Here is a 56,306-nt window from a genome sequence, read left to right as displayed (position 1 = left end):
CCTTAGAGCACCCGGATCTAATCCAACGAATGTTTGCAGAAGGGCACGAGCTAGGCAACCACACGATGACTCATCCGGATCTGTACAAATGCGGCTTCGGCGAAGTGCAACGTGAGATTTTTGAAGCGAACGGCGCCATCATGAGGGCGTGCCCTCAGGCCTCGGTGCGCTATATTCGCGCGCCCTACGGCGCCTGGAGCGAAGAAATCTTCACAGCGTCACAGATCGCCGGGATGACGGCCCTCCATTGGTCCGTCGACCCTCGAGATTGGTCTCGCCCTGGGGTCGACGCGATTATCGATACCGTGCTCGCCTCTGTCCGGCCGGGCGCAATCGTACTCTTGCACGACGGATGCCCTCCCGGCGAGTTGAGCCAGGGCGCTCACGCCGGTCTGCGCGACCAGACGGTCACGGCGCTGTCCCGTCTGATTCCAGCACTTCATGAGCGCGGATTTGTAATCCGCTCACTTCCTCAACATCACTGAACAAACGAGATCCCATGACTCTTCTTGGTACAACCAGCACTGTGGCCATTTCGCTTTATGCACTGCTCTCGACTGCTTATAAGAGCATGCAGGGGATTTATGCTCTGCCGACAAACGACTCATCGGCGTTGGAGGATCTCGTCGGCTCCGATCAACTGCCCAGCGTGGATGTCATCGTCCCCTGCTTCAACGAGGATCCGCGCACGCTTTCAGAGTGCCTGGCGTCCATTGCAGACCAAGAATACGCCGGAAGACTTCGGGTCTATGTGGTTGATGACGGTTCTGGAAATCGCGAAGCCGTAGGAACTGTCCACGAAACCTACGCGCGCGACCCTAGGTTCGACATCATTTTGCTTCCCGAGAATGTTGGAAAGCGCAAGGCGCAGATCGCCGCGATACGCCGCTCATCCGGGGATTTGGTGCTTAACGTTGATTCAGACACGATACTCGCGTCCGACGTCATCACCAAGCTTGTACCGAAGATGCGAGATCCAGCGGTCGGCGCAGTCATGGGTCAGTTGATTGCCAGTAACCGGAGCGAGAGCTGGCTGACAAGGCTGATAGACATGGAGTACTGGCTGGCTTGCAACGAGGAGCGCGCGGCACAGGCTCGCTTCGGTGCCGTTATGTGCTGTTGCGGCCCATGTGCCATGTACCGCCGGTCTGCGCTCCTTTTGTTACTGGACCAGTACGAGTCGCAATTTTTTCGGGGCAAGCCAAGCGACTTCGGTGAGGATCGCCATCTCACTATCCTCATGCTGAAAGCAGGCTTTCGAACCGAGTACGTTCCGAGCGCCATCGCGGCCACAGTCGTTCCGAACAGACTCGGACCGTATTTGCGCCAACAACTCCGTTGGGCACGAAGCACATTCCGGGACACGCTGCTTGGGCTGCGCTTGCTGCCCGGCCTCAATAGCTATCTCACGTTGGACGTGGTCGGACAGAATCTCGGGCCGCTACTCCTCGCCCTATCGGTACTAACGGGCCTCGCACATTTCGCACTGACAGGCACTGTGCCTTGGTGGACAGGACTGATGATTGTGTCCATGACCATGGTCCGATGCAGCGTGGTAGCAGTTCGTGCTCGACAGTTTCGATTTCTGGGCTTTTCCCTGCACACGTTCATCAACATCTTTCTCTTACTTCCCTTGAAGGCCTACGCGCTGTGTACATTGAGCAATAGCGATTGGCTGTCGCGAAGCTCTGCTGTCGCTACATCGAACACTGGGGGAAAACAGGCCCCCACCCAAACTCCGATCACTGGATCAAGCAGGGCAGAATTCTCACCGCATGCGGCTCCGCTTCGCAGGCTCAATCTTGCGCGGATTCTTCGGGATTAGCGCTTTCGGGCAACATCTGCGGCGACGAATGATCGCTAATTACCTAGGTGGACGAGAGGTGGACGAGTTTGACCCAGAATATGAATCATCAGTTGCTCGATCGGGAATTGGCCGCAGACGATCCGTGGCGCCTCGACGGCAATCCGTTCGAGCGGGAGCGCCACACGCAAATGCTCCAGCTGGCGCTTGCCCAAGGCTCCATTACAAATGCCCTCGAAGTCGGGTGCGCTGCCGGCGCATTCACGGAAAAACTAGCCCCCTACTGCCAAGGGCTCACCGTCATCGATGTCGTGGCGCAAGCGATTGCTCGAGCACGTCAACGGATAAAGGAGCCGTCGCGCATCAACTGGATAGTCTCCGATGTTCAACAGTTTTCGACCGACGAGTTGTTTGACCTGATCGTTGTGGCGGAGGTCCTATACTACCTCGAAGACATAGCCGAGATGCGCGCGGCCGTCAAAAACCTGGTGCGGGTGCTTGCGCCAGGCGGGCATCTGATCTTCGGATCGGCAAGGGATGCTAATTGCCGTCGCTGGGGTCACGCCGCTGGTGCTGAGCCGGTCATCGCCATGCTGAACGAAACGTTGATCGAGGTAGAGCGTCTTGAGTGTCGGGGCGAGTCGGTCAACGAAGACTGCTTGCTCGTCCGTTTCCGGAACCCGCTTTCCGCTTCCTGATGAATCGAATCTATCGGCGTTAACGTGGAGACACTATGCGCATCTGTGGTACCAAGCTGACCCATGATGGGGCGATCGCCCTTGTCGAGGATGGACGGCTCGTCTTCTGCGTTGAGCAGGAAAAGCGGCACAACAATCCGCGTTATCAAACCATCGATAATCTCGACGCAATTGTCGCCGCTTTGGCGGAACAGGGGCTAAATCCTTGTGATGTCGATCAGTTCGTTATCGACGGCTGGGATGGCGAAGACGAGTCACAGTTTCAGGTCCGGCAGGCAACCAAGCAACCGCCAGTCTTGGCGTCCCTCTCGGTAAAATGAACCCATGTCCATGGTAGCGATCGATCTTACTGACGTAAGCAAAACTTATGACAAGCTCGTTGTCGACAGACTGTCGTTCCGCGTTGCGGCGGGGGAATGCTTCGGGCTCTTGGGACCGAACGGTGCGGGCAAAAGCACGATTGCGCGTATGGTCCTCGGCATGACATCGCCTGATGCGGGGAAGATTACTGTGCTCGGCGCTCCAGTGCCGGCGCGCGCGCGTTTGGCACGTATGCGCATCGGCGTGGTCCCGCAGTTCGACAATCTTGATACCGCGTTCACTGTACGCGAGAACCTGTTGGTGTTCGGGCGCTACTTCCGGATGAGCAGACGCCAGATCGAAGCGGTCATACCATCGCTGCTTGAGTTCGCCCGCCTCGAGAACAAAGCGGATGCGCGCGTCGCCGAACTGTCCGGCGGCATGAAGCGGCGCCTGACGCTCGCGCGTGCGCTGATCAATGACCCGCACTTGCTGGTGATGGACGAGCCGACCACCGGCCTCGATCCGCAGGCCCGCCACCTGATCTGGGAACGGCTGCGATCGCTGCTGGCGCGGGGCAAGACTATTCTTTTGACTACCCATTTCATGGAAGAGGCCGAGCGGCTGTGCGATCGGCTGTGCGTTATGGAGGAGGGGCGCAAGATCGCCGAAGGCCGCCCGTCCGCACTCATTGACGAGCAGATCGGCTGTGACGTGGTCGAGGTCTACGGCGGCAATCCGCATGAACTGGGTGCGCTGATCCGGCCGTACGCACAGCGCATCGAGGTGAGCGGTGAGACGCTTTTTTGCTATGCACCCGATCCGGAGCAGGTGCTGGTGCAGCTACGCGGGCGCGCGGGTCTGCGCCTTCTGCAGCGTCCCCCCAATCTCGAGGATGTGTTCTTGCGGCTAACCGGGCGCGAGATGGAGGACTGAACAATGGGCGAACGTTATGCGGCGGCCATGCCCGCCAATGCGTGGAATTGGGTCGCGGTTTGGCGCCGCAACTATCTTGGATGGAAGAAAATCGGGCTTGCATCGGTTCTCGGCAACCTCGCCGATCCGATGATCTATCTGTTCGGTCTCGGTTTTGGCATCGGAACAATGATAGGTCCTATTGAGGGCACGTCGTACATTGCGTTTCTCGCGGCTGGCATGGTTGCCACAAGCGCGATGGCATCGGCGACTGCTGAAACGGTTTACGGCAGTTTCGGCCGCATGGACAACCAGCGCACCTGGGAAGGAATGTTATGCACTCAGCTGACGCTTGGCGATATCTTACTCGGCGAATTGGCGTGGGCAGCCACCAAGGCCCTGATGGCGGGCACAGCAATCACTGTTGTTGCCACCACGCTCGGCTACACATCGTGGCCATCCATCCTCTGCTTGCTGCCAGTCATCGCTCTCAGTGGCCTCGCCTTCGCGAGTCTAGCGATGGTCGTCACGGCGCTTGCGCCCAGTTATGAATATTTCATATTTTATAATACGCTTGTTGTAACACCCATGCTGTTCCTTTGCGGCGCGATGTTTCCGGTCAACCAATTGCCCGGCGCTTTTCAGGACGTCGCCTCCTTGTTGCCGCTCGCACATGCAATTGACCTCATTCGTCCGGCGATGCTTGGCCGTCCGGCCGGCAGCATGGGCCTGCATATCGGCGCGCTTTGCATATACACGGTTTTGCCGTTCTTCCTATCGGTTGCTCTATTTCGTCGTCGGCTGATGCGTTGACGCTACTTACCATTCGTAAAATTGATTATTTGGGCGATACCCATCCACGCGTCGGATAGGTCAATACATGCGTTTTAAGGGACTCGATCTAAATCTCCTGGTTGTGCTGGACGCTTTGATCAGGGAGCGTAAAGTCACCGCCGCGGCCCGCAGTATTAACCTGAGTCAGCCGGCCATGAGCGCCGCCGTCGGTCGGTTACGCGCCTATTTCAGCGATGAGCTATTTACGATGAACGGCCGCGAACTCATTTTGACACCGCGCGCGGAGGGGCTCGCCACAGCAGTCCGGGAGGCATTGCTGCACATCCAGCTGTCGATTATTTCCTGGGACGCCTTTAACCCGGCCCGATCGGATCGTCGCTTCCGCATCATCCTTTCCGATTACCTCACGCTCGTATTTTTTAAGAAGATCGTAAAGCGTGCTGCGCGGGAAGCTCCCGCCGTCCGCTTCGAATGTCTGCTTATTTCCGACGACCCCGAGGAGCTTCTCCGGCGCGGCGACGTTGATTTTCTGATTATGCCCGAAGTGTTTATGTCGAAACATCCTCGCGCAGCCCTGTTCGAAGATATGCTCGTATGCGTAGGCTGCGGCACGAACAAGCAGCTGTCAGAGCCACTTACATTCGACCGATACTTGTCGATGGGGCAGGTTGTGCTTAAATTCGGGGACACCCGGCAGCCCTCCATCGAGGAATGGTATTTGCTCGAGAACGGTTTCGAGAGACGTATCGAGGTCGTCGTACAGGGCTTTAGCATGATCCCGCCCCTTCTATCAGGCACCAACCGCATCGGGACAATGCCCTTACGGCTGGCGCAGCATTTCGCAAAATTAACACCCCTGCGGATTGTCGAACTTCCGCCGCCACTTCCTGCCGCATTCACGGAGGCCGTCCAATGGCCTGCGCTTCACAATAATGATCCGGCAAGCCTATGGATGCGGGAAATGATGTTGCAGGAGGCATCTCGTATGATTACCCCGCCTAAGAGCACCGGACGTCTCAGTTGTCGGCCGACGACCCCTCGGTTATGAGAGGAGGCATGGATGGCGATTGGGATTGGGCGATTCCTGCATTGTCGAGAACGATGCAGGGAGAGCAGATCCTTCAGCCTGAAGAGGTGGCAGCGATGCTGCCGCTGCATGAGCTTGGCTGGGGAACCGACGGGCGAACGAATTCGGGTGCGCTCGCAACACGGTGCCTCGGTATCTAAGCGAGGGCGGGACTGTTCCGTTTCGCAAGCCTGTGCGGCCGACCGCGTTTGACGGACTGGACGATTGGCTGCGGGAGCGCTTCTTCCCCCATGGCTCGGGCTGGATGACGATCTCGACCCGCTCCAGATGCGCCGGGAACGCCTTGCGCGGTCGCGCAGCACGTCGCGGCTCGCCTGTCGGTCTTGCGGCCTCGAGCTCGGACTCAATCGCGCCGAGCCCGGTCTGGATTTCGAAGGCGAAGGCCTGCTAGGCACGTTCGAGCTTCTCGGAGCTGCGACCGAAGCGGCGCGCTCCAGCTGCTTGACGATCCCATGAAGGTCGGCGATCCTCACCTGGGCACGCTCGTTGAGTGTCGCCATCCGGACGATCTCGGCCTTGAGTGTTTCGCTCCGGAGTTGTTGCAGTTCGGCCTTCTCCGCCGCCATGGCGACGAACATCGCCTTGAGCGTATCGATTTCGTGGGGACGGGCCGAAGCGCTTCTCATCATGACGCCGACAGAAGCTTATTGTGCACGGCCTGAAGCCCGCCTTTTGCGCCTGAGTCACTTCGCCACCGCCTTCCGGCCGGACGCCGTCGCCGTTCGGCTCGAACGCGTGTCCAGTCCATGCCTTCGACGAGCGCCATCAGTTTCGGCGCGGCAAGCCGATCACGCCGTTCTCCGCCAGCGGAACTTGTCCTCGTCCAGCGCTCACGGTGCGGGTATGCCGGCGTCGAGCAAACAGAGAGAAGTTTGGGGCCCAACCAGGACGGCCCCGTTACGAAGTTCGTCCTAGTCCCGGTTTGAGTGTCGAATCTTCATCGATTGCTTGGGCGACCAGCGTCCCCGCCGCCAGCGAGCCCGCAACTGCTCAGCAGAAGGGCGAAGTGAACGTGAATGCATCCATTTCGTAAATGTGTGTCTATCCAAGCAATCGATTTCTCTAATTATCCGATGAGCAATATGAACGCGTCAGGCAGGGTGCATCATTAGGAGTATTTTCGATGGCAAAGATTATCGAGGGTGGCCCGGGTGCCGAAACACTCATCGGCACCGAGCTTGACGATTGGATGGAGGGTTTCCAGGGCGGTGACTGGATTGACGGTCGTGGCGGCAACGACGAGATCTCGGGTGGCCCGGACAGTGACCGACTCATCGGCGGCAAGGGTAACGACCGCATCTTCGGCGGAGATGGCTGGGACGATCTCTCCGGCGACAACGGCCGCTTCAACCCGCGCGTCTCCGGTGAGGACAATGACAGGCTCAGCGGCGGTCCCGGCCAGGATGTCCTCTACGTGGGTGACGGCCAGGACACGTTGACCGGGGGCACCGACAGTGACACGTTCGTGTTCCAGTTCCACAATCCGGTGCCTGGGGTTGTCGGGTCGAAGTCGGACATTACCACTATCACCGATTTCAACCCGGCGGAGGACAAGTTCGCCTTCGATGCGGTGGGCCTCTACAATGACGGTTTTGGCGCGAACTTCGTCAACAACGCCAGCATACAGTCCGGCTACCCGGTGAGCAGCTTCTACAGTGGTGCGGCCTCAGGTGCGAACGGCGAACACGTCGTGGTAATCACTGGCGAATCTTTCAACTCTGCTTCTGAAGCCGCGAGTGCGATCTCCGGCGAGCACGCCGGCGACATCATTGTCTACCAAAGCAGCTACACCGACAGAGTCGCAACTCTGGCCTATGTCACCGCCGACAACAACGCGCATGAATTCGTCCACCTGGGCGGTGTGGTCACCATGGCCGACCTAGGCCTGACCGCGTCGGACTTCACCTTCGTTTGATCCAGAAAACCCATACGGAACAGCGCCCCGCCCCCCGGGGGCGGGCGCTTCCGTTTCCGCTACTTGCGATGGGCCGGGGCGCCCGGGAGCAGTCGCAGCGTGTACAGCTTGACGAAGCCCTGCACGTCGCGCTGGTCGTACACCGAAATCTCCCTGAAGGCGTGGAGGCGGAAGCCTGTTCGGGCCCTTGCGGCCGGCCACGATGACGTTGCCCTTCCAAACCTTCAGCCGGACGGTGTTGTTGTTGACCCGCTCCATTAGATGCCAAACCAAACACATTCGGCGGGAGCACTGATCCTGAATCAGCGAGCGGATGCAGTCGGTTGCCGCTCGGGGAGCAATATAGGGAGCTGGGTCGCCAGATCCTCACGGAGACCTACGTGAGTAACCATTCCTTGAAGGATTCAGCTTTGAGACCTTTCCCTCTGACTTCCGCTATTTGGGGAATTCTGTTGATCAGCGGCGTGGTCAACGTGCTTGCGCTGATCTCGCCGCTGTTCATGCTTCAGGTCTACGACCGCGTTCTGGCAAGTGGCAGCGTATCGACGCTAGTGGGGCTCGTCGTGCTTGCTGCAGGGCTTTATGCGTTCCAATGCCTGCTCGACGTTTTGCGCGCCCGCGTGCTGCTGCGGATTGGCGAGCGTTTCGATGAACAGTTTTCCGGACGCGTTCACGATGCGATCGTTCGCCTTCCGCTTTTAACGCGCATGCCGGGCGACGGCTTGCAGCCGCTACGCGATCTCGACAATGTTCGCGGATTCTTAGGTGGAAACGGCCCGACAGCGTTCTTCGATCTGCCATGGATGCTGCTTTATCTTGGCATTTGCTTCCTCTTTCATTTCTGGATCGGCATGACGGCACTTATCGGGGCGATCGGTCTCACATCTCTGACACTCCTTACCAACACTCTCTCGCAAGGGCCGATACGCGATACCATTGACCACAACATGGTACGCAATGGTCTACTGGAAGCAGCGCGCCGCAATGCCGAGGTCGTGCAAGCTCTCGGTCTCGCAAAGCGGATCGCTGCCCGATGGCACAAGGCCAATGCCAAGTATCTGGCCGCCAACCGGAAAGTCGGGGACGTGGCAGGTGGGCTGGGTGGCATTTCAAAGTCGCTGCGCGTGCTGCTGCAATCGGCCATTCTTGCCGTCGGCGCGTACCTTGTCATCAGGCAGGAGACTACGGCCGGGGTCATGATTGCCAGTTCGATCACGATGGGGCGTGCGCTGGCTCCGGTCGATCTGGCCATTTCAAGCTGGAAACCCTTCCTCATGGCGCGCCAGGGTTGGGCGCGGCTGGAGGACCTCTTGGGAAAGGTTCCTGAAACCGCTCCTGTTATGCCAATGCCTGCACCTGAACGCGAACTCCGCCTCGAAGGCGTGACAATCGTTCCGCCCGGCGAAAGGAAGCCGACCGTGACCGGCCTTGCGTTTGCCGTTCAGGCGGGAAGCGCACTCGGGATCATCGGTGCATCGGGTTCGGGCAAGTCGACACTCTCGCGCGCCATCGTCGGCGCATGGGCGCCGGTCGCCGGAAAGGTTCGCATCGACAGCGCAAGCCTCGATCAATGGGACCGGGAAGCGCTAGGCCGTCATATCGGCTATTTGCCGCAAGGTGTTGAACTATTCGACGGCACCATTGCCGAAAACATCGCTCGTTTTGAAGATAATCCTGACCCTGAGGCTATTGTCACCGCGGCGAAAGCAGCGGGCACGCACGAACTGATCCTCCGATTTGAGCACGGCTACGAAACTCCGATTGGTGAGGCCGGATCGGCACTTTCCGCCGGGCAGCGCCAGCGTATCGGTCTTGCCCGTGCTCTTTATCGAGACCCTTTCCTTGTTGTGCTGGATGAACCCAATGCCAATCTCGATGCGGAAGGCGAGGCTGCGGTTGTCAAGGCGATCGCCTCCGTGCGCGAGCGCAAGGGCATTGCGGTTGTCGTTGCCCATCGGCCGAGCGCCATCCGCGCCGTGGATTTGGTGTTGGTGATGGAAGGTGGACGGCAGCGAGCATTCGGTGCGCGTGATGAGGCGCTTTCCAAAGTCCTTAAGGGGGCAGCGATGGCATCAGGCGCTGGGGTCAAGGCCATCGAGTCTACACAGGATAACGAGCGCGCTGACATGGAGGATCCCGGTGTCCGGCATTCATCAGAACAATGACGTTTCCAGGTCCATTCGCCGGCACCTGGTGGCGGGCCTGCTGGCGAGCGTGATCTTTGTGGGAGGAGCCGGAGCCTGGGCGGCCTTCACGAATCTCTCCGGCGCGGTTGTCGCGTCCGGACACTTTGTCGTCGATTCCTATGTGAAGAAGGTGCAGCACCCGACCGGCGGGGTGGTGGGAGAAATCCTGGTGAGCGAAGGTGATAAAGTAAAAGCCGGCGACATCCTCATGCGGCTCGACGCCACCCAGACGCGCGCCACTCTCGCTGTAGTCACCAAGCGGCTCGATGAGCTGGCCGCCAACCTGGCACGACTCGAAGCTGAGCGTGACGATCTGGCGGAGATCGCCTTCCCGGACTGGCTGCTCGCCCGCAGAGATGTTCCGGACGTAGCTTCGGCAGTACATGGCGAGACGCGGCTGTTCGAATTCCGCAGACAATCCCGCGACGGAAGGCAGGCGCAGCTAGCGGAACGCATCACTCAATATGAGCACGAGATCGAGGGGCTCAAGGCGCAGGCAATCGCTTGTGAGAAAAGCACCGAGATCCTCCAAAAGGAAATTGCTGCCCTGAGTGGGCTGCGCGACCAAGGCATTGTCTCGGACCAACGCTTGAACAGTCTGAAGACGCAGGTTGCCACTTTCGGCGGCGAACGCGGTGAGAAGATTGCACATCAGGCACAGACGGCAGCCCGCATAGCCGAAACGCGCCTGCAGATCCTGCAGATCGATCCGGATTTCAAGACGGAAGTCGGCCAGGAGCTCAGAGAGGTTCAGGCGCAGGTTGGGGAGTATGTTGAGCGCAAGGTGGCGGCTGAACAGGAACTGCGACGGATCGATATTGTCGCGCCGCAGTCAGGCGCCATTCAACAACTCGCAGTTCATACGGTCGGAGGAGTGATCACGCCCGCCGATCCGATTATGCTAATCGTGCCGGAAGGCGACGATCTTGCGCTTGAAGCACGAATCACCCCGAAGGACATCGACCAAATCCAGCTTGGTCACAAGGCCGTGCTGCGGATGTCAGCCTTCAATCTGAGGACCACGCCGGTATTGAACGGATATGTCAGCCGGATCGCAGCCGATCTGGCGACGGACGAAAAAAACGGCGTTTCGTATTACCTGGTGCGTCTGTCGGTTCCGCATGCGGAACTGACGAAGCTCAAGGACCTGACGCTCGTGCCCGGCATGCCGGCCGAAGCGATGATCCAGACGGGCGAGCGTACGGCGCTTTCTTATTTTGTGAAGCCGCTGTCGGACCAAATCAGTCGCGCATTCCATGAGGAATGAAAGTAACCACAGAAACATTTTGTTGGTATTCTTGTTGGTTGTTACGCATGCATGAGAGTCATAACCGTCTGAAACCACAGCCATGATTCCGCCTCTGACTCAGATTCGTGGTTCCACGGTCATTTTGCCCTTCCAAGTCGCCGACCATTCAGTTCTTGGCCTCGAGCGCATTAAGATACCCATCATCGTACACAAAGGCTGGAAAAGAATCCGGTGTCTTGAGCGATCCTGAGGTCTGGAGACCTAGGGTGAGCCTGCAAGCACAGGGCTAGGACATGATTGAGCGTCTGCAATATTCGGACAGGTACATAGGAAGACAGGCAGGCGTCAAAAACGCGCTTTCAACGCGCTAAACCGATGCTACGCACCCCGAGCGTCTTGCCGCCCTCGCTCCCGCCGGTAGGAATCAATCGCGAGCAGGCTGCGACGTTCATCGGCGTAAGCTCAACGACCTTTGATGAAATGGTCCAGGACGGCCGGATGCCCCAGCCACGAATGCCGAGCAAGGGGCGCATTGTTTGGGACGTCGAGGAACTTGTATTGGCCTTTCGAAAGCTCCCTCACCGCCAAATCGGAGGAGCACCAAAGCTTGACGAAGATTCGCCGCCACTAGACAATCCTTGGGATCGAAAACCACGAACATGACGGATGAGCCCGTGAAAATCGATCTTAAGGGCGTAGTGAAGGACACTGATCGCCACGGCAATGATCGGTACTATTTTCGCGCACCGGGTCGGAAGAAGGTCCGGCTCCGTGAACCGACCGGCAGCGACGAGTTCCTCGAGGAACTGCGGTGCGCGCGCGCCGAGGTCACTTATGTTCGGCCCGGCACTCTTCCCGAGATTTGCCGGCGCCTCCCCAAGCCTTCCGAGCCAGCGAAGAAAGGCACGTTGCTGTGGCTTTGCCAGGAGTATTACCGTCGGGGCGGCACGGAAATCACCCAAGACACTATGGCGCGCCGACGAGCAATTCTGGAGCGCGTATGCGAATTACCTCATCCCCTCGAAGGTGACCCGGATCCTCAGTATCCCACCAAGGGATCTCTGCCATTCGCCGGTATGAAACGGTCTCATGTTAAGGAGATCAGGGACACCAGGCTCGACGCCCTTGGCGCGGCAAACAATATCGTAAAAGCCATCAGCGCGATGTTTGAGTGGGCAAAGGACACAGAGATTCCGGGCGTCGACTCCAATCCCGCCCGCGGCATCAGACGGCTAAAGAGCGGCGACGGCTGGCACCCATGGGACGTGTCGGAGATCGTTCAATATGAGAAGCGGCATCCGCTGGGTACCGCAGCCAGACGTGCGCTCTCGATCTTCATGTTTACTGGCCTGCGGTTGTCCGACGTCGCGATCTTCGGTCGACAGCACATCACGCTCGTCTACAACGAGGAGACCGAGCAGTGGGAGAAGTGGATCAGAATTAAGCCTGGGAAGACCAGTCGTAACAAGGATGCGGTGTTGGTGGAGCTCCCGCTTCTGCCCGAACTAGAGGCGGAACTTGAGCACACGCCCTCCGACCAGATGACCTTCCTGGTCAATGAGTATGGTCGCCCGTTCTCGGAGAACGGTCTGGGCAACAAGATGCGCCAGTGGTGTGATCAAGCTGAGCTGCCGCACTGCAGTGCTCATGGAATTCGCAAGGCCGGCGCGACGATCGCCGCTGAGAACGGCGCGACGCACGAGCAGCTGAAGGCGATATATGGGTGGACTACGTACCAGCAGCCCGACCACTACATCAAGAAAGCGCGTCGCCGGAAGGTAGCGAGAGCGGCGAAATACCTGCTGGTTATCGATCGAAAAGAGAACAAAATTGTCCCACTTTCTGAGGGGGTTGAAAGAGGTGGGACAAAAATGGCCAAAAAATCCAATTAAATCAACGGCCACAAAAGCCAATGGTGGGCCCGGAGGGACTCGAACCCCCAACCAAGCGGTTATGAGCCGCCGGCTCTAACCATTGAGCTACAGGCCCCACGGCGCTGGATTAGTGTTTTTCCCTGAACCGCACAAGGCTTTCCGAGGGCTTTCCGAGCAGGCGTTCCAAGGGGCTGGCAGGGATCGCCCAAATCAGCCCATATTGATAACCTATTGCACGTCGCCCATTGGACGCCGGCCAACACTCGGCTGTCTTGGGATCCCAGATCGAGGAGATTTCATGACCAGACGTATTTTGCCCCTGGCGATTGCCGCCGCAATCGCATTTCCGGCGATCGCGGCCGCCGCCGATTCGCCACCGCCGCCGCGTATCGTCGTCACCGGTGAAGGCGAGGCGGCGATAGCACCCGATCTGGCTCTGCTGACGCTCAGCGTCATGCGCGAAGCCAAGACGGCACGTGCAGCGCTCGATGCCAATAACGACGCCATGGCCGCGGTGATCGCTGCCATGAAATCGTCCGGCATCAAGGAGCGCGACCTGCAGACAGCGGGCATCCAGATCAATCCGCGTTATAACTACACCAACAAGCCCGACGGCAGCCAGGAGGCCGAGCTTGTCGCCTATCAGGTGACCAACACGCTTTCGGTGCGCGTCCGCGACATCGACAAGACCGGCGACATTCTCGACAAGGCGGTGTCGCTCGGCGTCAACCAGGGCGGCGGCATCTCCTTCTCCAACGACGATCCGGCGGCAGCCGTCACCGAGGCGCGCAAGAAGGCCGTCGCCAATGCCATGGCCAAGGCCAAGACGCTGGCCGAAGCGGCCGGCGTCGGCATCGGCCGGGTCCTGGAAATCACCGACCAGAATTTCGCACCACCGCCGATGCCGATCAACGCCAAGGCATTCGATGCCGCCGGCGCGTCGGTCCCGGTGCAAGCCGGCGAGAATTCCTATACCGCACAGGTGACGGTGACTTTCGAATTGAAATGATCATCGCTTGCAGCATGAAAAAACCCCGGAGGATCGATCCTCCGGGGTTTTTTGAGCCGCGCTTTCCGTCCTGGCGGAAAGGGCTCCGCTACTCTACCGGCTGCAAGTCAGCCGGCCGCAAGCCCGAAGACCTTAGCGATAGATGATCGGACAGCCGCGCTCGTTGGCGAATACGATTACGACGCGGTCGCCATACTGGCGGCCGGCGACCTTGACCGTGCGGCGGTTGATGTCGATGATGCGGGCGCGGTGCAGGCCCATGCGTTCGGCCTTGTCAATGGCACGCTCCGGCGAACAGGACCGGCGCCAGCCGCCATGACGGCGGTGTTCGCGATAGTAACCATCATCTTCGTCGCCGGTATAGACGCCGACGCGCGGATCCTGGTTGTTGCCGAAGCCGAGATAGATGCTGTCAGCATGAGCGGGGATGGCAGCAAGCGTGCCAAGGCCGACAAGTGCCGAAAGAGCAACCGTCTTGATGGTATTGAACATTGTCTTCTCTCCTTGTTTGAGGGTTTCCACCCGTTTTCGTCAAACCTATGCGAGGAGAATGCACCCGCCTGTCTGAATTTTTTGCGAACCGGCCATTCATCCCCCGTTCATGCGGCAAGAATGGGCCAGCCGTTAGTCTGTCCGTTTCTGGAACCGTTCTATGCAGGGCAGATGGGGAACGTACCCTTTTGCCATGGTTCCCGGTCTTCGTTACCGCAGGAAATCCTAAGGCTCGTCCGCGAGCATATGGTCGAAATAGTCGTCCGGCTCGGCAAGGTCGGTCTCGCTGGCGCTGACCCGGCCGCGCATCGAGATGCCGGCCTCGTGCACGGTCTCGTCGCTTCCCGACACCAGCCTGTGCCACCAATAGAGATCGCGGCCCTCGGCCACCAGCCGGTAAGCGCAGGTCTTGGGCAGCCAGCTGATGGTGCGCACGTTCTGCGGCGTCAGCCCGACGCAATCCGGAACACGCGCCAGCCGGTTGGCATAGTCGGAGCAGCGGCAGCTTCCAGCGTCGAACAGCCGGCAGCCGACGCTGGTCCAGTAGATCTCTCCGGTGTCCTCGTCTTCGAGTTTCGACAGGCAGCACTTGCCACAACCGTCGCAGAGTGATTCCCACTCGGCCGGGGTCATCGCCTCGAGCGTCTTGGTCTTCCAGAACGGCTTTTCCATCGTCGGCATGTGGCCCCCGGACGCTTCAAGGTCAAGCACGGCAACCGTGCACCCTCGTCCGAACGATACGCCGGGACCATACGCCGGAACATACGCCAGGACCATACGAATGACATGAAGTCGCCTTCAAAACGCCGGTCAATCGCCCTGTGCCACAGCTAGAACCTACAAACAGGAACCAAACATGGTTGCTGAAAGTTTGGGCAGGGATGGGACGCCACAAGGAGTGTTTATGATGAAACGCCAACCACGGATTCTGGCAGGCACGGCGCTTGGCCTGTTGATGGCGTCCGCGCCGCTAGGCGCGTTCCCGCTGCAAGGCAATGCCGCACTCGGCCCCGTGCAACGCACCGCAGCGCCGCTCATCCCAGTGCAATCGAGTTGCGCCGAGGGCGAGTCGGCGGAGGCCTGCGCGCAGAGCCAGCAGGCAGAGCAGCCCAGAAAGAAGAAGCGCGACCAGCAGCAGCAAACGGAATCCGCTCCGGCCGAGCAGGCGGCTCCGGCCGAGTCCGAGCAACCCCGCAAGAAGCGGCGCAATCAGCAGCAGCAAACAGAATCCGCTCCGGCCGAGCAGATCGCTCCAGCCGAGTCCGAGCAACCCCGCAAGAAGCGGCGCAATCAGCAGCAGCAAACAGAATCCGCTCCGGCCGAGCAGATCGCTCCGGCCGAGACCGAGCAGCCCCGCAAGAAGCGGCGCAATCAGCAGCAGATCGAAGCGGCCCCATCGGAACAACCGGCCGAGCAGGCAGCGCCGGCAAACGACAACCAGCCCAACGTCAATCCGCGCAAGAAGAAGCAAAAACAGAACCAGCAGATCGAGGCTGCCCCGGCAGAACAGGCTCCGACTGTCGAGCCCGGACAAAAGCCGGGCAAGCGCAAGAAGCCTGCTGAATTGACCGGACCCGCCACGGAGGCGGAAGGCCAGCCGGCGCCGACCAATAAGGAAGCGACCCCACAGGCCCAACCGGCTCCGACCGAGCAGCAGGCCGCTCCCGTCCCGGGCGAACAGCCCCAGGACAAGATCAAGAAACGTGGCAAGAGGCCTGTCGGCGAACAGCCGGTGACAGGAGAGCAACAGCCCTCGACCGGCGAACAGCCTTCGACTGGCCAGGCCGCGCCGGTCCAGGGGGAAAATCCGGTCCAGGGTGAAGCCCAGGCCAATCCGAACGAGGCACCTGTTCTGGACAGCCAGAAGGATGTCTTGCGCAAGCGCAAGGGTGGCAAGGAGCGCGGCCAAAATGCCGGTAAGCGGCAGGGCAACCAGCCCGCCCAGCAGGGCGAGAACCAGGTGGAAGCCCCGAAGCCGGCTCCGGTCGATCAGGGGCCGCCACCCACCGACGACCGGGCAGCCCAGCGGGAGATCAAGCCTGAAAAAATCGTTCCGGTGACCGAGGAAAAAGGCAAGCGCGTCGAGCGTGCGCCGGACATCGAGGATGTTCGTCGTCGTCCGCGCCCCCAGGGTGCCAACGTCGTCAGGGAATTCGGCGACCGCGTTATCCTCCAGTTCAACAACCAGACGTTCGTCGAAAGCAGCGATGCACCGCGCATGCACCGCGGCGCCAGGAATGTCTATTATGAGGACCTGTCGGGCGATCGCACCCGGGAAATAGTCGAGCGTGACAATGGTGTCCGGATCGTCACCATCCGCAATCGCTACGGCGACGTCATCCAGCGTTCACGCATCGCGCCCGACGGCCGCGAATATGTGCTGAGCTATGTCGACGAGCGGAACTATGACGATGATGCAGACTGGCGCGACCCGGGCGACGACCTGCCGCCGATGCGCCTTACCATCCCGCAAGAGGAATACATTCTGGATTCCGAAGAGGTCGAGGATCCGGACGACTACTACACCTTCCTCGAACGGCCGCCGGTCGAGAGGGTCCAGCGCCTCTATTCGATCGACGAGGTCAAGCGCTCGGCCCGCGTGCGCGACATCGCCCGCCGCATCGACCTCGACACGCTCAACTTCGAATTCGGTTCGGCCTCGATTTCCGACACCGAGGTCCAGAAGCTAGAGGGTGTTGCCAACGCCATGGACAAGCTGCTGAAGAAAAACCCGGCCGAGAGCTTCCTGATCGAGGGCCATACCGACGCTGTCGGCACACCGGAAGCGAACCTTGCTCTGTCCGACCGCCGCGCCGAGGCGGTCGCCGAAGCCTTGACCAACGCCTTTGGCATCCCGCCGGAGAACCTGACGACGCAGGGCTATGGCGAGGAGTATCTCAAGGTCAACACGTCGGGACCCAACCGCGAGAACCGCCGCGTCGCCATCCGCCGGATTACCCCCCTGGTAGCGCCTGTGGCCAGCGCCCAATAAACCGCAATGTGAACCGCGCGATTTGATCAACCATTGAATCGCGCGGTCATCAATCTTGAAACGCGCGGTTACCCATCCCAGATTCTGGAAAGGGCGTTCCCTGCCCTGTCCCGACTCCAGCGGGACACACGAGCCCCGCCGGTTCCCCTCCCCGGCGGGGTTTCGTTTTTTTGAAACCTTGCAAACCGCCGCAGCCTGCCCGAAATACGGCACTCCGACAACGGAGCCCGAATCGCCGCATGAAGCGCCTCGAACTCGCCATCGAATCGATCATTCTCGCCTCGCGCTGGCTGCTGGTCGCCTTCTATCTCGGACTGGGTGCGGCACTTGCCATCTATGCCGTGTCCTTCGGCAACAAGCTGTTCGAGTTCGTCTCCGTTGCCTTCACGCTCGATGACACCGACACCATCCTGAAAATACTCGGCCTCATCGATGCCGCGCTGGTCGCCTCACTGGTGGTGATGGTGATCATCTCGGGTTACGAAAACTTCGTCAGCCGCTTCGATGAAAATGACGGCAAGGTGCATTGGCTGGGCACGATCGATGTCGGCTCGCTGAAGGTCAAGGTCGCCTCGACAATCATAGCGATCTCCTCGATCCACCTCTTGCAGGTGTTCCTGAACTCGGTCTCCTACACGACCGACCAGCTGATGTGGCTGACCATCATTCATCTGGCCTTCGTTCTGTCGGCACTGATGCTTGCCTATATCGACCGGCTGATGGGTCTTGGCAAAGCCAAGAAAGCCGAAGACTGAGCACGCGTCTGTGCCGGTCTTTAAGAGATATGCCTGTCAGCTAGATACTTTCCGTCAGTAGATACCTTTGATTTTGGTATCCGTCCGGCCGAACACCTCGTCCGGCACAAAAAAGTCGCCGGCGAGCGGGCCTGTCGCACCCGGCGCATAGGCCGAGAAATCGCTGACGCCCTCAGCGCGCAGCACTTCTTCGTCAATGTAGAAATTGCCGGTCGCCTCACGCGACGGCCTGACCAGGATGGCGTATGCCGCATCGGCCATGATGTCGGGCGAACGGCTCATCGCCGCCACCGTCGCCCCGCCCAGGAGGTTACGCACCGCCGCGGTGTCGATGGTCGAGATCGGCCATAGCGAATTGACCGCAATGCCATCCCTGGCGAACTCGGCGCTCATGCCCAGCGTGCACATCGACATGCCGAACTTTGCCATCGTGTAGGCGACATGGTTCTTGAACCACTTGGCCTTCATGTCGAGCGGCGGCGCCAGATTCAAGATGTGAGGATTTTCCGCCAACCTCAAGTGCGGAATGCACATTTTGGAGACGAGAAAAGCGCCGCGCGTGTTGATCTGGTGCATCAGATCGTAGCGCTTCATATCAGTCTCCAGCGTGCCGGTGAGTTGGATGGCACTGGCGTTGTTGACGCAGATATCGACGCCGCCGAACCGCTCCACGGTCTTGGCAACCGCCTCGGCGACCTGTTCTTCATCCCGAATGTCGCACAGCGCCGGCAGCGCCTTGCCGCCGGCCTGCTCGATCTCGTGCGCCGCCGTGTAGATGGTCCCGGGCAGCTTCGGATGCGGCTCGGCGGTCTTGGCCGCGATCGTCACGTTGGCGCCATCGCGCGCGGCGCGCAGCGCAATCGCCAGCCCGATGCCGCGCGACCCGCCGGAGATGAAAAGCGTCTTTCCCTTGAGCGACATCCTTGCGCCTTCCTGCAACATGAAAGACACGATCCTTGCGCGGCTGAGAACCGCCGCGCAAGGCCCAACACACCGCATGTGGGTTACGCTGCGTCGGCCTTGAGACGAGCTAGACCAGCACCAGGCCCTGCCGCATGGCGATGGCAATCGCATCGGTGCGGTTGGCGGCACCGAGCTTCGTCAGGATCGCTGCGACATGGAACTTCGCCGTATGCACGGAGATGTTCAGCCGCCGCGCGATGACCTTGTTGGGGGCGCCCTCGGCCAGCAGCGCCAGCACCTCGCTTTCCCGCGGCGAAAGCGTCGGCCGGACGATATGCTCGTCAGTCGGTTCCTCTTCGAACCGGTCGCTGTCATGGAAGGTCAAATCGTGATGCCGATCGGATAGAGCATGGCTGTCGCGCGAAATCCGGTAGCCCGCAGCCGCGAGCCGCGCGGCGGCGGCGATCAGCAACTCGTCCGCTTGCACGGGCAGCACGGCAAACACTGTATCGGCCGGCCGTTCGCGGGCCGCTCGCGACGATAGCAGCACGCGAGGCATAGCCGCGTCGACGAGCCCGCCTTGTAGCCCATGATCATCGACGATGGCGACATCCGCCGCCTCACGCCCGTCGACTTCGCCGGCCAGAACCGGCCGCAGATCATCGGTCGCGGCGAGAACGGCGGACAGACTTCGCGCGCGCTCGACGTCACCGAGCGCGATCAGCACCGTCAGCCGTCTGCCAGCGACCTCGCCGCTTACCATCTATCCCTCAGCTCAGTGGCTTTTCACCGATGGTCAGGGAAACCTCACGGTTCTCGCCGCCGCGCACCACGCCGAGTGTGACCAAGGCACCGGCGCTGTCCGGCCCGAGCTTGCGGATCAGCTCGCGCGGGCCATGCACCGTCTCCGCGTTCCACGACACGATGATGTCGCCGAGACTGAGACCGGCTGATTTCGCCGGCCCGTTATCGTCGAGGCTCATCACCATGGCGCCCTGTGTATCACCATTGCGGACCGGATGCAGGCCGGCGCCAAGATAGCCGCGCGCCACATGGCCCTTCTCGCGCAGCGTCGTGACTGCCCGCTCGATCGTTTCGTAAGGCATGACCAGCGCCCGCCGGCGTGGCCCGAACAGCAGCATGCCGATCAGTCCACCCTTGGCGTCGAGCACAGGGCCACCCTCGAAACGGCCGCCGGCATTGACGGCAAGGTTGATGCGCCGGTCGATCGTGCCGCCGCGCATTGAACGCCAGGCCGGGCCGACCTCGCCGACCGTGCCGAAGGTAGCGAGCGAGGTGCCGTCGCTATTGCCCGCCACGACCGCCAGATTGCCCGGCCGCACCGCATCCGCCTTTACCAGTGACGGGGCGCCCGGCGCGCCGGCCGGTTTCAAAACGGCCGTGCCGGTGGACGGGTCGCGGCCGACCAGTTCCGCCTTGACGGCTTCGCCCGAAGAAAACGTCAGCTCGATCTCCTCGCCGGCCTCGACCGCCTCCTCGGCAGTGACGAAATAGCCGTCCCGCCAGTGGAAAGCAGTTGACGTCCGGTGGTGCGTCGCGAAGCTGGCCGTCGCTGGTGCCGCGGCTGCCGCGATGTCGGCAATGGCGTCGGAAAACGTGCTCAGATTGAAATCGCTCATGATTTATCTCCTGGGTTCTTCGTGACCCAGATATCGCCCGGCAGGACGTTGGCGGATACTCGCCTGACGGCTAGTTTGGGCATGTGACTGGCCATCTGGTCAGGTCGCGGCCGGTCCGGCCGCTCCGCACATATAGGCATTGTTCATCTTGTTCCAAACGGAGCCCTCGGATGGCCCTGCCCGCCCAGCAATTGCAATATGACGATGCCCTTCTCGATGCCTATTCGGCGACGGTCGCCGATGCCGTCGACCGCATCGGGCCCGCCGTCTGCCGCATCGAGCGCATCGGTGGCCCGGGCGGCCATGGCTCCGGCTTCGTCATCGCGCAGGACGGGCTGGTCGTCACCAACTTCCACGTCGTCGGCGATGCGCGCAGCGTGCGCGTGTCAATGCCGGACGGCGCCTCCAGGGAAGGCCGCGTGCTCGGCCGCGATCCCGACACCGACATTGCGCTGGTGTGCGCCGACGGCAACTTTGCCGATGTTGCGCCGCTTGGCGATTCCAAGCGTTTGAGGCGCGGCCAGATTGCAATTGCCATCGGCAATCCGCTCGGCTTCGAATGGACCGTCACCACTGGCGTCGTCTCGGCACTCGGCCGCTCGATGCGCGCCTCCACCGGCCGGCTGATCGACGACGTCATCCAGACCGACGCCGCGCTCAACCCCGGCAATTCCGGCGGCCCGCTGGTGTCCTCGGCCGGCGAGGTGATCGGCGTTAACACCGCGATGATCCACGGTGCGCAAGGCATCGCCTTCGCGGTTGCCTCCAACACCGCCAATTTCGTCATCTCGGAAATCATCCGCTTCGGCCGTGTGCGCCGCGCCTTCATCGGCGTTTCCGCCGATACCACCAACCTGCCGCGCCGCGCAGCCCTTTTGTCGCAAGTGTCGAGCAGCACGGCGGTGCGCCTTCGCACCGTCGAAAAGAACAGCCCGGCGGACAAGGCCGGCCTCAGGGAAGGCGACATTATTGCCGCCATCGACGGCCGCCCGGTCACCGGCGTCGACGATCTGGTGCGCATGCTCGACGCCGAGCGAATCGGCCGCGAGACACTGTGCACGGTGGTGCGCCGCTCCGGCATTACTCAGGTCACCGTGATGCCGTTGGCGCGGGCGAGTTAGCGCGCCGCAGCACCCTGCGCATATTGCGCCATAAATTCTGGGCTCGGCGGGATCGGCCTGATCACGTCGATCAGCACGCCGTTGGGATCCCTGGTGATGAAATGGCGCTGGCCGAAGGATTCGTCGCGCAGCGTTCGCAGGATCGGCAGGCCAGCGGCGGTGATCCGCTCATAGATGGCATCCGGATCCCTGACCTCGAAATTGATCAGCAGGCCAGATGTGCGGCCCCGCCCTTCCTCCGGGATCGTCTCATGATCGCCCTGGACGATGCCGAGGTTGACGCGACGGTCTTCGGCCGAGCGCAGATGCACGTACCAGTCGGCCTCAAACAGCGGCTTGAAGCCGAAATGCGCAAAAGGCTGCCGTGCCGGCAACGTCGCTCGTCATCAGCACCGGATAATAGCTCGTCGTCCTCATCTTTCCTTCTCCCGGCAAATAACATACAGTCTGCAGGTAAATGGAATTAACATACAGGCTGCATGTATGCAACAAGGATCCGCTCGCCGCTCCAACCGTGATCGCACCGCCGCGACACGCGCCGAGCTCATCGCCGCGGCTCGCAAACTGTTCACCGAAAAGTCCTATGCCGAGACCGGCACACCCGAGATCGCCGCCGCTGCCGGCGTCACGCGCGGCGCGCTCTATCATCACTTTGCCGACAAGCAGGCGTTGTTTGCCGCTGTGGTCGAACAGGAGGCGCAAGCCGTCTCGGAAGAGATCGAACGCGCGTCGCCGCCTTCGCTATTTGCCCGCGATGCGCTGATTGCCGGCTCGGATGCCTGTCTGGCTGCCATGCGTGCGCCCGGCCGTACGCGGCTCTTGCTGCTTGATGGCCCGGCCGTGCTCGGCCGCGCCGCCATGGATGCGATCGACAATCGCCATGGCAACCGTTCGCTGCGCGAAGGCCTTGTTGCCGCGATGCGCTCGCACTCCATGACGAGACTGCCTGTGGAAGCACTGACCGCTTTGCTCGCTGCCGCCTTCGACCGCGCAGCGCTCGCCATCGAAACTGGAGCATCGATCGAGGACTATCGCGCCGTTCTCATAGCGCTGATCGACGGCCTGTCTCCGGCTCCTCCTCAGGCACCTCACCCGGTTCGAACTCGTTGAAACAGCCTAGCTGGCGCTTGAACTGGTCGATCAGCCAGGCGGCCGCCGGTTTTGGGCTGCGATCGGCGCGGTGCATGGCATAGAGCGGCGAGCGGACTTCGCTGTAAGGCTCGAGATCGAGTTCGACGAGCCGGCCGTTCGCCAGATCATCGGCAATCAGCCATCGCGGCAGCCCGCCCCAGCCCAGCCCCTCGCGCATCAGCACGTGCTTGGTGCGCACATCCGTCAGCCGCCAGGTGCGGTAGGCGAAGACGCCATAGTCACGCCCGCGCGTACGCTCGGACTGGTCCGAGACGACCAGTTGGATGTGTTCGCGGACATCCTCTAGCGCCACTGGTCTCGGCAGCAGCGCCAGCGGGTGATCAGGCGCTGCGGCTGGCACCAGGGAGAAGAAGCCGATGCGAAGCAGATTCACGTCCGTCTCACCCAGAAGCCCCCCGATGCCGAGATCGGCCTGTCCGCCGACAACATGATCGAGGATAAGGCCAAGCGAGCCGATATGCAGACGCAGCGTCACGGCCGGGAACTGCGCCTCGAATGCCTTTAGCACCCGAACCAGCACCGGCGACGGTAGCGTCACGTCGACCGACAGCGTAACTTCCGCCTCCAATCCCTGCCGGTATCCGTCGACACGCGAGCGGATGCGTTGCAGCACGCCGACCATTCGCCGGGCATCTTCCAGCGTCGCCTTGCCGACATCGGTCAGTTGCGGTTCACGCGTGCCCTCGCGCTCGAACAGCTTCAGCCCGAGCTGCGCTTCGAGGTTGGCGATGGCGTAGCTGATCACCGATTGCGCGCGATTCAATTTGCGCCCGGCGGCCGAGAAGCTGCCGGTCTCGGCCACCGCAACCAGGATCTGCAGTTGGTCAAGCGTCGGGTTCGGTTGCATCGTTCAATCCACATTTTAGATGGATAATATACAAAATATACCAGTTTTTCAAATGGGTCCGCGTACACATATCTGCCGGGAGATTTTGATCCAACCCTGGAGACCCCATTATGTCCATCCTTCTTGTCACATCGAGCCCGCGCGGCGCTGCCTCACACTCGACCCGTATTGCTACTGAATTCGCCGAAAAGCTTGTTGCCGCCGATCCGTCGAACACGCTTGTCGTGCGCGACCTCGTCGCCAATCCGTTGCCGCACATCGATGCCGATTATGCGACCGGCATCTACACGCCGGCCGAAGCGCGCACCTCGCGCCAGGCTGAAGTCGTTGGCGTCTCCGATGTCGTGCTGGATGAACTGTTCGCCGCCGATTCGGTGATTCTCGCCACCGGCTTCATCAACTTCAACATCTCCTCGACGCTGAAGTCCTGGGTCGATCACATTGCCCGTTCCGGCAAGAGCTTTGCCTATGGCGAGAACGGCCCCAAGGGCCTCGTCGCCGGCAAGAAGGTCTACATCGTGCTGGCTTCGGGCGGCATCTATTCCGAAGGTGCGGCCGTGCAGTTCGATCACGCCATTCCCTACCTGCGCAGCGTGCTTGGCTTCCTCGGCATGACCGATCTCGAGGTCATCCGCATCGAAGGAGTCGGCATGGGCGCCGATGCGCTGGCAGCAGCGCTGGCCAAGGCCTCGACCAAGGTCGACGCCATTGTAGCCGCGACCGGCAATGCCGAGCGCGTCGCCACCGCGGCGTAAAGCGTCAGCATCGTCTGAATTGTACAAGGGCAGGCGCCCGGCGCCTGCCCTTGTTGTCGTTGGCGACAACCTATTGTGGTGGGCCACACAACCGCCATTGGTTATTCCGCTTGTCTGCGCTATCGGTCGCGGATGTTCCTTTCCGTTGCCACAACGCACCGTCCGGCCACCGATCTCGGTTTCTTGCTGCACAAGCATCCGGATCGCCTGCACGAGACCGACCTGTCTTTCGGCAAGGCGTGGCTGTTCTATCCCGAGGCAACCGAAGAGCGGTGCGAGGCTGCACTCCTGCTCGATGTCGATCCTGTGGGCCTGGTGCGGGGCAAGGGCCAGGCAGAAGGCCTGCTCGACCAATATGTGAACGACCGGCCTTACGCAGCATCATCCTTCCTGTCGGTGGCGCTGAACAAAATGCTGCGGACGGCGATGACCGGTATATCGAAGGAGCGCCAGGAACTGGCCGACAGCGAACTGCCGCTGGAAGCCGTGGTTACGCCACTGCCAACGCGCGGCGGTGAGGTTCTGGTTCGAAGTTTGTTCGAACCCTTGGGCTGGACAGTCGATCTGACGCCAATCGAAGGAATCGGGGGTGCTGCAGGCGAGCCCCGATACGGCCATCTGAAGCTGACCGGCACGGGCCGGCTCAGCGCCTTGTTGAACCACCTCTATGTGCTGATCCCGGTGATGGACGATGCCAAGCATTACTGGGTCGGCGAAGCAGAGATCGACAAGCTGCTGTCCAAAGGCGAAGGCTGGCTGGAAAATCATCCGGCCAAAGACCTGATCGTGCGCCGCTATCTGGGCAATCGCAGGGCCTTGACCCGCATCGCTCTGGAGCGGCTGGCTCCCGAGACGGCTGGCGAGGCACGACCTGCCGAGTTGCGCGCCACGCCCGAGGAAGCGCTTGAGACGCCTATCCGGCTCAACGATCTGCGCATGGACGCAGTTGTCCACGCCATTCGGGCGACGGGAGGAACCACGGTTGCGGATCTGGGATGCGGTGAAGGTAAGCTGCTCGACAGGCTGGTGCGCGAGCGATGGATCCACAAGCTGTTCGGTCTGGATCCGGCGGCGCGCGAACTGGAATGGGCCGCAAAGCGTCTCAAGCTGAACGAATTAGGCGGGCCGCCCGAGGGCCGGGTCACGCTGCTGCATGGATCGCTGACCTACCGCGACAGCCGTTGGGCCGCAGCCGACGTCGCCGTTCTGGTCGAGGTCATCGAGCATCTCGACGAGGACAGGCTGCCCCTGGTCGAACGCATCGTTTTCGGTGAGACGGCGCCCAAATCCGTCATCGTGACCACTCCGAATGCGGACTACAACGCTCTGTTTCCAAGACTGGTCCCTGGCGCATTTCGCCATCCCGATCACCGTTTCGAATGGAGCCGGGCCCAGTTCCAAGCCTGGGCGGCCAAAATCGGCGAGATCTATGGCTATGCAGCCACCTTCAGCGGTATCGGAGCCGAGGACCCGACCCTCGGCGCCCCCACACAGATGGCGGTGTTCACCCGATGAGAGAACCTGATAAGACCAACCTCACCATTCCTGACTTCGCCCTCGTCGTGCTGATCGGCTCGACCGGATCGGGCAAGTCGACTTTCGCCACCAAGCATTTCCTGACGACCGAGATTATCTCCTCGGACCAGTGCCGGGCGCTGATCTCCGACGACGAAACCGACCAGGACGTCTCTGCGGATGCCTTCGATCTGGTTCGCGAAATAGCCGGCAAGCGGCTCAAACACCGCAGGCTGGCCGTCATCGACGCCACCAATGTGCGAGCCGCCGACCGCAAGCCCTGGATTGAGCTGGCGCGCAAGTGGCATGCTTTGCCCGTCGCCGTGGTCCTCGATCCAGGCGTCGAGGTGTGCGTCGCACGCAATGCGGTGCGAGCCGACCGGCAGTTCGGCGCCGGGGTCGCCCAGCGCATGACAACCGAGATCCGCAAGGGTCTTGGCGGCCTCCAACGCGAGGGCTTCCGCCAAGTCTGGAAGCTTACCAGCGAGGCCAGCATCGACGCGGCCGAGGTGTCGCGACAGCCGCTGTGGACCGATAAGCGCGACGACCATGGCCCGTTCGATATCATTGGCGACATCCACGGCTGTTCGGATGAGCTTCATATCCTGCTCGCTCGATTGGGCTACAGCATCGTCTGGTCTGAGCATCAGGGCGACCGAACGGTCACCGTGGTCCCACCAGAGGGCCGCAAGATCGTCTTTGTCGGCGACCTCGTCGATCGCGGCCCCAACTCGCCCAACGTACTCCGCATTGCCATGAGCATGGTCGCGGCTGGAACGGCTTACTGTGTCCAGGGCAACCATGAACGCAAACTCAGCCGCTGGCTAGAAGGCCGCAAGGTCACGGTCGCTCACGGCCTCCAGCAGACTGTCGATCAGCTAACTGCACAGGACCGAGGCCTGCGCGAGGCGCTGCCGGCCTTTCTCGACGGCCTGCGCAGCCATGTCTGGCTCGATGGCGGAGGCCTCGCCGTCGCCCATGCCGGCCTCAAGGAAGAGATGATCGGACGCGGTTCCGGCGCTGTGCGCGAGTTCGCTCTGTACGGCGAGACCACAGGCGAGACCGACGAGTTCGGGCTGCCCGTCCGTGCCGACTGGGCTGCGGCCTATCGTGGCAAGACGGCCATTATCTATGGACATACGCCCACGCTATCGGCCGAATGGGTCAACAACACCCTGTGCATCGACACCGGATGCGTATTTGGCGGCAAGCTGACGGCCTTGCGCTGGCCGGAACGCGAACTGGTCGAGGTGCCGGCAATCCAGACCTGGTCGGAGCCGATACGTCCGCTGGGCGGGTCCGGTCCCGGTAAATCGGCACAGGCCGACGCCGACGGCGTGCTCGATTATCAGGATGTCTCCGGTCGCCGTTGGATCGAGACCGGACTGAGGGGCCGGATTGTCGTGGCCGAGGAGAACGCGTCGGCAGCACTGGAGGTGATGAGCCGCTTCGCGCTCTCGCCGCAATGGCTGATCTATCTGCCGCCGACCATGTCGCCGTCCGAGACCAGCAGCCAGGACGGCTGGCTGGAACGTCCGGAGGATGCCTTCGCTTACTTCCGCGAGCGCGGCGTTGCGCAGATCGTGTGCGAGGAGAAGCACATGGGTTCGCGGGCAGTGATCGCGCTCTGCCGGAACGCGCAGGCGGCACGCAGCCGCTTCGGGGTCCCTGGCGACGAAACCGGCGCAATCTGGACCCGCACCGGACGCTCCTTTTTCAATGACAGTGCCATGACGGAGGACCTGCTCGCCCGTCTTCGCACCGAGGTCGACGCGGCGGATCTGTGGAAGGAATTGAACAGCGACTGGCTGCTGCTGGACGCCGAGATAATGCCTTGGTCGGCCAAAGCCGGCAGTCTGATCGAAAGCCAGTATGCGCCTGTGGCCACATCCTCTGCCGCCGGTCTCAAGGCCAGCAGCGAGGCGCTGGCCCGTGCGATGGCGCGCGGCGTCGATGCAGCCGGCCTGAACGCACGCCTTGAAGACCGGGCCGTCCGCGCAGCCAAATACGCCACCGCCTGGGTGCCCTACGTATGGCCAGTTTCGGGCGTCGAGGACCTTAAGGCCGCGCCTTTCCACCTGCTGGCCAGCGAGGGACGTGTTTGGTTTGACCAGGACCATGTCTGGCACATGTCGCTCGCGGACCGTCTGGCTGCCCGTGGCGGCGTGGTCACGCCGACTCGATGGCGTATGGTTGATCTGGCCGACGGCAGCGCGTGTGCCGAGGCCGTCGCCTGGTGGGAAGCGCTGACTGGCTCAGGCGGCGAAGGCATGGTGGTCAAACCATGCGACTTCGTCAGCCGTGGCAAGAAGGGGCTCATCCAGCCGGCGCTGAAGGTCCGCGGCCCGGAATATTTGCGCATCATCTATGGTCCCGAATATGACGCGCCCGACAATCTCGTCCGCCTCCGAGAACGCGGCCTGGCCGGCAAGCGCAGCCTGGCGCTCAGAGAGTTCGCGCTTGGCCGCGAAGCGCTAACGCGATTTGTCGCCAAGCAGCCGCTACGCCGGGTTCACGAGTGTGTCTTCGCCGTGCTGGCGTTGGAAAGCGAGCCAATCGACCCAAGGCTGTAGTAGCCGATCTATCCGAAGATCTTCTCGCCTTGCTCGTCGACCAGCTGGATGCCCTTTTTGATCGAGATGTCGACAGCGTCATCAAGCCCGGCAAAGCGGTCGGCGCGGATGAATTTGTGCTCCTTCATCACGCCGTCGATCTCCTTCGAAACCACGCCGCAGGTCTGGTACTGGCCCTCCGCCTTGTAGGGCGTGGCGCTGATCAAAAATCCCTTGTGCTCGATCTGCTTTGCCGGCGCCGCTGTCTTTGGCTCGGCGGCTTCGTTGCCTCCGCCGAAAAGACGCTTCAGAAAAGACATGGGGTATCCTCCAACGGCAATCATCCTGCACCACATAGCGCGGTGCAGGATGATTTTCAGTACCGGTCCTTGGCCGAGCGGGCAAGGGCCGCAGCTGGCTTGGCACTCAGAGGTCAGTCGCGCGACAACGCTTCCAACGCCTCTGCGGCAGCTTCCAATATGCTGATTGCCTCGGCCTGCTTTGCTTCAGGCGCATCGACGATTTCGCCGAGCGCGGCGCGCAGCCGGTGGCGCACGGCGCGAAACTCGTCGCGCTTTTCCGAGCGGCCGCGGCCGCGCCGGCCACCGTCGCCGTCATCGTTCCAGCCGAACCAGTCGCGCGCCTTCGCCATCTTGCGGCCGAAGCACTCGAGATGTTCGAGCACGTGGTCGATCATCTCGCGATTTTCGTTGAGGTGCGCCTGCCCAGCCTCGGTGATTGAAAACACCTTCTTGTTGCCTTCCGCCGTAGAAACGGCGTAGCCGGCCTCTTCCAGGAAGGTCAGCGTCGGGTAGACCACGCCGGGGCTCGGGCTGTAGAAGCCGCTGGTGCGCTCCTCCAGCGCCTTGATGATGTCATAGCCGTGCCGCGGCGCCTCGGCCAGCAGCGACAGCGTGATCAGCTTGAGATCGCCGTCGGCCAGCATGCGCCCGGCGCGGAACATGTCGCCCGGCCCGCCGCGTCCGCCGCCTCTCATGCCATGCCCGAACGGACCAAAGCCGCCGCGCCCACCGAACTTGCCGGCCATATGCATGAAAACGCGCTCGGCGTGTTCGCCAAAACGATGATGCCCGAAATGATTGTCTTTGTGCATTGTCTGCTCCTTGAGTTATGTCTTACGATATATCTCAACTAAGTGCCCGCCACGGTCGAGTCAAGATATATCTTACGATGTATCTGAAAATGGCACCAGCAGGATTGATTTCGCCAGCGAGGGCAGCTAGAGGGTGCATGAGGGCCGAAGGCCGCTCCGTAAGCGTCTGTGAAGCAACGCATCCACCCCGGTCGTTCCGGGCAGTTACGCCGACAATACCGGCGAATGGATGCAAGGCGACGAACCGGATGCTTCAGGGAAATCCAAATGACCATGAAAACCCCCCGCAGCAAGCTGCCTGCGCGCTATGCCGCCGTGCTCGGCCCGCTGGTGCTGTCGTTGCTGATGACGTTCATCGTGTCGTTCATCTCGACACTGAAAAGCCTTGGCTTCCAGCCCGACATGCTGGCCACTTGGCTGACGGCTTGGGGCCTGTCCTGGCTGGTGGCCTTTCCGACGCTGCTGCTGGTGCTGCCGGCGGTGCGCCGTATCGTTGGCTGGCTTTGCGAGCCCGTGGCTCGATAGCAGGGCACGCGAAAGGCCTGGAAACAATCTCCGGACCTTTCGGTGCGGAGCGAATAATACCCGTTACCAGCGGCCTTTGCGCCGGTTCCAGGCATAGAGCAGATCGGCAAAGCGATCATAGCCATAGCGCGTCAACGGCAGTGCGCCGGGATTGCCGAACAGCGTTGCGAGCCAGCCTTCGCCGGGCGTCGTCCGCCATACAGCAATGGCAACATCGGCGCCGGCCAGCAATTTGCCGTCGGCGTGGATCGCATGCAGCCGGCGCCGGATGTCCTCCAGCCCGATGCCGTATCCGGCCAGCGCCGCCGGTTCGGCATTGATGTCGCGAAATTCGATCCGCCCGGCCTTGACCGCCTCGATCAGCCGCCGCTTCTGCCGGCTGATACCGGCATCACAGACCGGACAGCGCGTATTATACCAGACGGTCAGCAGAGGCTTGCTCATCTTTCGAAACGGCACCAGAGGACACGCACGGATTATCCGAGAAATGCCGTTGCGCCGCAACGTGACACGATACCGGCGGAATGGCCGGTTTCGCTGATCCAGGTCGCCCAAAGGGTACGCAGCGGTTTTACGATAACGACATGCATAAAAAGAAGAGCTTAAGCGCGTCGCAAAGGCCGTTCAGCGCGACGCGCTTCAGGCGCCGCGGCTCAGCCGAGCGAGGTGATGATCTCGCGATAGGCATCCTCCGGGAAAGCCTTGAGCGTCCGAGTCCTGACGTTGCCAGCCGTCGCCAGCATTAACGAGAAACGAGCCAGGACGGCATCGTCGGGCGCTTCGAGCACGGCCACCATGTCGCAATCCCCCATGGTGAGATAAAATGCCTTGAAGGACCCGCCCATGTCTCCCAGCAGCTTCTTGGCGGCATCGAGCCGCTTCGGCGATTCGCGCACGTTTTTGGCGCCTTGCTCTGTCCAGTTGATCAGCACGATGTAAGTTGTCATGCCACACCTCCCTCCGGTGCCACGGAGCACGGCGTCCAACTGCCGGGGCGGGCATCCGGGTTTGTCGCCCAGAGAATGCGTCCGTCGCGGAATTATCCTCTCGTAGGGCACGACACGCAAGAGCGGCGCGTTCAATCGTGATCGCCTGTGCCCAAACGGAAAAGGGCGCCACCGGCGCCCTTGAAACTGCTTATCCGTCACCCGGCCTCAGCTGTCGAGGAAGCTTCTGAGCTTGCGCGACCGGCTCGGGTGCTTGAGCTTGCGCAGCGCCTTGGCTTCGATCTGGCGGATGCGCTCGCGGGTGACCGAGAACTGCTGGCCGACCTCTTCAAGCGTGTGGTCGGTGTTCATGCCGATGCCGAAGCGCATTCTGAGCACGCGCTCTTCGCGCGGCGTCAGCGAGGCCAATACGCGCGTCGTCGTCTCGCGCAAATTGGCCTGGATCGCCGCGTCGATCGGCAGGATCGCCATCTTGTCCTCGATGAAGTCGCCAAGATGCGAATCCTCCTCGTCGCCGACCGGCGTTTCGAGCGAGATCGGCTCCTTGGCGATCTTCAGCACCTTGCGCACTTTTTCCAGCGGCATGGCGAGCTTTTCCGCCAGTTCTTCCGGCGTCGGCTCACGGCCGATCTCATGCAGCATCTGGCGCGAGGTGCGCACGATCTTGTTGATCGTTTCGATCATGTGCACCGGAATGCGGATGGTGCGCGCCTGGTCGGCGATCGAACGGGTGATCGCCTGCCGGATCCACCATGTCGCGTAGGTCGAGAACTTGTAGCCGCGGCGGTATTCGAATTTGTCGACCGCCTTCATCAGGCCGATATTGCCTTCCTGGATCAGGTCGAGGAACTGCAGGCCGCGATTGGTGTATTTCTTCGCGATGGAGATGACGAGGCGCAGATTGGCCTCGACCATTTCCTTCTTGGCGATCGCGGCTTCGCGCTCGCCCTTCTGCACCTGGTTGACGATCTTGCGGAATTCCTGGATCGAAATCGCCGTCTCGGTGGCGAGGTTCTGGATTTCGGCGCGCAGGTCGCGGATGGCGTCCTTCTCGTTCTTGGTGAATTCCTTCCAGCCGCGCGAGGTCAGATTGCCGATCGAGCGCGTCCAGTTGGGATCGAGCTCCGAGCCCTGATATTCCTTGAGGAACTCCTCGCGGCGCACGCCATAGCTTTCGGCCAGCCTGAGCAGCTTGCCTTCGTTCTGCACCAGTCGCTTGTTGATGTCGTAGAGCTGCTCGACCAGCGCCTCGATGCGCGCCGTGTTCAAGGACAGCGACTTCACCGCCTTGATCAGCTGGTCTTTCAATTCCTTCAGCCGGCGGTCCTGGCTGGGCGACAGCGTGCCCGCGGCAGCCAGCCGGTTCTCGACCTGCTGGTCCTGCAGCTTGCGCAGTTTCTTGTAGGTGTCGGCAATGACGTCGAGCGTCTCCATCACCTGCGGGCGCAGTTCCGCTTCCATGGCCGCCAGCGACAGGCTCGCCTCGTCATCGTCTTCCTCGTCGTCGTCCACCAGGCCACGCGTGTCGCCGCCGACATTGGTGATGTCGTCCTCGTCCTCGCGCGAACGGCGCGACTTTTCCTCGGTCTTGGCTTCCTCGATACGCTCGACAACCGGCGCCTGCTTGGCCTCCGGCCCGGCATAGGTCGCCTCGAGGTCGATGATCTCGCGCAGCAGGATCTTCGATTCGTTGAGCTCGTCACGCCAGATGATGATGGCCTGGAAAGTCAGCGGGCTTTCGCAAAGGCCCGCGATCATCGTCTCGCGCCCGGCCTCGATGCGCTTGGCGATCGCTATTTCGCCCTCGCGCGACAGAAGCTCGACTGAGCCCATCTCGCGCAGATACATGCGGACCGGATCGTCGGTTCGGTCGGTCGGCTCTTTCTTGGTCGTGGTGGCGGCGACGGCAGTGCCGGTCTGCTCGGCCAGCTCGTTGGCGTCTTCCTCGGCGTCAGCGGCGGTATCGGCGGCTTCGGGCTCCTCGCCCTGCTCGTCGTCCTCGACCACGTTGATGCCCATGTCGGAAAGCATGGCCATCGTGTCCTCGATCTGCTCGGAGGTCACTTCCTCCGAGGGCAGCACCGAATTCAGCTCGTCCATGGTGACATAACCGCGCTTCTTGGCGGCCTTGATCATCTTCTTGACAGCATCGTCGGAAAGGTCGAGCAGAGGGCCATCGGTCGCGGCCTCGCGTTCGGTCTCGACTTCTTCCTTTTCTTTTGTCGCCATAGTCTTTATTTTCTCCAAGCGGCTGAGTATCAAAGCCGCGTAAGCTGCCAGTCCGGTCAAATTGGATGCGCTCCTTCCAGAACGCGCTTTACCGGGCCAGTAACTGCATCTCTCGTTAAGTCCAGATTAACCCTGATATCTGTGGCAAGCTGACTGCCTGTCCAGTGATCAGTACCTTACATCGCTGCATTCCCGTCGATGCCGGGGCGGGTTAACGTTTCGAATCGACCTGATTCCGCCATTCTGGCGGAAGGTCAAGCGCCTCTCGCATGATTCGCATGAAAAAAGCGAATCAATTACCCGACTTAGAGCACCGCACGCTTGATTCAACGCGCAAGCACGTCCTTACATTTCAGTCTTCTGGAGGCTTCGATCTAAACGCGCCCAGCTCTGCCCGACGATACGCCAAACCCTTCGATCAGCGCTTCCGTTGCCTGCACATCACGAAATTGCGCCTGGATTTCGACCAGGTGCCGGTAATTTTCGTCCGTGGGATCGCTGGCGAGCGCTGCTTCCGCCTGCTTCAGCTCCTTATGTAAGGTGCGCGCGCTGCGCTGCAAGTGGAGAGCTTGGCTGAACGCATCGCGAGCATCGTCGAGTGCTGCCGTTTCCAGCGCCGGCCATTGCCGCGCACGTTTGATGAGCGCCACCGCGCGCTGCCAGATCTCACCGCAGCCGGCCCGCTCGATCGTCGCGATTACAGCCTCGCGGTTGTTGGCCATATCGTGCGCCATGGCGTCGAGGATGGCCGCATGCAGCCGCTTCAGATCGGAATTGGCGAGATCGAGGAACTCGACATGGGCGAAATTCTCGTCGATCAGCACGGGATGGTTGACGAGGGCCGCAATGATCGTCGCCTCGCGCACCGACATGCCCTCGCCGCCGCGTTTGACCAGCGCCGAGCGGCCGAGGCTTTCGGTGATCGCGGTGCGCCCACCGGCACCGCCGCCACGTGCAAACTGTCCGCCGGGTGCTGAGACCCTGCCCGGGAAGCGCTCACCGGGCCGTCCGTCCTGACGTCCCTGGCGTCCGCGCTGGGCACCGAAGAAGCTCTGCACGCGCTCGCGCATTTCCTGTTGGTAGTGATAGCGAAGGCTCTCGTCGCGGATGCGGCTGGTCAGTTCGCGTAGCGTCTTTTCGAGCTCCGCCCGCCGTTCCGGCGTGTCGAAGATGCCGCCGGCGGTCTCGCGCATCCACAAGAGGTCGGCCAGCGGCCGTGCCTCGGAAAGCACGGCGCGGAACGCATCCGGCCCGTCACCCTTGACCAGATCGTCGGGATCCTTGCCCTCCGGCAGCAGGGCGAAGCGCACGGAGCGGCCTGCCTGGACCGCCGGCAGCGCCATGTCGGCGGCGCGCCACGCTGCCTTCAACCCGGCCTGGTCGCCGTCGAAGCACAGCACCGGCTCGCCAGCCATGCGCCATAGAAGTTCGAGCTGGTTTTCAGTCAACGCGGTGCCGAGCGGCGCCACCACGTTTTCGAAGCCGGCCTGCGCCAGCGCGATCACATCCATGTAGCCTTCGACGGCAATGACGGTGCCGGCCTTGGCCAGCGTCCCCTTTCCCAGTGCTTGCCGCGCACGGGCGAAATTGTAGAGCACGTTGCCCTTGTGGAAGAGCTCCGTATCGGGCGAGTTCATATATTTGGCCAGCGCATCCGGCGCCAGTGCCCGCCCTCCGAAGGCGATGATCTTGCCCCTGGAATCCGGGATCGGGAACATGACGCGGTCGCGGAACCAATCGTAGGAAACCGGGACGTCGTCGCCATGGCGCACCAGCCCGCACGCCTCGATGTCGGCCTTGGGGACACCCCTGGCGGCAAGATGCTCCTTCAGCGCATTGCGGCTGTCGGGGGCATAGCCGAGGCGGAAAGACTGCTGCGTCGCCGGTGTCAGCCCTCGGTCGCGCAGATAGGCGCGGGCCTTTGCCCCTTCCGGTCCCTGCAGCCGTTCCTGGAAGAACGCCGTCGCCATCTCCATGACGTCAGTCAGGCTGGCGCGTTCCTTTTCGCGCCGCTCCTCCTGGGCATCGCGAACCGGCATCGGCACGCCGGCCATGTCGGCGATCTTCTCGACCGCTTCAGGAAAGCTCATCCCGTCAAGTTCGGTCAGGAACTTGAAATGGTCGCCCGAAACCGAGCAGCCGAAGCAATGGTAGCGGCCCTTCTTGTCCTCGCAGTGGAAGGACGGGCTCTTCTCGCCATGGAAGGGACAGCACGCCCAATAGTCGCCGCGCGGCGCGTTAGTCTTCTTCCTGTCCCACGCGACGCGCTGGCCGATCACCGAAGAAATCGGCACGCGGTCGCGGATCTCGTCGAGGAAAGCAGGCGGAAAGCGCATGGGGGACAGCTCGTTTGGCCTCCATATAATCACACGGTCGAAGCCCGACGACTCCTAATGGCGATCATACCCGGTTTTCACAGGCCAAAAAGAGAAGGCGGCCCGCGGGCCGCCTTCTCGATCTAAACCGACGCAGCGCGGTCAGCCGTTCCGGGCTCACTGCGCGGCGATGGCGCCGAAGATCAGGCCGGAGAGAACGCTGACCAGCAGATAGTCGTTGCCGACCCGGATCCATTCCTGCCCGGGACCCGGACGGCGCAGGCCATAGTGGCGATAGTCGCGGATCGGCTGGTGACGCTTCCAGCTGGAATATCTCTGGCCGTTGCGCCAATGGCTGCGCTTCACGACGATCTTTTTCTTCACTACGACGCGCTTGTTCACGTCGACATGCCTGCCGGGCCTTTGCCAGTCGACCTGGCTGTAGTTCGACTGCGACGCGTTTGGTGTGTTCAGAGGTGCAGTCTGGCCCTGCCAGGTGGTTGCAGCCAGCATCGAGAAGGCAATGGCGGAAAGAACGATACGTTTCATGGCGGGTACTCCTTGGTTGTCGATGCCTACGGAATAGAGCCGGGAGGATGAACCGAAACTGAACACCGAGATTACGTTTTCGTAATGATTTCCTACGTTTAGAACGACTAATTCAGCGTTACCTTTAAAGCGGGCGTCCGGGAATGGACGCATGACCCGCCGCAACCCCGCAGGCTATGCAACCATTTTGTCAGCCATCCATTTCCGACACGCCCCGTCGCGTGGCAGCAGGCGTCGGAACCGGGCAAAATTTATTATTCGGCTAAAATAAATCGGAGTAATATCAACCTCTGCAATGTCCACGATTCGCGCCCACTTTTGCACCCTTGACTTCACCGCGCCCGCGTCGCTGGCACCTGTCGCGTTGCGGGGCCTGGCATGAGTGGCTCGGTCGTCTTGCTGCACCTCGCCGGTGCGGTCGCACTGATGCTGTTTGCCACCCGTCTGGTGAAGACCGGCGTCGAGCGCGCCTATGGCGATGTGCTGCGCCACAAACTGCGCGCCACAATGCGCAATCCGTTCATGGCGGTTCTGGCCGGCTGCGGCCTGGCTGTCGCGCTGCAAAGCTCGACCGCCGTCACCTTGCTGGTCGGCTCATTCGCCGGCTCCGGTATTGTCAGCGGCATGTCGGGCCAGCTTGCGGTGCGCGGCGCCGAGATCGGCTCGGCACTGGTGGTCAAGCTGCTCACCTTCGATCTGTCGCTGCTGGTGCCGATCTGCTTGGTCGCCGGCACCGTCATGTTCATGGCCACCGAGCGGCGCGACTGGCGCCAGTTCGGCCGCATCCTGGTCGGCATCGGCCTGCTGCTTCTGTCGCTGGAGATGATCGGCCAGGCGTCGGAGCCACTGCGCCAGAGCACGCTGATGCCGCTCATCGTCGATTACTTCTCCGGCGATCCGGTCACCGCCTATCTTCTGGCGGCGTTGGTCACCTGGCTGTTCCATTCCTCGATTGCCGCGGTGCTGCTGATGGTAACGCTCGCCGGCCGCGGTTTCATCCCGCCCGAACTCGGCATCGTGCTGGTGCTCGGCGTCAATCTCGGCTCTTCGATCATCGCGCCGCTACTAACCCGCAACGCAGAACCAGGCGTTCGCATCGTGCCGATCGGAAATCTCCTGATGCGCGGCATGGGTTCGCTGATCATGCTGATCCTGTTCCTGACGTTCAAGCCGCTGGTCGCCTTCTTGGGCAGCACGGTGCCCGAGCAGATCGTCAATGCCCACATTGTCTTCAACATCCTGATCCTGATCGCCGGCCTACCGCTGGCGAGCCTGGTCTATCGCGCCTCGGAAAGGATCGTGGCGTTGGGCACCAAGCCCCAGGCCGCCAACGCGCTCGACGTCGTCGAGCTTTCGGCGCTCAACGAAAGTGCGCTCGACGTGCCGAGCCAGGCATTGGCCAACGCCACCCGCGAGGTGGTGCGGGTCTGCGAAACGGTCGAGATCATGCTGAAACGGATCATCGAGCTCTATGAGAGCGCCGATGCCGAAAAGATTGGCGCGCTGGCCGCACTCGACGACCGTGTCGACAGAAAGCACGCGGCGATCAAGCTCTATCTGGCCAGGGTCACCAAGAACCCGCTGAGCGAGGACGAGGCCCTGCGTTGCCAGGAACTGATCGGCGCCTGCGTCAAGCTGGAGCAGGTCGGCGACATCATCGTGCGCAACATGCTGGTCCACGTGAAGAAGAAATTCGAGCGCGGGCTGGAGTTCACGCCGGAAGGCTGGCGTGAGCTTTGCGCCTTCCATGCCTTGGTGCTTGCCAATGCCAGGCTTGCCTTCAACGTGCTGGTATCCCGCGATCCGGAGACCGCTCGCCAGTTGGTGCTGGAAAAGGACCGGCTGCGCGACCGCGAGAAGGAAACCAGCCAGAGCCATTTCGTGCGGCTGCGCGACGGCACCCCCAAGAGCGTCGAGACCAGTTCGATCCATCTCGACACCATTCGCGACCTCAAGCAGATCAACTCGCTGCTCGCCTCGATGGCCTATCCCGTACTTGAGGAGCGCGGCCTGCTCACCGGTTCGCGGCTGAAGGCCGGATAGATTGCATCCACAGGCCGGGTAGCTTCAGAACATCGCCTAGAAAATTGCTGTTGGCCAATGCGCAAAAATTATCTTTGCGCCACCTCCTGTCTGTCGGCTAAAGATCGCCGCATCTACCGGAAGGAAAGTCGATGGACACCCATTCCCGCAGCTTCGCCAAAGCGCTTTCCTGGCGCGTCACCGGCACCATCGACACGATGATCATTTCGCTCGTCGTGACCGGAAGCATCAAGCTCGCCGCGGCCATCGGCCTGACCGAGGTCGTCACCAAGTCGCTGCTCTACTATCTTCACGAGCGAGCGTGGCTGAAAATTCCTTATGGAAGGAAGGCAGCCGCCTAGCTCTTGCCTCCGCGGCGGGCGCCTGACCGGCGATCAAGAAAAGCTAAAGCGGCGTCGACAATTTCTGGATTGCCCGCTGCCCTCATCCGTGGTTTGAGGCGACCTTATCCGAGGATCGCCTTTCCGCCATGCTCCCCCTCATTGCCCTGTTCATTGCCGCCTTTGCCTTCGGCACCACCGAATTCGTCATCGCCGGCGTGCTGCCGCAGGTGGCGGAGGGCCTTGGCGTCGCGATCCCGACCGCCGGCTATCTCGTTTCCGGCTATGCCGGCGGCATTGCAGTCGGCGGCCCGCTGCTGGCGCTCGCCACCAAAAGGTTCTCCCGCAAGGCCCTGCTGCTTGGACTGACTGCAGCCTTCACCATCGGCCAGGCCGCCTGCGCGCTGGCGCCCGACTTCGCTTCGATGCTGCTGTTGCGGATAGCGGTGGCCGTGGCGCATGGCGCCTATTTCGGCGTTGCCATGGTGGTGGCCGTCGGCCTCGTGCGCGAAGACCAGCGCGGCATGGCGGTGGCGCTGATCCTGTCCGGCCTCACCGTATCGAACGTAATCGGCGTTCCGGCCGGCACGGCAATCGGCAACATCTGGGGATGGCGTGCGACATTCTGGGTGATGTGCGCGCTCGGTGTGGTGGCCTTCACGGCAATCGGCGCCCTGCTGCCGCGCAAGACGGGATCGTCGAGCCCGTCGGCGAGCCTTGGAAGCGAGGTCCGCGTGCTCGCACGCCAGCAGGTCTGGACCTCGCTCATTATTATGCTGATGCTGATGATCGGCCAGTTCGGCCTGTTCACCTACATCACGCCGACGCTGCTTGAGGTCACAGGCCTCGACGAGAAATGGATACCTTGGGTGCTCCTGCTCAATGGGGTCGGCGCAACGATCGGCGTCTTCGTCGGCGGGCGGCTCGCCGACTGGAAGCTGATGCCGTCGCTCATCGCCATGCTTTTCCTGCAGGCGGCAATGCTCGCCTTGATCTACGCTGTCAGCCCTTACCCGCTGCCGATGGTGATAGCGATCTTCGTCTGGGGCGGCCTCAACTTTGCCATCGGCACGCCGATCCAGACCCGCATCCTGACCTGGACCGCGGACGCCTCCAACCTTGCCTCGTCGCTCATCCCGTCGGGCTTCAATGTCGGCATCGCGCTCGCCGCATCGCTCGGCGCGGCGATGCTCAATGCCGGCTATGGCTATCGCAGCCTGCCGGTGGTTGGCGCGATCGCCATGCTGGTCGCGGTCGCGGTTGCGCTTGCCTCGCATGTCTGGGAATGGCGAAGCCGGGCTGCGCCGCCGCTGCCGGCTGCCGCCGAATAGGGCTACAGATCGATCCGGTAGCGCAGGCTTTCCGCGCCGCCATAGGCGGCGTCCTCGAAGAAACGCCCGACGAGCCGGCCGCCATTGGCCAGAACGACCATCTGCGAAGGCACATTGTGAGGCTTGCAGGTGATTTCGACGAAGGGCAGGCCAACCGCCCTCGCCTCCACCAGCATCAGCCGCAGCGCCTCGGTCGCATAGCCGCGTCCCCGTTTCCACGGCACCACCGCATAGCCGATGTGGCCGAGCACATGCGACGGCAGCGCCGCGGTGCCGTGCTGCCAGCGCAGGCCGATTGAGCCTGCGACTTCCCCGTCCCAGATCCAGCGCCGGAATCCGGGCAGCCGCGGCACCGTCGAACCGTCGGGCAAGGTGATCGGCGGTCCCTTGCCATCGGAATCGTCGAGATCGCCAAGGAAAGTCGCTGGATCCTTTTCGATAGCCGCAAGCTGCTCGAGCGTCGCGTCGAGCAGCCGCACATTGTCCGGCGACCAGCCGCGCTCGAGGGCCGCCTTGTAGGACGGCAGGTGTTCAAGTGCCGGTTTAACGAGTTCGATCACGGGCGCGAGCTTTTGGCTGCCGGATTGCGGGCGCGACGGCAAGGGCCTTCGGCGGCTTACTGAAGCAGGCTCTTGACGATGCCGCTCGCCTTGGAAAAATCCATCTGACCGGCGTATTTCTCCTTGAGCGCCGCCATCACCTTGCCCATATCCTTGACGCCGCTGGCGCCGGTCTCGGCGATGGCGGAACGGACGGCGCTTTCCGTCTCGGCCTGACCCAGTTGCGTCGGCAGGAAGTCGCGGATGATGGCCATCTCGTCGCGCTCCTGCGCTGCAAGCTCCGGCCGCTTGCCGTCATCGAACGCCTTGGCCGATTCTTCGCGCTGCTTCACCATCTTGGCCAGGATCTGCAGGATTTCGTCGTCGCTGGCCGGCTCCTTGCCGGCGCCGCGATTGGCGATGTCGCGATCATGAATGGCCGCCTGGATCAGCCGCAATGTCGGCAGCCGGCGCTTGTCCTGCGCCTTCATCGCACTCTTCAGGGATTCGGCGATTTTGCCTCGCATGGTGCTTTCTCCTTCGAATGCCGCGGACAATAGTCGTGCCGATAGCTCAAGGCAAACTCGATAGCGTCCGGCAAACCGCTGATATTATTCGACGAAATAAATCTAGGCTCGCGCGGCGCGGCATCATTGACCGCCTTGGCGCCTTCCCCTATGTACTGGGCCTTGCATGAATTGAATTCTAGTGCACGTCGCCCAAAAATGCGTAGCGGTTTTGGGCAACGACAGGCACAAATGAAAACTTAGCGCGCCGAGGCTGTGAGATCGCCGCTTCGCGCCTTTTGTTGCGCCGACTGAGGGCGCAACCTTTAGGAGTGCCGCCATGGCAACGATGACAGCCGCGTCGACCCCCCCTTGGGCCAGCGAGAGGCCGACAGCCCTGCTGGTGCTGGCCGACGGCACTGTCATAGAGGGCCGCGGTCTGGGCGCCACCGGCTCCGCCGTCGCCGAGGTCTGCTTCAACACCGCGCTGACCGGCTACCAGGAGATACTCACCGACCCATCCTATGCCGGCCAGATCGTCACTTTCACCTTTCCGCATATCGGCAATATCGGCACTAATGACGAAGACATCGAGGACCTCAACCCGCTGGCCCGCGCCGGCGCCGTCGGCGCCGTGTTCAAGGCCGATGTCACCAACCCGTCGAATTACCGCGCCGGAACCGGTCTCGACCATTGGCTGAAGAAGCGCGGCATCGTCGCACTTTCAGGCATCGACACGCGGGCGCTGACCGCGCTGATCCGCGAAAAGGGCATGCCCAATGCCGTCATCGCGCACGCGCCCGACGGTATCTTCGACGTCGATGACCTCAAGCGCCGCGCCGCCGCATGGTCAGGGCTTATCGGGCTTGATCTCGCCAAGGAGGTGACCTCCGGCCAGTCCTCGGTCTGGCGCGAGACGCCCTGGGTCTGGAACGAGGGCTTTGGCGAACAGGCTGATCCGTCGATGCACGTCGTTGCTGTCGACTACGGCGTCAAGCGCAACATATTGCGCCTGCTGGCCGGCCTCGGCGCCAAGGTCACTGTGGTGCCGGCAAAAACCGGCGCCGAGGAGATCCTGGCGATGCGGCCCGACGGCATTTTTCTATCCAACGGCCCTGGCGATCCGGAAGCCACCGGCGACTACGCCGTTCCGGTCATCCAGGATCTGTTGAAGACCGAAATCCCGCTTTTCGGCATCTGCCTCGGCCACCAGATGCTGGCGCTGGCGCTGGGCGGCAAGACCGCAAAAATGCATCAGGGCCACCACGGCGCCAATCATCCCGTCAAGGACCACACCACCGGCAAGGTCGAGATCGTCTCGATGAACCATGGCTTTGCCGTCGACGCCGACTCATTGCCGAGCGGCGTCGAGGAAACGCATGTCTCGCTGTTCGACGGTTCGAATTGCGGCATTGCGCTCACCGGCAGGCCGGTCTTCTCGGTCCAGCATCATCCCGAAGCCTCGCCCGGCCCGCAGGATTCGCACTATCTGTTTCGCCGCTTCGTCAATCTCATCCGCGAAAAGCGCGGCGAGCCGGCACTGGCCGAGCGTGTTTAGCGCATGCGTAAAAACGAATTTGATTGACGGCGCCAGCCGGGCTCCCGGCGCCGATCAAGCCCCGCCTGTCACCGGTTCCTGCGCGTGCATGCGTTTGACTTCCTTCGGCGTCGGCTTGGCCACCCTGGTGACGAAGACGACGAGCGCCAGCGTGAGGAAAATCGCGCCGAGCAGATACGGGGCACCGCCGAAAACCACGGGCGCGTTCGGCCCCGTGAACCAGGAAAAGATCGCCGTATAAAGCAGCGGTGTGATGATCGAGGTGATCGAGAAGATCGAGGTCATCGCGCCCTGGAGTTCGCCCTGGGCGGAAGGTGGCACCTTGGCGGCCGCCAGGCTTCTGAGCGGCGGGTCGGCCAACGCCTCGAGACATCCGACGACGATCACGGCATAGATCATCCAGCCTTGTGACGCGACGGCGTAGCCGAAGGCGCTGAGTGCGGTAAATGCCAGACCGATTACCGCTGTCTTCCACTCGCCAATCTTAGGGATCACGCGCGGCAGGACTGTCGCCATGACGATCGCCCCGCACAGGCCGAAAGCGCCGAGCGAGAAGCCGATCTGTTGTTCGCTCCAGCCATAGCGATAATTGGAGACGAACGACCAGACCGCAGGATACATCATGTGCCCCAGCGTCATCAGAAAGAAGACAAGTCCGATCCAGCCGATACCTTCGTAGTTGCGCATCTGGACGAGCGTGCCGACCGGGTTCGCGCGTTTCCACTCGAAGCGGCGACGGTGCTTGTCATCAAGTGTTTCCGGCAACAGAAACAGCGCGATCAGAAAGTTTGCGAAAGCAAGCCCGGCAGCGAAATAGAACGGCACACGCGGCCCGAACGTGCCGAGCAACCCGCCCAGAACCGGCCCGATGACGAAGCCGACGCCGAAAGCAATGCCGAGCAGCCCGAAATTCTTCGCACGATTTTCGTCGGTCGAGATATCGGCAATGAATGCCGATGTCGTGGAATAACTGGCACCGGAAATGCCGGCCAGCACGCGGCCGATGAACAGCATCGGATAGGACCAGGCGATAGCGCAGATCAGATTGTCGATAGCGAACGTCAGCACCGAGGCAAGCAGGATAGGCCGCCGCCCGAACCGGTCGCTCAACCCGCCCATCACTGGTGCGAAAACGAACTGCATCGCCGCATAGACGAAGAACAGCCAGCCGCCCTCGATAGCCGCCTCGCTGATGCCGACGCCGGTCAATTCCCTGAGATAGGCCGGCAGCACCGGCATAATGATGCCGAAGCCGATGATGTCGAGCAGCAGGGTGGTGAAAACAAGCGCAAGGCCCCGCCTGGCGGTTTTGGGGTCTATCATGATGGTATCTCCTCGGGCCGCCCGAGCGAACGGGAACACACCTTATAGGCGAGCACATCGCTGGGAACAATGAGGGAACGGGCAGAGTGCTTTCATCCTGACATCCCCTGACTGCGATCCAGTCTCTCGGATTACGAGAAAACCGTCGGCTCAGATCGGGTTGTTGAACGTGTCGCAGTCCGAAAGCTTGCCATTCTGGAACCCGCGCGCCAGCCAGGTCTGCCGCTGCTGCGACGTTCCGTGGTTGAAGCTTTCCGGCACGACGTAGCCCTGCATCTTCTTCTGCAGCGTGTCGTCGCCGATCTGCTTGGCGGCGTTCAGTGCCTCCGCCATGTCGCCCTGCTCCAAAATGCCCTTCTGGCCGGTGAAATGTGCCCAAATGCCGGCAAAGCAGTCGGCCTGGAGCTCGACCTGCACCGACATGTGGTTGGCGTCCGCTTCGCCCATGCTCTGCCGCATCTGGTTGAATTTGGGCAGGATGCCGACCAGGTTCTGCACGTGATGGCCGACCTCATGCGCGATCACATAGGCCTGTGCGAAATCGCCCGAGGCACCGAACTGCTGATCGAGCTGCTGGAAGAAGGTGGTGTCGAGATAGACCTTGCGATCGTTGGGACAGTAGAATGGTCCGGCCGCTGACGAGGCAGAACCGCAGGCGGAGCGAATCTGGCCGCTGAACAGGACCAGTTTTGGATCTTGATAGGTCAGGCCCTCGGACTGGAAAATGCCAGTCCAGGTATCCTCGGTCTCGGCCAGCACGGTCGACACGAACTGCTTCATCTCGTCGGATGCCGGCGCACCGGTGCCGCCGCCTTGCTCGCCGCTATTGTCGGTGATCTGGCCGCCGCCGGGCTGCAAGCCGCTGTTATCGAGGATCTGACTCGGGTCGAAGCCGAAATACCACCCTGCCAGGAAAATCAACCCTACGATGATAATGCCCGACATGCCGCCGCCGCCGCCGCGACCGCCGATCGGGATGCGAAACTGCCCCGGCCCGCCGCCAAGCCCGCCGCTCTGGCCGCGCTCGTCCTCGACATTGTCACTCTGACGACGGCCCTTCCAGAGCATGGCAACCCCCGTGATGCAATTTTCCGGCCGATCGGGCCGTGTCCCGGTTCGATCGGACGCGACAACAATTATCTCAACGGTTAGGCCAAGTCACAGTATTTTTCGTGCGAACAAGCAATGCTTGCTGACGCTTGCCTGCTCTCTGGCCGAGACATCGCAAGGTCTGTGCCGTTCACCCTGCTCGTGGGAAGCGAGTCGCGCGAAGAGATACGCTGGCCGTGCTTTTCAGCGGGCGGCGATTATTGCCTTGCGAAAGGCTTCGAGCGTCTCGGCGCTGACGTGATGCTCGATGCCCTCGGCGTCGATGCGCGCCGTCTCGGCGCTGACCCCGAGCGAGCGCAGGAAGGCCTCGACCGTCTGGTGGCGAATGCGGCTCTCTTCCGCAACCTTGCGGCCGGCATCGGTCAGGAACACGCCGCGATAAGGCTTCCGGGAGACCAGCCCGTCGGCGCACAGCCGCGTCAGCATTTTCGCCACCGTCGGCTGAGCGACGCCGAGCCGTGCCGCGATATCGACCTGGCGCGCCTCGTTGCCATCCTCGATCAGGTCGGCGATGAGCTCGACATAATCCTCGACCAGCGCGCTGCGGCGCGCTTCACGCGTCTGCCTAAAGCCTTCCGAGTGGATTTCTGCGTCAGGCAGCGGCTTTTCGCGAGGAACCGGTCTTTTCTTCAGCGCCAATACGCTCCTCCCGGCAGTTTGAATCGACATTGCGGTCATAACACGGAACCCTATTGGTTCTGGCCGTTTATTTCCATTCGGTGGCCGGCGCAACCGGCGTTCACTGCCGTTCCGGCCGCACGGCCAAGCGGCCACAAGAAAAAGCTCAGACAATGAAACATAGCATATTGCATAATGTTCAGCCGTGGCATAGATAAGGAGACAACATCGATCGTTCCAGTGGAAAGCCGTTTCATGTCGGAAGCCGAAGCCACCTCAGCCCCCCGGTCCATGTGGCGATTTGCCCGCCCGGAGGACGACGAGCAGCCCAGCCTTCGCGAAGTCAACGCAACGATCGCGGTGCCGCACTCGGGGATCTGGCTTCGCCGGCTGTTCGCCTTCATGGGGCCGGGCTACATGGTTTCGGTCGGCTATATGGATCCGGGCAATTGGGCGACCGACCTCGCCGGCGGGGCCCAATTCGGCTACACGCTGCTTTTCATCATCATGTTGTCGAACCTGATGGCGATCCTGCTGCAGGCACTCGCCGCCCGGCTCGGCATCGCCACCGGCCGCGACCTTGCGCAGGCGTGCCGCGCCTATTATCCGCGACCGGTCAATTTCATGCTTTGGGTCGCTTGCGAATTGGCCATCATCGCCTGCGACCTGGCCGAGGTCATTGGCACGGCGATCGCCTTGCAACTGCTGTTCGGGATTCCGCTCATCGGCGGTGCCATTATCACCGCGCTCGATGCCTTCCTGCTGCTGCTGCTGATGAACAAGGGCTTCCGTTTCCTCGAGGCCTTCATCATAGCGCTTTTGATTATCATCTTCGGCTGCTTCGCCATTCAGATCTTTGCCGCCGCCCCGCCGGTCGGCTCCATCCTGCACGCGATGTTCGTGCCGTCGTCCGAGATCGTCACCAATCCGGCCATGCTCTACATCGCCATCGGCATCATCGGCGCCACGGTGATGCCGCACAATCTCTATCTGCATTCCTCGATCGTGCAGACCCGCGCCTACGAGCGCACCGATCGCGGCAAGCGCGATGCCATCAAATGGGCGACGACCGACTCGACCATCGCACTGATACTGGCGTTGTTCGTCAATGCTTCCATCCTGATCGTGTCGGCGGTGGCGTTCCACGGCACCGGTCATCATGACGTTGCCGAGATCGGCCAGGCCTTCGAGCTTCTGTCGCCGCTGCTTGGCCTCGGCATCGCTTCCATCCTGTTTGCCGTAGCGCTGCTCGCCTCCGGCCTGAACTCGACGGTGACGGCGACGCTCGCCGGCCAGATCGTGATGGAAGGGTTCTTGCGGCTGCGCATCCCGCAATGGGCGCGCCGCCTGCTGACGCGCGGCATCGCCATCATCCCGGTGGTGGTGGTCACCGCGCTCTATGGCGAGAAGGGAACCGGCCAGTTGCTGGTCTTCAGCCAGGTAATCCTGTCGATGCAGCTCCCCTTCGCTGTCGTACCGCTGGTGCAGTTCGTCTCGGACAAGCGCAAGATGGGCAATTTCGCCATTTCCCGCGCCGTTGCCGTGCTGGCCTGGGTGGTCGCCGGGCTCATCCTGGTGCTCAACTTCAAGCTGCTCTACGATACGGTCGTCGGTCTGGGCTGAGCGTTTCTCTTCTCCAAGCCGACGCAACAAGGTCGGCAGTCATCCGTCCTTCCAACCCTGGAAATTTGCCGGCCGCTGTCGGATAAATGTCCGTTCGCCCGTCCTTGGCTCGAACTCCGGCCATGACGGCACGGATCAGGGAAAGGAAGCTCCAATGAGGAAGATCATCACCGCAACATTCGTCAGCCTCGACGGCGTCATGCAGGCGCCCGGCGGCCCGCAAGAGGACCCTGTCGGCGGCTTCAAATTCGGCGGCTGGACGTTTCATTACTGGGACGATGTGATGGGCGCCGCGATGGGCGAGACGTTTTCAAAACCGTTCGCGCTGCTTCTCGGCCGCAAGACTTACGACATCTTCGCCGCCCACTGGCCTTATCAGAAGAATGATCCGATCGCCGACAGCTTCAACGCCGTCACCAAATATGTGGCGACGCACAGGCCGGATTCGCTGTCCTGGCAAAACAGCCAGCCGCTCGGCAGCGATGTCGTTGCGACGTTGCGCCGGATGAAGCAGGAGGACGGCCCCGACCTGCTCATTCAGGGATCGAGCGAGCTGATCCAGACCTTGCTCGCCAATGACCTGATCGACGAGATCAGCTTGCTGATCTTCCCGCTGGTGCTGGGCAAGGGCAAAAAACTGTTCGGCAGCGGCACGATACCTGCCGCCTTCAAGCTGACCCGTTCGCAGGCATCGACCACCGGCGTCCTCATGGCGAGCTATGAACGCTCCGGCGAGATCAAGACCGGGTCATTTGCCACGGAGCAGCCGTCCGAAGCCGAGATCGAGCGGCGCAAGAACTGGAAGTAGATGCCGCGGGGCGATCAAGGACGGCTGAACACTGGCCGTCCTTTTTGCTGTTTTTAAGCCGCCTCTCGTCGCCGTGCCAACCCATCGCGGAGGTGGCCCGCGAATGCCAGTGCAGCCGGCGCGACGTCGTGCTTCGGCAAATGCAGATTGATCGAAAAATTCGGCAATAACGGCAGCTCCGGATCGTTGGCCAAAATGTCGAGGTCGACAGGCACGGTCGACGCCAACCAGGTGGTGACGGCCAAGTCCGAACGCACCGTCGCCGTCGTCGCGTCGATGCTGCCGTTTTCGAATACGGTGCGCCATTCCAGCCCATGCTCGTTGAGCGCCTCCAGCACCACCGGGCGGAACGCACAGGTCTCGGCGACCATCGAAACCGGCAAGGGCCGCTTGCCGCGGGCGGCGCCGCCTTTGGCGCCGACCCAGACCAGCCGATCAACAACAAGGCATTCACCGGCCGACCGACCGATCGGCTCCTCGATCACCGCGAGCTCTATCGTGCCGGTCGCCAAGGCTGCGGCCAACTCTGGCGACGAAGCACAGACAAGCGAGATCTCGACCTGCGGATAGGCCTCGGCATAGGCCTTCAGCACTGGCGCAAGCAAGGTGCCGACAAGGTCGTACGGCACGCCAAGCCGCACCTGACCGGCAACCGCATCGCCCGCCATCTCCGCCAGGATCTCGTCATTGAGGGAAAGCAGGCGCTTGCCCTTGCCGAACAATCGCTCGCCGGAGCGGGTCAATCGCAATCCGCGCCGATCGCGATCGAACAGGCTGCAGCCGAGAACCTCTTCCAAACGCTTGATCTGCTGGCTGACGGCACCCTGCGTCAAATGCAGCGCGTTGGCCGCCGCCGTCATGCTGGCCTTGTCGGCAACGGTGACGAAGGTTCGAACCAGGGCAGTATCGAGGTTGCGGAGCATCCAGCTATTATATTTGCTAATGCGTGTCATAGCAAACATTGCATTTACTGATGAGCCGAACAGCCTACCGTGCGGGCTTCAAAGGAAGCAGCATGTTTGAAACCGTCCTTCCCCTCGTCCTGTTCGCGCTGGTCTCAACCTCAACGCCCGGCATGGCGACGACCTTATCGACGGCGTCCGGCGCGCAGTTCGGCTTTCGCCGCTCTATCCCGCTGATGGCCGGGAGTGCGGCCGGCCTGGCCACGGTGGCTGCGGCAGGTGCTGCCGGGCTCGCCGGTCTGCTGGCCGCCGCTCCTTCGCTGCAACTGGCAATGAAAATGGCCGGTACCCTCTATCTGACGTGGCTTGCCCTCAAGATCGGCCGCAGCGGTCCGCCCAATCTGGACGTGGCCATGGCAAAGCCGAACAGCTTTTTGGGCGGCGCCGGCCTGCAATGGATGAACCCAAAGGGCTGGGCCATGGGGCTGGGAGCGGCGGCATCCTTTGCCGCGCTCGCCAACGGGCCGCTGCAGCTCGCCGTGCTGCTCGGCACGGTCTTCGGTCTTGCAGCGGCCCTATCGCTGGCGGCGTGGTGCGTGGCGGGCACGCTGCTCGCCCGGTTGCTGCGAACCGAGCGGCAGTGGCGCATGCTCAACATCATGCTTGGCCTGCTGCTGGCCGCCTCGATCATCCCGATGTGGCGGACAGCGTAAGATCAGTCTTTAGCCATGTCAGGCAGCGTAACGCGCCGCCGGCTTGCCCGCCAGAAGACTGCCGAAGAAGCCTTGCCGGACGCCAAGAAAGGCATCCACCCCGGCAATATCGGCAAGACCCGGTGCCGTGAATGCTTCACCCTTTGCCAGGCCAACCAGCGCTGCATCGACCAGATCGTCGGCGGTCACGACGATTTCTTGCGGAACGTCGGCGAGGTCGCTTCCGGCAACTTCCCAGAATTCGGCGCTGGACGAAATCGCCGCGCTGGATTTTGACGCACCGCCCGCCGCGACTTGAATTATCGGCGGCGGGCAGCCAAGCTCCGCTAACAAGCCTTATTCGGCCGGCATCGCCACCGGACGCGCCGCCAGATGGCCCGCCAGCACCACGCCCAGACCAATGATCGGGAATGCCGCCGCGACCACACCGAGGTCGGCCGGTGCGCCATAGCGCAGCACAGCGGCGCCGACCACGGCACCCAGTGCGACGCCGAGATAGAGTGCCGAAGCGTTCAGCGACAGCACGATGGGCGCGGCATCGGGCGCCAGCTTGATGATACGGCTGGCCTGCGCCGGCGGGAACGCCCAGCCGACGATGCCCCACGGCACCATCATGGCCATGAGCGCCGGCCCGGCGATCTCGCGCGGCAGGAACATCGGGATCAGCGAAAACGTGACCAGCATGGCGGCACTCAGCGCCAGCGACCAGCAGACGGTGCGCGTCGCGCCGAAACGGTCGGCGGCCTGACCGCCGCCGATATTGCCGATGACCGCGCCAACGCCGAAAGCGAGCAGCATTCCGGGAAGCGCGATCGGGCTCAGTCCGCCGCCTTCGATGGCGAGCGGCGCGACAAAGGCAAAGACGGTGAAGGCGCCGATCAGCGCCAGGATGGTCGTCACCAGGATAGGCATGACGCCGGGCCGAAGTGCCGCTGCCAGCCGCATCCGGAGCGGCAGCCTGGTGCCGACGATGCCGCGCGGCAGCCGGTACCACAGGATCGCGCCGGCGAGCGCACCAAGGCCGGCAATGGCAAAGAAGGTGCCGCGCCAGCCGGCAACCGTCGCAACGAGCGCGCCGAGCGGCGCGCCGACCGCGACCGCCACGGTGGTGCCGCCGACGACCACGGCAATGGCGCGGGCGCGATGATGGTCGTCGACAAGCGCAACGGCCGTTCCCTGTGCGGTCGCCGCGAACAAGCCTGACGACAGCGCCATGACGATGCGCGCGATCAACAGCAATTCGAAGGAGGAGCTTAGCGCCGCGGCGACGTTGCCCAACACGAAGAACACCAGCGTCCACAGGATGACGCGGCGCCGGTCCCATTCGCCGGTCAGCGTTGCCAGGATCGGCGTGCCGATCGCATAGGCGAGCGCAAACGCGGTGATCAGCGTGCCGGCGAGCGGAACGGAGATGGCGGCATCCTTTGCAATGTCGGGCAAAAGGCTGGAGATGACGAAACCTTCGGTCGAAATCGTGAACGATCCGAGCGCAAGCCAGATGAGGCGCTTATCCATGGCAATTTCCTTAGTTCAAAGCTTATTGAACAATTGGACATAACAGGGCATGATGTCAATAAAGCCGCTGCAAAATAGCCGAACCATCCTGACAGCCCGGTGTCAGGACGGGGCGACGGAACGAAACTATGTGTCCATTAGCCACGAGAGGAGATGCGTTGAAATCGGCTCCGAATGTGCTTAATTCCTGGGCATGACCTTGCCCCATCCCACCGCCGACCAGATCAGCCTGCCGAACGTGCTTGCCGTGCTCGGCGACCCGACGCGACTGGCCATCGTGCGCTATCTCGCCAGCAAAGAGGGCGTTCCGCTGAATTGCAGCCGGTTCCTCGATCTCTGCTCGAAGACCAATCTGAGCTACCATTTGGCCAAGCTGCGTGAGGCCGGCGTCACCCGCACCGAGGCGGTTGGAACCAGCCGGCTGATCACGCTGCGCCGTGACGATCTCGACCGCCGCTTCCCGGGCCTGCTCGACAGCGTGATTGCCGCGGCCGGCGACGACGCATCGTTGCCGGCGGTTGGCGGCCACGAGATCGAAGTCCGCGCCTGAACGGCCCGAAGCTGGGTTCCGCTCTCGCCCGCTTCGCGAGACGAGCAAAATAGCTTCACCTGCCCTCCAGCCATTCCAATTAACGGAGCCTGCCATGCGCATTGCCGTCCTCGCCGACATCCACGGCAATGTCCTGGCGCTCGACGCCGTGCTCGATGATCTGCGGCAGCGCGGCGGCGCCGACCTCATCGTCAATCTCGGCGATTGCGTTTCCGGCCCGCTCTGGCCGCGCGAGACCATGGAGAGGCTCGAGACGCTCGACCTGCCGACGGTGCGCGGCAACCACGACCGCCGCGTTGCCCGCGACACCGCCGACGAGACCATGTGGCCGTCCGACCGCTACGCGCAGGAACGGCTGACCGCAGGCCAACGCGAGGCGCTATTTGCGCTGCCCCTCACGCTGAAGGTGGCGCCCGGCATACTCGCCTTCCACGCCCGGCCCGACCACGACGAAAAATACCTGACTGACGCGATCGTCGACGGCCGGCTGGTGCGCGCGCCGCTGGTCGCAATCCAGCGGCGGCTCGGCGCGATCGATCCCGCCTGCCGCATCATGCTTTGCGGCCACAGCCACCGCAGCGAGCTGGTCCGCATTCCCGGCGGTCCGGTCATCTTCAACCCGGGCAGCATCGGCTGCCCGGCCTATGACGATTCAACCCCGCCGGCGCATGTCTCCGAGCAGGGCTCGCCGCACGCCCGCTACGGCATCGTCGACTTGCATCCTGATCGTTTCGAATCCATCGCCGTCGACTATGACCATGAGGCGGCGGCGTATCAGGCCGAGCAGGCGGGACGGCCCGAATGGGCCCACGCGCTGCGTACCGGCTTCATGCCTAGCTGAACGGATGACCGCCTTCGAGCGGCAGAAGTCGCGACCGGTCCAATCTTCAGTCGTCAGACGCCGATCGCTTCGATCGCTTGGCAGGATGTCGGGCGCTGGCCGCCGAAGTCTTGGACGCCAAAGTCTTGGACGTCGAAGTCTTGGTCGCCGAAGCCTTTGGCCGTGACGTCTTGGGCGCTAGTTGCGTTGGGTTGAAACTCTGTGCTGGGGCGGATTCGGAACCGGCCCGAATGTCGGCGTCGCGCACCTGCTGGCCAAAGTTCAGGCCGGTCAGCTCTTCAATCTCGGCCACCGTCGAAAGGAACTCCGATACCCTGGCAATTTCAAGCGGGTCATCGAATGCCTCGGCACGCTCGCCGAACGCTTCGGGCATCACTTCCAAAACCGGCTTCTGGTCCGCCAGCAGCGCGATGGCGCGCAGGCCAGCTTGATCGGACCACAGCGCGATCTTCCAGAACTTCAGCGGAACATGGCTTTCGAAGCGGTAAGGAGGATCGTCCTCGCCGAACACTGGCCCGGCAAACACCGTGACACGGCCTCGCATCGTATAGGCGTTGCGCAGCACATAGGTTTCTACCGCGCGCCATCTCAACTTCCCTTTGGAGCCGGGATGGTTAAGCGAGCTTCCTTGATTGAAGAAGCCGACTTGCGGCGCAGCATTGGTATAAAAGAACGTGTCGCGTTCTGCCGCGACCGCCTCCTGATCGACGCCCCATGCGGGGTCGCCGCGAAGTGTAATATGGCCCTTCTGGAACATTCGAGCGATTCGTTCCTTGGATTTTGCGACGGGAAATCCAGGCACATTCTGGCTCGAATAGAATTCCTGGGTCATCTGCTCGCCAAGGTCGATGCGCCGATCCGGCCGGAAAGCATCGCTGGCTTCCGAACCGGAAATCGACTCCACCCCCAATTCGATAAGCGACGGGTCGTCGATGACCGTCTTGTCCTCACGATTGACCGCCTTGGTGCGGGATCCATCGATATTGCAGGCGGTGACGAAGGCAAGCCTGCGATCGGCGTTCATCAAGATCGAAAAATGATGGTAGCGCAATTCGTGTGGGTCCTCTCCCGGTTTGGCAAGAAGGTTTTTGGCCAACCGGTAGGGTGAATTGGCAACCGTCGGCATTGCCAGGACAAAGCCCGGTATGAAGCCGGGCTCATACCCTCCACGATCGTCGAAATCCTCTGTTTTCCAACCCGCGGCCTCGGCGATGGCCACCTTCCCGGGTTCGCTTGCCGGGCCTTTGCCGTCGTTTCGTCTCGCATCGCCTCCGTCGCGGTCGATCAGCGGCGCCCGGACATTTATCTCGATGGGAAAAGTCCAGGTGACCGAGCCATCGGCATTGTGTCTCGTCGCCGGCGGATTGCGATCCGGTTCCGGCCGCTGCACCGGCTTGTCCGGCACATCTTCGCGAATATCGGCGTTCAGCCGAACTGTCTCGTCCATCATGCGCGGCATGCCGGCCCAAATCGCCAGAGCTTGCGAAACCGCCGATGCCGAGGAGCCCGGCAGCTTGGACTTTCTAGCACCCAGATCGTCAACGATGGCGCTGATCCGTATGCCTTCGTTGATCTCGCGCGCAAGCGCATAGCCACCTATGCCCGTCACCTCGTGGAACGGGCCGGCCCAATGGTGCAGGGCGATAGGTTCCCATTCATTGTTGAAGACCGGGGAGCCGGACGAACCCTGTTCGGTGTCGGCGACATAGTGCAGCACTTGCACCGTTTCGTCGCGGGCCACCAACCGGTTTTCACGCAGCACCAGTTCCTTGAAGCGGCCATCGGGATGCTGGACGATGTTGGCGATTTCGCCGAGCATATGCTTGTCGCGCGCATCCGACAGCGAGATAAAACCGAACTCCCCCAGTTCCTTTGGACCGGAACGCCGCTCGCCAACTCCGATCAGCGTATAGTCCAGACCCTCTATGCTATCGGTCACGAAACAGGATTCAGGATCGAACAGGAACGTCGTCGGCGTACGCACGGCATTCGCACCGTCCTGCTCATAATCGAACTGGACCTGGAAGCGCCGGGAATCCGCCGGCGACGAAATCACATGGTTGTTTGTGAGGAACAGCCTTGGCCCGACCAGAAAACCCGATCCTTGTGGATTGCCGTTGAGAAAGGCAACGCGGCCAACCGCATCGGCAGCACGGCGCCCACGCTCGAGGAATGCGATCCCGATGAAATCGAGCGTTGGGCCGAGAATTGCCTCCGGCCCTGGCTGCTTGGCGGCGGCCTTTCTTTCCCCGGCAGACCTCATGTCGATCGCTGCCGATATCATCTCCGCTTCGGTGCGGCTGAGCGACGCCTTTACCTGCAACCTGTCGAGGCGCCTGGAGAGGGTCTGTTCGGCGGCCAGCGGATTGCCGTTGGCGATGTGACCAAGTGAAGCCTCAATCTCGGCGCGCGTTTTCTTGATACGCTGGCGAACTATGTTTTCCACCTGCGCAAATATTTCAAGGTCGACCATATTGCCCTCCTCAACCTTACTTGAGAGAGTGCATATTTACATGAAATGTGCAATATTTTGCCGGCTGTTAGTTCACGGAAGTGGCCTGGTCGCGATTCAACACGCGGCACCTTTTCGGGCTTACACAGCGCCGTCTCGTCGCCTATAAAAACCGGCTGGCGTGCGATGGCGTTTTCGTGCCTGGCCGCGCCTTCGGCAATTGAACCTACCGCCCATGGCAGATGATTAGGCGCACAGTAACACTCCCGACGACGCTGCTTGCGATGGTTGCCGCTCCGCTGATGCTGGCGGAGTTGCCGGCCAACGGCCAGGAGCCGGAGCCCATTATCTCGATTGTGACGGGTCTTGCTCCGGATGATCTCCTGAACGTGCGCGCCACGGCGTCGGCCATGGGCAAGATCGAGGCGCGGCTGCCGAGCGGTTCGAGCGTGAAAAATCTCGGCTGCGGCGACGTCAGCGGTTACAAATGGTGCAAGGTTGAAGACATTGACGACCCCAAACTGAGCGGATGGGCGCCGGCGCGCTACCTCGATCCTATCAATCCCCAGCAAGTGACACCCCAGGCGGCGGCCAATACGGAGAGCCCTGCCTCTCAACCACTGCCCGATCTGACAACGCGCCTCGGCGCGACCGCTCCCGAAACGGTGCTGAACTCCGCTGACGCAATCGGCAAGGTGGCGATCGAGGACGCTTACCGCTTGGCCCTGGCCGCTGGAAACCCCTCGACTGGACAGGTTGATGGATCGCCGCCCGTGGCTGCGGACCCCGTCCGGAATTTCGGCGCGGCCAACGCGGCGCCTCCGGCCGACGCACAGACCGTTGCGCGGCTTCAGCCGCCGGGGACACCGGTACCCGGTGCCGGCAACGCCATCCCCTGCGCGCGCTATCTCGGCCAGCCGATGACGAGCTGCAAGGCACACGTCGTGCACACCGGCGACAAGATCGACGTGACCGTGACATGGCCCGATGGCGGCACGCGCATCATCAGCTTCCAGGCCGGCAAGCCGGCCGGTGCGGACGCGCCCGGCGAATTCCGCTTCACCCGCGAGGGCAGCCTGAACATGATCCGCGTCGGTGCTTCCGAACGCTTCGAGATCACGGACCAGTTGGCGCTGGGGGATAGTGATAAGGGGAATAAGGCAGTAGGGCAGTAGGGCAGTATGTTTAAAGGGCGCTCGAACCTCTGCCCTACTGCCCTACTGCCCTACTGCCCTACTGCCCTACTGACCTACTGCCCGAATGCCCTAATGCCCAACTGGCCTACTGACCACCTGGCCACATTACGAAACTGTCTGTAT

The 56,306-nt window shown here is 62.0% G+C and carries 51 protein-coding genes, 1 tRNA gene and 3 pseudogenes (1 of these 55 running past the window's edge); 31 read left to right on the top strand and 24 right to left on the bottom strand.

The annotated features are described in order from the left end of the window. From nodB to NKJ20_RS24515, 12 genes and pseudogenes are all read left to right on the top strand, one after another. A protein-coding gene (gene nodB, locus NKJ20_RS24570; protein WP_352747617.1) for a chitooligosaccharide deacetylase NodB crosses the window boundary here: on the top strand, nt 1-485 show its 3' portion. It extends 175 nt beyond the left edge of the window; only the last 485 of its 660 coding nucleotides appear in the window; its start codon lies beyond the left edge, outside the window; it ends in the stop codon at nt 483-485. Nucleotides 486-499: 14 nt separating this feature from the next. Then, entirely contained in the window at nt 500-1,825 is a 1,326-nt protein-coding gene (nodC, locus tag NKJ20_RS24565) for a chitooligosaccharide synthase NodC (RefSeq protein WP_352747614.1), read from the top strand. 80 nt (nt 1,826-1,905) lie between these two features. Continuing rightward, the gene (gene nodS / locus NKJ20_RS24560; RefSeq protein ID WP_352450799.1) at nt 1,906-2,502 is read left to right on the top strand and encodes a nodulation methyltransferase NodS; all 597 of its coding nucleotides are present in this window, start codon (nt 1,906-1,908) and stop codon (nt 2,500-2,502) included. A gap of 35 nt (nt 2,503-2,537) precedes the next feature. Further along, nucleotides 2,538-2,783, top strand: a pseudogene (locus NKJ20_RS24555) (carbamoyltransferase N-terminal domain-containing protein); the annotation flags it as partial. A gap of 43 nt (nt 2,784-2,826) precedes the next feature. Next, entirely contained in the window at nt 2,827-3,738 is a 912-nt protein-coding gene (gene nodI, locus NKJ20_RS24550; RefSeq protein WP_023719311.1) for a nodulation factor ABC transporter ATP-binding protein NodI, read from the top strand. Between the two features lie 3 nt (nt 3,739-3,741). Beyond that, nucleotides 3,742-4,530: an ABC transporter permease gene (locus NKJ20_RS24545; RefSeq protein WP_352747611.1), complete on the top strand. Its 789-nt coding sequence runs from the start codon at nt 3,742-3,744 to the stop codon at nt 4,528-4,530. Between the two features lie 67 nt (nt 4,531-4,597). Continuing rightward, nucleotides 4,598-5,560, top strand: coding sequence for a LysR family transcriptional regulator (locus tag NKJ20_RS24540; protein WP_352516375.1), 963 nt, complete (start codon nt 4,598-4,600; stop codon nt 5,558-5,560). 8 nt (nt 5,561-5,568) lie between these two features. Further along, nucleotides 5,569-5,831: pseudogene (locus tag NKJ20_RS24535) on the top strand (hypothetical protein); the annotation flags it as partial. An 891-nt stretch (nt 5,832-6,722) separates the two neighbouring features. Next, nucleotides 6,723-7,514 carry a calcium-binding protein gene (locus NKJ20_RS24530; RefSeq protein WP_352747608.1) on the top strand — a complete coding sequence of 264 codons (792 nt, stop codon included), beginning with the start codon at nt 6,723-6,725 and terminating at the stop codon, nt 7,512-7,514. A 395-nt stretch (nt 7,515-7,909) separates the two neighbouring features. Beyond that, nucleotides 7,910-9,679 (top strand): type I secretion system permease/ATPase, encoded by a 1,770-nt coding sequence (locus tag NKJ20_RS24525; RefSeq protein ID WP_352450798.1) that lies wholly within the window; start codon nt 7,910-7,912, stop codon nt 9,677-9,679. Continuing rightward, nucleotides 9,654-10,967, top strand: coding sequence for an HlyD family type I secretion periplasmic adaptor subunit (locus NKJ20_RS24520; protein ID WP_352548197.1), 1,314 nt, complete (start codon nt 9,654-9,656; stop codon nt 10,965-10,967). Before NKJ20_RS24525 ends, NKJ20_RS24520 begins: the two co-directional genes overlap by 26 nt. A 656-nt stretch (nt 10,968-11,623) precedes the next feature. Beyond that, nucleotides 11,624-12,841 carry a tyrosine-type recombinase/integrase gene (locus tag NKJ20_RS24515; RefSeq protein WP_352457555.1) on the top strand — a complete coding sequence of 406 codons (1,218 nt, stop codon included), beginning with the start codon at nt 11,624-11,626 and terminating at the stop codon, nt 12,839-12,841. 21 nt (nt 12,842-12,862) lie between these two features. Here the strand turns inward: NKJ20_RS24515 and NKJ20_RS24510 are convergent. Next, nucleotides 12,863-12,938 (bottom strand) — tRNA-Ile (locus NKJ20_RS24510). Between the two features lie 183 nt (nt 12,939-13,121). On the opposite strand from NKJ20_RS24510, the gene NKJ20_RS24505 reads away from it, so the two are divergent. After that, nucleotides 13,122-13,832: an SIMPL domain-containing protein gene (locus NKJ20_RS24505; RefSeq protein WP_352472400.1), complete on the top strand. Its 711-nt coding sequence runs from the start codon at nt 13,122-13,124 to the stop codon at nt 13,830-13,832. Nucleotides 13,833-13,964: 132 nt separating this feature from the next. Here NKJ20_RS24505 and NKJ20_RS24500 read toward each other — a convergent pair whose 3' ends face one another. Both NKJ20_RS24500 and NKJ20_RS24495 read right to left on the bottom strand, forming a co-directional pair. Further along, on the bottom strand, nt 13,965-14,324 hold the full coding sequence (locus NKJ20_RS24500) for a hypothetical protein (protein WP_352637442.1): 360 nt from the start codon (nt 14,322-14,324) through the stop codon (nt 13,965-13,967). 225 nt (nt 14,325-14,549) lie between these two features. Beyond that, the gene (locus NKJ20_RS24495) at nt 14,550-14,996 is read right to left on the bottom strand and encodes a YcgN family cysteine cluster protein (RefSeq protein ID WP_023678278.1); all 447 of its coding nucleotides are present in this window, start codon (nt 14,994-14,996) and stop codon (nt 14,550-14,552) included. Between the two features lie 235 nt (nt 14,997-15,231). Here NKJ20_RS24495 and NKJ20_RS24490 point away from each other — a divergent pair, with 235 nt between their 5' ends. Then, the gene (locus NKJ20_RS24490; protein WP_352747605.1) at nt 15,232-17,316 is read left to right on the top strand and encodes an OmpA family protein; all 2,085 of its coding nucleotides are present in this window, start codon (nt 15,232-15,234) and stop codon (nt 17,314-17,316) included. A 239-nt stretch (nt 17,317-17,555) separates the two neighbouring features. After that, on the top strand, nt 17,556-18,071 hold the full coding sequence (locus NKJ20_RS24485; RefSeq protein ID WP_352747602.1) for a TIGR00645 family protein: 516 nt from the start codon (nt 17,556-17,558) through the stop codon (nt 18,069-18,071). Nucleotides 18,072-18,125: 54 nt separating this feature from the next. On the opposite strand, the gene NKJ20_RS24480 is transcribed toward NKJ20_RS24485, so the two are convergent. From NKJ20_RS24480 to NKJ20_RS24470, 3 genes are all read right to left on the bottom strand, one after another. After that, on the bottom strand, nt 18,126-18,992 hold the full coding sequence (locus NKJ20_RS24480) for an SDR family oxidoreductase (RefSeq protein ID WP_352747625.1): 867 nt from the start codon (nt 18,990-18,992) through the stop codon (nt 18,126-18,128). A gap of 109 nt (nt 18,993-19,101) precedes the next feature. Continuing rightward, entirely contained in the window at nt 19,102-19,737 is a 636-nt protein-coding gene (locus tag NKJ20_RS24475; protein WP_352450729.1) for a helix-turn-helix transcriptional regulator, read from the bottom strand. A gap of 7 nt (nt 19,738-19,744) precedes the next feature. Next, complete coding sequence (locus NKJ20_RS24470) at nt 19,745-20,614, bottom strand: S1C family serine protease (RefSeq protein WP_023678283.1); 870 nt, start codon at nt 20,612-20,614, stop codon at nt 19,745-19,747. Between the two features lie 170 nt (nt 20,615-20,784). Between NKJ20_RS24470 and NKJ20_RS24465 the strand changes: the two genes are divergently transcribed. Further along, nucleotides 20,785-21,735: a S1C family serine protease gene (locus NKJ20_RS24465; RefSeq protein WP_352747598.1), complete on the top strand. Its 951-nt coding sequence runs from the start codon at nt 20,785-20,787 to the stop codon at nt 21,733-21,735. Here NKJ20_RS24465 and NKJ20_RS24460 read toward each other — a convergent pair. Next, nucleotides 21,732-22,152, bottom strand: a pseudogene (locus NKJ20_RS24460) (VOC family protein). The gene NKJ20_RS24465 and the pseudogene NKJ20_RS24460 overlap by 4 nt on opposite strands. Nucleotides 22,153-22,218: 66 nt before the next feature. Here NKJ20_RS24460 and NKJ20_RS24455 point away from each other — a divergent pair. Continuing rightward, nucleotides 22,219-22,845 carry a TetR/AcrR family transcriptional regulator gene (locus NKJ20_RS24455; protein WP_352747595.1) on the top strand — a complete coding sequence of 209 codons (627 nt, stop codon included), beginning with the start codon at nt 22,219-22,221 and terminating at the stop codon, nt 22,843-22,845. Here NKJ20_RS24455 and NKJ20_RS24450 read toward each other — a convergent pair. After that, nucleotides 22,778-23,734: a LysR family transcriptional regulator gene (locus NKJ20_RS24450; protein WP_352747592.1), complete on the bottom strand. Its 957-nt coding sequence runs from the start codon at nt 23,732-23,734 to the stop codon at nt 22,778-22,780. The genes NKJ20_RS24455 and NKJ20_RS24450 overlap by 68 nt on opposite strands. A 110-nt stretch (nt 23,735-23,844) precedes the next feature. Here NKJ20_RS24450 and NKJ20_RS24445 point away from each other — a divergent pair, with 110 nt between their 5' ends. The 3 genes from NKJ20_RS24445 (at nt 23,845) to NKJ20_RS24435 (ending at nt 28,577) form a co-directional block, all read left to right on the top strand. Continuing rightward, entirely contained in the window at nt 23,845-24,489 is a 645-nt protein-coding gene (locus NKJ20_RS24445) for an FMN-dependent NADH-azoreductase (RefSeq protein ID WP_352747589.1), read from the top strand. A 132-nt stretch (nt 24,490-24,621) separates the two neighbouring features. Next, nucleotides 24,622-26,004 carry a 3' terminal RNA ribose 2'-O-methyltransferase Hen1 gene (locus NKJ20_RS24440; RefSeq protein ID WP_352747587.1) on the top strand — a complete coding sequence of 461 codons (1,383 nt, stop codon included), beginning with the start codon at nt 24,622-24,624 and terminating at the stop codon, nt 26,002-26,004. Continuing rightward, nucleotides 26,001-28,577 (top strand): polynucleotide kinase-phosphatase, encoded by a 2,577-nt coding sequence (locus NKJ20_RS24435; RefSeq protein ID WP_352747586.1) that lies wholly within the window; start codon nt 26,001-26,003, stop codon nt 28,575-28,577. Before NKJ20_RS24440 ends, NKJ20_RS24435 begins: the two co-directional genes overlap by 4 nt. A gap of 8 nt (nt 28,578-28,585) precedes the next feature. Here NKJ20_RS24435 and NKJ20_RS24430 read toward each other — a convergent pair whose 3' ends face one another. Together NKJ20_RS24430 and NKJ20_RS24425 are read right to left on the bottom strand one after the other, a co-directional pair. Continuing rightward, complete coding sequence (locus NKJ20_RS24430) at nt 28,586-28,876, bottom strand: HlyU family transcriptional regulator (protein WP_023678291.1); 291 nt, start codon at nt 28,874-28,876, stop codon at nt 28,586-28,588. Nucleotides 28,877-28,989: 113 nt separating this feature from the next. Next, entirely contained in the window at nt 28,990-29,670 is a 681-nt protein-coding gene (locus NKJ20_RS24425) for a PadR family transcriptional regulator (protein ID WP_352747583.1), read from the bottom strand. A gap of 267 nt (nt 29,671-29,937) precedes the next feature. Here NKJ20_RS24425 and NKJ20_RS24420 point away from each other — a divergent pair, with 267 nt between their 5' ends. Beyond that, the gene (locus NKJ20_RS24420) at nt 29,938-30,195 is read left to right on the top strand and encodes a DUF2798 domain-containing protein (RefSeq protein WP_031212108.1); all 258 of its coding nucleotides are present in this window, start codon (nt 29,938-29,940) and stop codon (nt 30,193-30,195) included. 63 nt (nt 30,196-30,258) lie between these two features. Here the strand turns inward: NKJ20_RS24420 and NKJ20_RS24415 are convergent, their stop codons facing one another. The 5 genes from NKJ20_RS24415 to NKJ20_RS24395 form a co-directional block, all read right to left on the bottom strand. Further along, the gene (locus tag NKJ20_RS24415; protein WP_352747580.1) at nt 30,259-30,639 is read right to left on the bottom strand and encodes a thiol-disulfide oxidoreductase DCC family protein; all 381 of its coding nucleotides are present in this window, start codon (nt 30,637-30,639) and stop codon (nt 30,259-30,261) included. Between the two features lie 209 nt (nt 30,640-30,848). Next, nucleotides 30,849-31,142, bottom strand: a complete 294-nt coding sequence (locus NKJ20_RS24410) for a GYD domain-containing protein (protein ID WP_352450720.1) — start codon at nt 31,140-31,142, stop codon at nt 30,849-30,851. 207 nt (nt 31,143-31,349) lie between these two features. Further along, nucleotides 31,350-33,371: an RNA polymerase sigma factor RpoD gene (gene rpoD / locus NKJ20_RS24405; RefSeq protein ID WP_023678297.1), complete on the bottom strand. Its 2,022-nt coding sequence runs from the start codon at nt 33,369-33,371 to the stop codon at nt 31,350-31,352. 374 nt (nt 33,372-33,745) lie between these two features. Further along, on the bottom strand, nt 33,746-35,707 hold the full coding sequence (dnaG, locus tag NKJ20_RS24400; RefSeq protein WP_352747578.1) for a DNA primase: 1,962 nt from the start codon (nt 35,705-35,707) through the stop codon (nt 33,746-33,748). Between the two features lie 156 nt (nt 35,708-35,863). Then, complete coding sequence (locus tag NKJ20_RS24395) at nt 35,864-36,235, bottom strand: RcnB family protein (RefSeq protein ID WP_352450718.1); 372 nt, start codon at nt 36,233-36,235, stop codon at nt 35,864-35,866. A 378-nt stretch (nt 36,236-36,613) separates the two neighbouring features. On the opposite strand from NKJ20_RS24395, the gene NKJ20_RS24390 reads away from it, so the two are divergent. The 3 genes from NKJ20_RS24390 to NKJ20_RS24380 all read left to right on the top strand — a co-directional run bounded on the left by NKJ20_RS24390 (nt 36,614) and on the right by NKJ20_RS24380 (nt 39,929). Next, entirely contained in the window at nt 36,614-38,278 is a 1,665-nt protein-coding gene (locus tag NKJ20_RS24390) for a Na/Pi cotransporter family protein (RefSeq protein WP_352747576.1), read from the top strand. Nucleotides 38,279-38,409: 131 nt separating this feature from the next. Continuing rightward, nucleotides 38,410-38,619 (top strand): DUF2061 domain-containing protein, encoded by a 210-nt coding sequence (locus NKJ20_RS24385; RefSeq protein ID WP_023678301.1) that lies wholly within the window; start codon nt 38,410-38,412, stop codon nt 38,617-38,619. Nucleotides 38,620-38,747: 128 nt separating this feature from the next. Continuing rightward, nucleotides 38,748-39,929: an MFS transporter gene (locus NKJ20_RS24380; protein ID WP_352450716.1), complete on the top strand. Its 1,182-nt coding sequence runs from the start codon at nt 38,748-38,750 to the stop codon at nt 39,927-39,929. Between the two features lie 2 nt (nt 39,930-39,931). Here the strand turns inward: NKJ20_RS24380 and NKJ20_RS24375 are convergent, their stop codons facing one another. Both NKJ20_RS24375 and NKJ20_RS24370 read right to left on the bottom strand, forming a co-directional pair. Then, nucleotides 39,932-40,489, bottom strand: a complete 558-nt coding sequence (locus NKJ20_RS24375) for a GNAT family N-acetyltransferase (protein ID WP_352744541.1) — start codon at nt 40,487-40,489, stop codon at nt 39,932-39,934. A 56-nt stretch (nt 40,490-40,545) separates the two neighbouring features. Further along, complete coding sequence (locus NKJ20_RS24370; RefSeq protein ID WP_023678304.1) at nt 40,546-40,995, bottom strand: GatB/YqeY domain-containing protein; 450 nt, start codon at nt 40,993-40,995, stop codon at nt 40,546-40,548. A gap of 319 nt (nt 40,996-41,314) precedes the next feature. On the opposite strand from NKJ20_RS24370, the gene carA reads away from it, so the two are divergent. Next, nucleotides 41,315-42,532, top strand: coding sequence for a glutamine-hydrolyzing carbamoyl-phosphate synthase small subunit (carA, locus tag NKJ20_RS24365; RefSeq protein WP_352747574.1), 1,218 nt, complete (start codon nt 41,315-41,317; stop codon nt 42,530-42,532). 54 nt (nt 42,533-42,586) lie between these two features. On the opposite strand, the gene NKJ20_RS24360 is transcribed toward carA, so the two are convergent. The 3 genes from NKJ20_RS24360 to mntR form a co-directional block, all read right to left on the bottom strand. Beyond that, nucleotides 42,587-43,855, bottom strand: coding sequence for a TCR/Tet family MFS transporter (locus NKJ20_RS24360; protein ID WP_352747571.1), 1,269 nt, complete (start codon nt 43,853-43,855; stop codon nt 42,587-42,589). Between the two features lie 150 nt (nt 43,856-44,005). After that, nucleotides 44,006-44,923: a KPN_02809 family neutral zinc metallopeptidase gene (gene ypfJ, locus NKJ20_RS24355; protein WP_352747569.1), complete on the bottom strand. Its 918-nt coding sequence runs from the start codon at nt 44,921-44,923 to the stop codon at nt 44,006-44,008. 225 nt (nt 44,924-45,148) lie between these two features. After that, nucleotides 45,149-45,604, bottom strand: a complete 456-nt coding sequence (gene mntR / locus NKJ20_RS24350; protein WP_023678308.1) for a manganese-binding transcriptional regulator MntR — start codon at nt 45,602-45,604, stop codon at nt 45,149-45,151. Nucleotides 45,605-45,838: 234 nt separating this feature from the next. Between mntR and NKJ20_RS24345 the strand changes: the two genes are divergently transcribed. Both NKJ20_RS24345 and NKJ20_RS24340 read left to right on the top strand, forming a co-directional pair. Next, the gene (locus NKJ20_RS24345) at nt 45,839-47,206 is read left to right on the top strand and encodes an Nramp family divalent metal transporter (RefSeq protein ID WP_352450711.1); all 1,368 of its coding nucleotides are present in this window, start codon (nt 45,839-45,841) and stop codon (nt 47,204-47,206) included. A 154-nt stretch (nt 47,207-47,360) separates the two neighbouring features. Next, nucleotides 47,361-48,014 (top strand): dihydrofolate reductase family protein, encoded by a 654-nt coding sequence (locus NKJ20_RS24340; RefSeq protein ID WP_352747567.1) that lies wholly within the window; start codon nt 47,361-47,363, stop codon nt 48,012-48,014. A 53-nt stretch (nt 48,015-48,067) separates the two neighbouring features. On the opposite strand, the gene NKJ20_RS24335 is transcribed toward NKJ20_RS24340, so the two are convergent. Continuing rightward, on the bottom strand, nt 48,068-48,937 hold the full coding sequence (locus NKJ20_RS24335) for a LysR family transcriptional regulator (RefSeq protein ID WP_352744529.1): 870 nt from the start codon (nt 48,935-48,937) through the stop codon (nt 48,068-48,070). A gap of 92 nt (nt 48,938-49,029) precedes the next feature. Between NKJ20_RS24335 and NKJ20_RS24330 the strand changes: the two genes are divergently transcribed. Further along, nucleotides 49,030-49,629: a LysE family translocator gene (locus NKJ20_RS24330; RefSeq protein ID WP_352450708.1), complete on the top strand. Its 600-nt coding sequence runs from the start codon at nt 49,030-49,032 to the stop codon at nt 49,627-49,629. An 18-nt stretch (nt 49,630-49,647) separates the two neighbouring features. Here NKJ20_RS24330 and NKJ20_RS24325 read toward each other — a convergent pair whose 3' ends face one another. Next, on the bottom strand, nt 49,648-49,962 hold the full coding sequence (locus tag NKJ20_RS24325; RefSeq protein ID WP_352450707.1) for a hypothetical protein: 315 nt from the start codon (nt 49,960-49,962) through the stop codon (nt 49,648-49,650). A 3-nt stretch (nt 49,963-49,965) separates the two neighbouring features. Then, nucleotides 49,966-51,144, bottom strand: a complete 1,179-nt coding sequence (locus NKJ20_RS24320) for an MFS transporter (protein ID WP_352747563.1) — start codon at nt 51,142-51,144, stop codon at nt 49,966-49,968. 193 nt (nt 51,145-51,337) lie between these two features. On the opposite strand from NKJ20_RS24320, the gene NKJ20_RS24315 reads away from it, so the two are divergent. Next, nucleotides 51,338-51,694, top strand: coding sequence for an ArsR/SmtB family transcription factor (locus NKJ20_RS24315; protein ID WP_023719360.1), 357 nt, complete (start codon nt 51,338-51,340; stop codon nt 51,692-51,694). Nucleotides 51,695-51,788: 94 nt separating this feature from the next. After that, nucleotides 51,789-52,535 (top strand): metallophosphoesterase family protein, encoded by a 747-nt coding sequence (locus NKJ20_RS24310; protein WP_352747560.1) that lies wholly within the window; start codon nt 51,789-51,791, stop codon nt 52,533-52,535. Between the two features lie 46 nt (nt 52,536-52,581). On the opposite strand, the gene NKJ20_RS24305 is transcribed toward NKJ20_RS24310, so the two are convergent. Next, complete coding sequence (locus tag NKJ20_RS24305; protein ID WP_352450704.1) at nt 52,582-55,008, bottom strand: DNA/RNA non-specific endonuclease; 2,427 nt, start codon at nt 55,006-55,008, stop codon at nt 52,582-52,584. A gap of 263 nt (nt 55,009-55,271) precedes the next feature. Here NKJ20_RS24305 and NKJ20_RS24300 point away from each other — a divergent pair, with 263 nt between their 5' ends. Continuing rightward, a complete protein-coding gene (locus NKJ20_RS24300; protein WP_352450703.1) occupies nt 55,272-56,162 on the top strand; it encodes an SH3 domain-containing protein in 891 nt (296 codons plus the stop codon). Nucleotides 56,163-56,306 lie beyond the last annotated feature (144 nt).

The organism is Mesorhizobium sp. M0185, assembly GCF_040322175.1.
Taxonomy (GTDB): domain Bacteria; phylum Pseudomonadota; class Alphaproteobacteria; order Rhizobiales; family Rhizobiaceae; genus Mesorhizobium.
Note: the sequence above shows the minus strand (reverse complement) of the source record. Positions and strands in the feature narration are given on the sequence as shown.

Coding starts and splice junctions, on each gene's coding strand:
- dnaG (WP_352747578.1), bottom strand. CDS start 35,707: ATGCGCTTTCCGCCTGCTTTCCTCGACGAGATCCGCGACCGCGTGCCG.
- NKJ20_RS24485 (WP_352747602.1), top strand. CDS start 17,556: ATGAAGCGCCTCGAACTCGCCATCGAATCGATCATTCTCGCCTCGCGC.
- NKJ20_RS24320 (WP_352747563.1), bottom strand. CDS start 51,144: ATGGATAAGCGCCTCATCTGGCTTGCGCTCGGATCGTTCACGATTTCG.
- NKJ20_RS24440 (WP_352747587.1), top strand. CDS start 24,622: ATGTTCCTTTCCGTTGCCACAACGCACCGTCCGGCCACCGATCTCGGT.
- rpoD (WP_023678297.1), bottom strand. CDS start 33,371: ATGGCGACAAAAGAAAAGGAAGAAGTCGAGACCGAACGCGAGGCCGCG.
- NKJ20_RS24360 (WP_352747571.1), bottom strand. CDS start 43,855: ATGATAGACCCCAAAACCGCCAGGCGGGGCCTTGCGCTTGTTTTCACC.
- NKJ20_RS24395 (WP_352450718.1), bottom strand. CDS start 36,235: ATGAAACGTATCGTTCTTTCCGCCATTGCCTTCTCGATGCTGGCTGCA.
- nodS (WP_352450799.1), top strand. CDS start 1,906: ATGAATCATCAGTTGCTCGATCGGGAATTGGCCGCAGACGATCCGTGG.
- nodC (WP_352747614.1), top strand. CDS start 500: ATGACTCTTCTTGGTACAACCAGCACTGTGGCCATTTCGCTTTATGCA.
- NKJ20_RS24300 (WP_352450703.1), top strand. CDS start 55,272: ATGGTTGCCGCTCCGCTGATGCTGGCGGAGTTGCCGGCCAACGGCCAG.
- NKJ20_RS24305 (WP_352450704.1), bottom strand. CDS start 55,008: ATGGTCGACCTTGAAATATTTGCGCAGGTGGAAAACATAGTTCGCCAG.
- ypfJ (WP_352747569.1), bottom strand. CDS start 44,923: ATGCTCTGGAAGGGCCGTCGTCAGAGTGACAATGTCGAGGACGAGCGC.
- NKJ20_RS24390 (WP_352747576.1), top strand. CDS start 36,614: ATGAGTGGCTCGGTCGTCTTGCTGCACCTCGCCGGTGCGGTCGCACTG.
- carA (WP_352747574.1), top strand. CDS start 41,315: ATGGCAACGATGACAGCCGCGTCGACCCCCCCTTGGGCCAGCGAGAGG.
- NKJ20_RS24415 (WP_352747580.1), bottom strand. CDS start 30,639: ATGAGCAAGCCTCTGCTGACCGTCTGGTATAATACGCGCTGTCCGGTC.
- NKJ20_RS24500 (WP_352637442.1), bottom strand. CDS start 14,324: ATGTTCAATACCATCAAGACGGTTGCTCTTTCGGCACTTGTCGGCCTT.
- NKJ20_RS24385 (WP_023678301.1), top strand. CDS start 38,410: ATGGACACCCATTCCCGCAGCTTCGCCAAAGCGCTTTCCTGGCGCGTC.
- NKJ20_RS24455 (WP_352747595.1), top strand. CDS start 22,219: ATGCAACAAGGATCCGCTCGCCGCTCCAACCGTGATCGCACCGCCGCG.
- NKJ20_RS24335 (WP_352744529.1), bottom strand. CDS start 48,937: ATGCTCCGCAACCTCGATACTGCCCTGGTTCGAACCTTCGTCACCGTT.
- NKJ20_RS24495 (WP_023678278.1), bottom strand. CDS start 14,996: ATGGAAAAGCCGTTCTGGAAGACCAAGACGCTCGAGGCGATGACCCCG.
- NKJ20_RS24345 (WP_352450711.1), top strand. CDS start 45,839: ATGTCGGAAGCCGAAGCCACCTCAGCCCCCCGGTCCATGTGGCGATTT.
- NKJ20_RS24330 (WP_352450708.1), top strand. CDS start 49,030: ATGTTTGAAACCGTCCTTCCCCTCGTCCTGTTCGCGCTGGTCTCAACC.
- NKJ20_RS24465 (WP_352747598.1), top strand. CDS start 20,785: ATGGCCCTGCCCGCCCAGCAATTGCAATATGACGATGCCCTTCTCGAT.
- NKJ20_RS24420 (WP_031212108.1), top strand. CDS start 29,938: ATGACCATGAAAACCCCCCGCAGCAAGCTGCCTGCGCGCTATGCCGCC.
- NKJ20_RS24435 (WP_352747586.1), top strand. CDS start 26,001: ATGAGAGAACCTGATAAGACCAACCTCACCATTCCTGACTTCGCCCTC.
- NKJ20_RS24315 (WP_023719360.1), top strand. CDS start 51,338: ATGACCTTGCCCCATCCCACCGCCGACCAGATCAGCCTGCCGAACGTG.
- NKJ20_RS24430 (WP_023678291.1), bottom strand. CDS start 28,876: ATGTCTTTTCTGAAGCGTCTTTTCGGCGGAGGCAACGAAGCCGCCGAG.
- NKJ20_RS24310 (WP_352747560.1), top strand. CDS start 51,789: ATGCGCATTGCCGTCCTCGCCGACATCCACGGCAATGTCCTGGCGCTC.
- NKJ20_RS24450 (WP_352747592.1), bottom strand. CDS start 23,734: ATGCAACCGAACCCGACGCTTGACCAACTGCAGATCCTGGTTGCGGTG.
- NKJ20_RS24475 (WP_352450729.1), bottom strand. CDS start 19,737: ATGGTAAGCGGCGAGGTCGCTGGCAGACGGCTGACGGTGCTGATCGCG.
- nodI (WP_023719311.1), top strand. CDS start 2,827: ATGTCCATGGTAGCGATCGATCTTACTGACGTAAGCAAAACTTATGAC.
- NKJ20_RS24470 (WP_023678283.1), bottom strand. CDS start 20,614: ATGAGCGATTTCAATCTGAGCACGTTTTCCGACGCCATTGCCGACATC.
- NKJ20_RS24490 (WP_352747605.1), top strand. CDS start 15,232: ATGAAACGCCAACCACGGATTCTGGCAGGCACGGCGCTTGGCCTGTTG.
- NKJ20_RS24530 (WP_352747608.1), top strand. CDS start 6,723: ATGGCAAAGATTATCGAGGGTGGCCCGGGTGCCGAAACACTCATCGGC.
- NKJ20_RS24505 (WP_352472400.1), top strand. CDS start 13,122: ATGACCAGACGTATTTTGCCCCTGGCGATTGCCGCCGCAATCGCATTT.
- NKJ20_RS24545 (WP_352747611.1), top strand. CDS start 3,742: ATGGGCGAACGTTATGCGGCGGCCATGCCCGCCAATGCGTGGAATTGG.
- NKJ20_RS24410 (WP_352450720.1), bottom strand. CDS start 31,142: ATGACAACTTACATCGTGCTGATCAACTGGACAGAGCAAGGCGCCAAA.
- NKJ20_RS24370 (WP_023678304.1), bottom strand. CDS start 40,995: ATGCGAGGCAAAATCGCCGAATCCCTGAAGAGTGCGATGAAGGCGCAG.
- NKJ20_RS24445 (WP_352747589.1), top strand. CDS start 23,845: ATGTCCATCCTTCTTGTCACATCGAGCCCGCGCGGCGCTGCCTCACAC.
- NKJ20_RS24425 (WP_352747583.1), bottom strand. CDS start 29,670: ATGCACAAAGACAATCATTTCGGGCATCATCGTTTTGGCGAACACGCC.
- NKJ20_RS24380 (WP_352450716.1), top strand. CDS start 38,748: ATGCTCCCCCTCATTGCCCTGTTCATTGCCGCCTTTGCCTTCGGCACC.
- NKJ20_RS24480 (WP_352747625.1), bottom strand. CDS start 18,992: ATGTCGCTCAAGGGAAAGACGCTTTTCATCTCCGGCGGGTCGCGCGGC.
- NKJ20_RS24540 (WP_352516375.1), top strand. CDS start 4,598: ATGCGTTTTAAGGGACTCGATCTAAATCTCCTGGTTGTGCTGGACGCT.
- NKJ20_RS24340 (WP_352747567.1), top strand. CDS start 47,361: ATGAGGAAGATCATCACCGCAACATTCGTCAGCCTCGACGGCGTCATG.